Source organism: Halobiforma nitratireducens JCM 10879 (assembly GCF_000337895.1).
In the GTDB taxonomy this organism is placed as follows: Archaea; Halobacteriota; Halobacteria; order Halobacteriales; family Natrialbaceae; genus Natronobacterium; species Natronobacterium nitratireducens.
Map to the genome: position 1 here is coordinate 1 of NZ_AOMA01000077.1, position 53,032 is coordinate 53,032.

Here is a 53,032-nt window from a genome sequence, read left to right on the forward strand (position 1 = left end):
GGCCGACCTCGAGACGCTGGGGTGTGAGATCGACGACGAGTGGTTCCTCAAGAACGCCCGGGTCCAGCCGTTCGATCACTTCGGGACCGAGGCCACGGAGGAGTAACGACGCGCGTTCGTCGCCTGCGGATATCTGCAACCCCGTTGGTTGCAGTTTTACTCAATATATTTCCGGTCGGTGCGCCGATCCAAATCTATTTGGGCGAACGATTATTCATCCTGCATTTCCTTGAGGAAACGTAATATGGATGGACCGCGGACCGACGGCAGCCACACCGGCGACGGAGCACTCGAGCGAGACGGACCGACGGTACGGAGAGATGCGTTCGACACGCGGACGCGACGCTGGTCCGATCCGGTCTCGGTCCCCGTCTCGGTCGTCACGAAACCGGCTGCACGTGGAGTGGCCGGGTCCGTGAATATCGTCACCCACTCGACCCCGAGTAGCTGAATGTCGGGCGGCACGCGAACCGAACTCCTCCTCGTCGAAGACGACGATGCGGACGCGACGCTTCTCCGGGAAGCGTTCTCGACGATCGACGCCGATGTCCGGCTTCGCGTCTCCGGCGATGGCTACGACGCGTTACGCTGCCTGAAACGGACCGCCGACGACGATCCCGCGGCGCTTCCCGACATCGTGATCGTCGATCTGGACCTCCCCGGGAAAGACGGGTGCGAACTACTCGAGGCCATCAGAGCGGAGCCACGGCTTCGTCGGCTCCCTGTGCTCGTGTTTACCGACTCGAGCGATCCCGATGACGTATCACGGTGTTACGAGGCACACGCGAACGCGTACCTGACGAAGCCGACCGGCTTCGAGGAGACCGTTACGATCGCCGAGTTGCTCGTGCGGTTCTGGTGTCGCCACGCGAAGCTGCCGCCGGCTCCGACATCGCGGTAACGGTCGGCCGTCGTTTGCTGGCGTTCCGCCGACCTACCACTGCAGGCGATTCTCTTACTTGTTGTGCAGTGAACTTATCCGCTCGAGTGCGTTGAACCCGGTAATGAGCGATCGTGGTCAGTCGGGTAACGGCCAGGGGTGGTTCGTCGCCGGGGAGCCATCCCCTGGTCCGCAGTTTCGAACCCTCGTCGAGACCGTCGACGGCGGCGTCTTCCGGTTCGATAGTGACGGCCGACTCGTCGCTGTCGACGACGACCTCGCAGAACTGGTATGTGACGGGTCCGACTCGGCCTCGAGCGACCGTGGGACCGAGTGCTGCCACCGGAGTCGCGACCGTCTGCTCGGGACTCCCGTCGCCGAACTCGCCGTCGAGGGGGACCGCGATCGAGTCACGAGCGCCCTCGGAGACGCTGGCAACGGTGACGCCGACACCGATACCGACACCGACACCGACACCGGCATCGACCTCGACACCGACACCATCACCGAACTCGAGATCACGGTCCCCACCGACGGCGACCCCGTCCCCTGTCGCCTGCGACTCAACCGTTCGCTACCCGAGGAGTCGACCGGAACGTACGACGGTGGCGGGCTCGGCGTCGTTCGGCCGATACGGTCCGAGACTGCCGCCCACTCGAGCCCACCGGAGCCGCTCCAGTCGATGCCGGGGGCGCTCGAGGCGGCCGGCGTGGGGGTGTTCGTTCTCGATTCGTCGTTCGACGTCGCCTGGATCAACGACACGACAGAGCGGTACTTCGGAATCGACCGGACCGACGTCGTTGGCCGGGACAAACGACAGTTGATCGTCGAGACGATCCGCGACCGCGTCTCGGAGGGCGACGCCGAGGAGTTCGTCGATACCGTCCTGGCGACCTACGACGACAACAGCTACCTCGAGCAGTTCGAGTGTCGGATCACCGGCGGCGACGGCGACGAACGCTGGCTCGAGCACCGGAGCAAACCGATCGAAAGCGGGCCGTACGACGGCGGCCGCATCGAACTGTACTACGATGTCACGGAGCAGCGCCGCCGCGCCGTCCAGTTGCGGCGGCTGAACGAAGGGGTTCGCGACTGGCTCGAGTGTGACACACGCGAGGCCGTCGCGGAGCGGGCCTGCCGGAGCCTGGAGGACGTGCTCGATCTCGACATCAACGGCGTCTATCGCTACGACGACGATCGGGAGGCCCTCCGGCCGGCCGCACAGTCCGAGCGTGCGGTCGAGCTGTTCGACGAACTCCCGACGTTCGGCGAGAGCGAGGGGATCGTCTGGCGCGTCTTCGAGACCGGCGAGTCCGAAATTTACGAGGATGTCCGCTCCGACCCCGACGTCTACAACCCCGAGACGCCGATCCGAAGCGAGATCGTGCTCCCGATCGGCGACCACGGCGTTCTCCTGGTCGGATCGGAACGGGCGGCCGCGTTCGGCGACGAGGAGCTGTCGCTCGCGAAGATCGTCGCCTCGAGTCTCGAGGCGATTTTCGACCGGATCAGGAACGAACGCCGCCTCCAGTGTGAGCGATCCCAGACCGAGAAACTCCTTCGGACGGCTCCGGTCGCCATCGCCGTCGAGGACGCGAACGGCGAGACGGTCCTCACGAACCGATACGCGACCGAGGAACTGGACCTGCCGGCCGACGCGACGATTGAGAATGTCGCACGAAGCGAGGCGTGGACCGTCTACGACGTCGACGACGGCGGGGAGAGGATCGGCGAACCCGGCGAGCCGCTCGAGCCCGAACGGGCACCGTCGGCGCTGGCCCGTCGCTTCGGCGACCCGGTCGTCGATCGGGAACTCGTCCTCGAGAGCGACGACGAGAACGGCGACGACCCGGCCCGTCGCCGCCGCTGGTTCTCCGTCAACGCCGCGCCGGTTCCGGGGCCGGACGGGGAACTCGGGCGCGTCGTGATCGTCGGCGAAGACATCACCGAGCGCAAAGAGTACGAACGTCGTCTCGAGCGCCGGAAGAGCGAACTCGAGACCGAGCTGAGCGAAATACTGGGCCGGGTCTCCGACGCGTTCGTCGCCGTCGACGACGACTGGCGGTTCACGCACGCCAACGACCACGCTGCCGATCTCCTCGGTGCGGGGGAAGGACAAACGGGCGGAGATCCCGACCCCGAAGACGACGGTTCTGGAGCCGATCCCGACGACCTGCTGGGCGAACGACTCTGGGACGCCTATCCGGGCGAGGTGGAGCCGATCCGTCGTCCGTTCCGTGAGGCGATGCGAACCCAGCGACCGGTAAGCGTCGAGCGGCGGGTCGATGCGCTGGACTCGTGGCTCGAGTTTACCGCGTACCCGTCCGAGACCGGTCTGTCGGTGTACTTCCGCGACGTGACCGACCGAAAGGAGCAAGAACGGGAGCTCAGACGGTACGAGACGATCGTCGAAACGATCGAGGACGGGATATACGTGATCGACGAGGACAACCGGTTCACGACGGTCAACGACGCCTACACGGAACTGACTGGCTACGATCGGGAGGCGTTGCTCGGATCGCACGGCTCGCTGGTAGCCGACGAGTCGACGATAGCGCTCGCTCGACGGCTCGCTGCCGACGACGCCGACGCGTCCACGATCGAGACGGAGATCGAGACTGCAGCCGGCGACCGCGTTCCCGTCGAAGCGACGGTGACCAGTCTCACGCGGGCAGACGGCAAACGTGAGCGGATCGGCGTCGTACGTGACGTCACCGAGCGCATGGAGCGCCAGCGGCAACTCGAGGCCAGCGAGCAACGGTACCGGACGCTCGTCGAGAACTTCCCACAGGGGATCGTGGCTCTGTTCGACGACGACCTCCGGTATACGGCCGCCGGCGGCGCGTTGCTGGACGACCTCGGAGCCGCTCGGGAGACGATCATCGGACAGCGCCTCCCCGAGCGGTACGACGACGACCTCGTCGAAGAGATCGAACCCCACTTCCGGGCCGCCCTCGAGGGCGAGGAACGGTCGTTCGAGATCACGTACTGCGGGCGCGAACTCTCCGCGCGTATCCTCCCCGTCCGGATCGGCGACGAGGTCGATGCCGGCATGCTCGTCGCCCAGGATGTCACCGAGCGAAACGAGTACCAGCGCCGACTCGAGGAGTCCAACGAGCGCCTCGAGCAGTTCGCGTACGCGGCTTCCCACGACCTGCAGGAGCCGCTGCGGATGGTCTCGAGTTACCTGCANCCGACTCGAGGAGTCCAACGAGCGCCTCGAGCAGTTCGCGTACGCGGCTTCCCACGACCTGCAGGAGCCGCTGCGGATGGTCTCGAGTTACCTGCAACTCATCGACCGGCGCTACGGCGACGACCTCGACGAGGACGGCCAGGAGTTCCTCGCGTACGCCGTCGACGGTGCGGAGCGAATGAAAGCGATGATCGAAGGGCTGCTCGAGTACTCGCGGGTGGAAACCCGCGGCGATCCGCTCGAGCCCGTCGATCTGAACGCCGTTCTCGAGGACGTTCGGGACGATCTCACTGTCAGTCTCGCCGAAGAAAACGCGACGGTCGAGGTCGAGGCGCTCCCGACGGTTCGGGGCGATGCCCACCAGTTGCGCCAGGTATTCCAGAATCTCCTCTCGAACGCCGTCGAGTACAGCGGCGACGAGTCCCCCCGGATCGAGGTATCGGCCGAGCGAACCACCGGTCGAACGCGGACGATCGCCGTCCGGGACGAGGGGATCGGCATCCACCCCGATGATCAGGAACGTATCTTCGAAGTGTTCCAGCGGCTGCAGGCCGCTGGCCAGGGGTCGGGTACCGGAATCGGACTCGCGCTCTGTCGACGGATCGTCGAGCGCCACGACGGCGAGATCGACGTCGAGTCGACGCCCGGGGAAGGGACGACGTTCTACGTGACGTTGCCGGCTGCCTCGGAGAACTGACCGCTGTACCGATTTACCGGTGCGACCGCGTCTCGTCGTGCGGTCGCGCCGGAACCGTCTTCCAGCAGCCAGTACGAGTCGCGTCGTTGCCCGCCGGTCCGTCGATCTCGAGCGACGGTCGCGATTCGAGCTGCCGACGGTCGACGACGGCCGACGCCTCACCGGCCACAGGAGGTGTCGGGCCGACCAACAGTTATATATCCGATCCACTACACCTGCCGGCAAGGCGGTGCACGACGTGATCCACGCCATCACCAACCCGGCTTCGGAGCCGAACCGGGGTCGACTCCTGCTCGCTGCATCGTTCGCTTCCTTCGCGGTCGCGGGTGCCGCGACTGCCAGTACCGACGCGATCGTGCCGACGGTCGGAGCAACGGCTCTCGCCGTCGGCGGCGTCTACTGGCTGGCGTTGTACGCGAAGCGGGTCACTCGCCGAACCCTCGCCCAGCTATCGCTCGCACTCTGGGTCGGCTTCTTGGGCATCGCGGGTCTCCACGCGGTCGGTCTCGAGGCCGTCGCGGCGTCGATCCCCGGCCCGACGGCGACGCTCGTCCTCTCGTTGACCGCGATCACCTGGGGGACCTTGCTGACTGCCTGTGGCTCGACCGCGTTCCTGGCGGCTCGCGAGTACGGTGCGTCCGCCGGCACACAGGTCGAGGCCGAGACGTCCGACTACTCGACACGGTAGCTGACCGCGATTCCTTCTCCAAGCGGTAACAGGACGGTTTCGAACTCGGGATCGTCGGTCACTCGCTGCAGGTAGTCGGCGATCCCTCGCGTGTGGTCGTTGACCTCGAGCGTGTCGGGATCGGTGCCGTCCGCGACGATCTCGCGGAGCTTCTCGAACTCGATGACCCCCGCGGTGACCGCGTTGTCCGCGACGACGATACCCCCTGGCGGGATCGAAGCACGGACGGCCTCGAAGGCGTCGGCGTACCGGTGTTTCTGGTGGTCGATCAGGACGACGTCGAACGGCCCGTCGTAGCTCTCGATCGTCTCCATGGCGTCGCCGAGTTCGTACCGGGCCAGTTCGTCGTACCCCCCCACAGCCATGTACTCGCGGGCCAACTCGAGTTCGTCCTCGTCGACCTCGGTGAGGACGATTTCGCCGTCGCCGGGCAGCGCCTCGGCGAACCAGTAGGCGGAGTAACCGTAGCCGGAGCCGAACTCGAAGATCCGCTCGGCGTCGGTCAGCCGTGCCAGCAGTCGGAGGACGCCACCGACTTCCGGCCCGACGTGTGGGAATCCTTCGCGCTCGGCGAACTCGTCCATTTCGACCAGCGTCTCGTCGGGTTCGGGTCCGACGGCCCGGACGAAACGCTCGACCTCTGTCGCGAGTACGTCGACCATACCCGTGGCTACGGGGCCCAGCACATCAACTTCTGGGACGCCGAGTTACGTTGCCGGCGTCTCTCCACATGCTGACGATCGCTCCGCCGAAACGTGACACGAGTCGCTGCGGAGGGAGTTACGTCGCGGCGAGGCGTGCGATCCCTTCGGCGAGTACGCGGGCTCCCGTCGCGCAGTCCTCCCAGTCCGTCCACTCGAGCGGCGTGTGTGAGAGTCCATCCTCCGACGGGACAAAGAGCATACCTGCGTCGGTGACCCGCGAGACGGTCATCGCGTCGTGGGCCGCACCGGAGTGCAGCGAAACCGACTCGACGCCGGCCGCGTCGGCTCCCGACACGAGCGCGTCCCGGCAGCGGTCGCTCATCGGTGCTGGATCGACCTCGAGTTCGACGTCGAACTCGGTTTCGACGCCGCGGTCGCTCTCGAGGCGGGTCAGACAGCGACGGGTCCGCTCGAGAAGCGCGCCCATCGTCTCGGCGTCGATGTCCCGGAGGTCGACCCCGAGTTCGACCGCGCCGGGGACGACGTTGGTCGCGTTCGGCGCGACGTGGTTCTTGCCGACGGTCGCGACGGCGGTGCCGGGTTCGCCCGCGTCCGCTCCGTCGATCGCGAACTCCCGGCCTGCCCGCTCTACGTCGAGCACGAATTCGCTCGCTGCGGCGAGCGCGTCGGTCCGGTCGCCCATCGCCGTCGTTCCGGCGTGGTCGGCCTCGCCGACGAACCGCGCTTCCGCGTGGACGATCCCCGTGATCGTCGAGACGACGCCAACTGGGACCCCACGCTCCTCGAGGCGCGTGTCCTGCTCGACGTGGAGTTCGAGGAACGAGTCCCACTCGCTGGCGTCGACGCTCCCGTCGCCGCGGTAGCCGATCCCCTCGAGAACGGTCTCCAGTGTCGTCCCCTCGTCGTCGGTCGCCGCGAGCGCGTCAGCGATGCTGTACTGGCCCGCCGCGACGGACGACCCCAACAGACCGCCGCCGAACCGTGTCCCCTCCTCCTCGGTGAAGGAGACGACCGCGACCGGCCGTCTCGGCTCGCAGCCGCTTTCCTGCAGGGCACGGACGGCTTCGAGCGCAGCGTAGACGCCGAGAGGGCCGTCGAAGATGCCACCCTCGGGTACCGAATCGAGGTGGCTCCCGGCTGCGACCGGCGACGCGTCCGGGTTGGCCGAATCGGGCGTCCAGGTGCCGACGACGTTCCCGACGGCGTCGACCGAGACGGCGAGTCCCGCGTCCTCGAGTCGGTCGACGAGGCGGTCGCGCGCTCGTCGGTTCGCCTCCGTCCCGGTGAGGACCGTTCGGCCCCGCCCCTCGTCGGCGTCGACCGCGCCGAACGCGGCGTTTTCCTCGATATCCGTCCGGAGTCGATCCCGGTCGACGACGATCGGTTCGTCCGCGGCTCCGTTCCCGCCTCCGTTCGGCTCCTGCCTGCTCATACGCCCGCTTTTCGGATTCCCGTGGGATACCGTTTCGTCTCGCGGCAGGGCACTCCAGGGCAGGATCGGTGTCGCGAAGGCGACCGCGGACGGCACGTTTTTTGGCCCTTCGTGCCGTCAGCATCGATCGAATGTCCGCCGAACACGAACACGAACACCCGCTCGTCGACGTCGTCGACAATCTGGTGTACGAACCCGCACAGGTTCACGAGCACGGGATCGATCTGACCGCGAGTGCAATCTACCGCGTCGCCGGCCCCGGTCGGATCGACTTCGGCGGCGACGAACTCGAGGACGCCGACCTCGAGCCCGTCGACACGGAGCTTCGGGAGCCGGACGACGAGTACGGCTGGTGGAACCTCGAGGGCGGCCAGTACATCGTCCAGCACAACGAGTTCCTGACCGATCCCGAGGAGCCGCTGTGGCTGCAACCACGCAACGACGTGCTCGCGCGAGGAGGCTCGCATCCGTCGATGCAGGTGGTGTCACACCTGCCGCTGATCCCGCTGACGGTCGCCGACGGCGGGCTCCGGCTCAAGGAGAACGCGCGGATTTCGACGCTGCTCCCGGCCGACGGTCGGAACGGCTCGGCTGGCGTCGACCTCGAGAACGGTTGATACCCTCACCGTTTCAGCTCGGTCTTCCCCTCGCTTACGGGTTACGGGAGTCAATGATCGCCGATCGACAGAACTGGATCGCCGATCGGCGGTACACAGTTACAGCAATCCGTCTCAGAGCGTGCCGAACACGAGCAGCCCTACGACCGACACGACCGTGGCGGCGTTGTACCACGGTTGGCTCCGCTCGGCCGCACGCCGGGCGTCGCCGACCGCGACCGTCTTCGCGAGCCGGTTCGTGCCGGCAGTCAGAAGCACTGCGAGGAGCACCCAGACGAGGATCGATGCCAGCGTCAGCCAGCCCGACGGTGTCGTCGCCAGCGCGGTGAGGGTGTACTCGAGGGAGGTAAAGTAGACCCCGGTCAACAGAATCGCGACGCCGGAGACGGCAGTCACGAGCGCGAACCGCTTCCCGATCGCACGGACGGCGTCGACGGAGAGTCGTCCTCGCCGAGCGGCCGGCAGGACGACCAACGCCATCGTCACCGTCGCACCGACGAGTATCACGACCGCCAGCAGGTGCCCGGCGATCGCGAGGGTTTCGAGGAACGTCATACCGTGTGGTAGGAGACCGGCGCAAAATATGTTTTCACGCCGCGTACTGATCTCCGACCGAGCGGATCGTCGTCACTCCAATCGCCGGCGATGTGGTCGAGTTGATAGGGAGTGTTGTATCGATCTCCCGGTGTGACTGCTTCGGATCGCGGGTCCACCGGAAACGGGGAGTGAACCGTATGTAGGGACGTGCTGTCGGTCGTGTTCCCCGTCGGGGCCGGGTGAGTCGGATGAGTCGAGGTGTCGGAACGATACTCGCGTCACGGTCGGGTGACGGAATACTGCACCGAGGTGAATACTTAACCCGATCGCTGCGGCTACGTGTTAGTATGGCAATCGATACCGTCTTGCTGGCGGTCGGACCGATGGACACGGTTCGCGCCGAGGACCTGGCCGAAACCGTCCTCGAGATCGCCGAACCGCTCGAGGCGACGGTCGTTATCGGACACGCGTTTACCGAGACGGAGTACGAGGAGTTCCGGGAGGACCTCGGACTCGAGGCTCGCGTCGAGGACGTCGATCCCGACGCGGTCGCGACCCGTCGCGCGCCGGTCGGTGATCTCGAGGAGCGACTCACCGAAGCGGGCGTCGACTGCGAGATCCGCGGCGCGATCGGGGATGTCGGCGACGAGGTGGTCGACCTGGCGCGGTCGGTAGACGCGGATCGGATCGTCGTCGGCGGTCGTCGTCGATCACCAGCCGAAAAGGCAGTGCTCGGATCGGTGTCACAGGATATTATCCTGCAGGCACCCTGTCCGGTGACCTACTTCCGGGACGTGAACGTACTGGACTAGGGCTGCTCGGTTCAGTCCGTTCTCCCGCCCGAGTCCGCCGATCGACGAGCGGCATCCGAATAGCCGTCGGACCCAGTCGGCGACAGCCCCGCCGACGGCTCGACCGGCCGTCCGGTACAGAATGCTACTCGTCTCCGAGTCGTAATCTGGGTAGTTAAGTACGGCGACGGTCGTTCCTAGGACAGGATGGTCTACTACGCCGGCGTCGACCTCGGCGCGACGAACCTGCGGGCTGCCGTCGCCGACGACGACGGGACCACGATCGGCGTCAGCCGGAACGCGACGCCGCGAGGCCCGACGGGCATCGACGTGACGGAAGGCGTCCTGCGAACGCTCCGGGAAGCCTGTGGCGATGCGGGGATCGAGCCCGAATCGATCGACGCTGCGGGTATCGGCTCGATCGGCCCGTTCGATCTCGCCGAAGGAGCGGTGATCGATCCGGCCAACCTGCCGGACTCGATCGACCGCATTCCGTTGACGGGACCGATCGAGAAACTGATCGACAGCGAGGAGGTACACCTCCACAACGACACGACCGCGGGCGTCATCGGCGAGCGGTTCCACGCCGATCGCAACCCCGCCGATATGGTCTACATCACGATTTCCTCGGGGATCGGTGCCGGCGTCTGTTGTGACGGTGAGATTCTCGACGGCTGGGACGGCAACGCCGGCGAGGTCGGCCACACCGTCGTCGATCCACGCGGCCGGCTGACCTGTGGCTGCGGCCACGACGGTCACTGGGAGGCCTACTGTTCCGGGAACGCCATCCCGGATTTCGTCCGTCTGCTCGCCGAGGACGACCCGACGATCGACACCGACCTCCCGCTCGAGGACCCCGACTTCACGGCGAAAGACGTCTTCGAGTTCGCCGGAGAGGACGAACTGGCCGACTACGCGATCGATCAACTGGCCCACTGGAACGCGATCGGGGTCAGCAACGTGATCCACTCGTTCGCGCCGATCGTCGTCTCTTTTGGCGGCGCAGTCGCGTTGCACAACGAGGACCTGGTCGTCGACCGCATCCGCCAACGGGTCTCGGAGATGGTGATGGCCAACGTCCCGGAAATCCGCGTGACCGACCACGGCGACGACGTCGTCCTCGAGGGTGCCCTTGCGAGCGCGATGACCGAGGGGACCGGCGATCGAAGCCGCTTCAAGCGGTAGGGGCCGACTCAGCGGCTGTGTTACACCCGGTGCTATTTTGGCGTCGACCACGTGAGAAGATGTATGCAGCGGCGAACGGTGCTCCGGCGAAGCGGTGCTTCCCTCTTTGCCCTCCCCGCGCTCGGTTCGCGGTCGATCGACGCCGCGTCCGGGACGGCCGCGAGTTCAGGTTCGCTCGAGACTGCTGACAGCGGCTACGAACCCCTCGGCCAGGTCGCCATCGAGGGTGCCGCCGAGGCGGTGGTCGGCGACGACGGTGAGATCGTCTATCTCGCGACGACGACCGGGTTCGCGATCGTCGACGTGAGCGATCCCGGGGACCCCGAACTGCTCTTTCAGGAGGACAGTATCGCCGTCGACGGCGACCCCTTACTCGAGGTGCTCGACGTCAAAGTCGACGGCGATCGGCTCGTGGTTCCGGGGCCGGCGAACCGTACCTCGGCCTCGGGTCGACTCTTTCACGGATTCTGCTGTTACGACGTGTCGGAGCCGGCGGAGCCGGCGCTCGTCGGCCAGCCGTACGAAACCGGGTTCCACATCCACAACTGCTATCTCGACGGCGAGACGCTCTACGTCGTCGCGAACGACCCCGCCGAGAATCCGCTTGTCGTGTACGACGTCGGAGCCGAGATCGAGGAGATCGGCCGCTGGTCGTTGCTCGAGCGCGAACCCGACTGGGGCGACGTCTACTGGCTCGCCCGCTATCTCCACGACGTCTACGTCCACGACGATATCGCCTACCTCGCCCACTGGAACGCCGGCACGTACCTGCTAGACGTCGCCGACCCGTCCGAACCCGAGTACCTCTCGCACGTCGCCGAAACCTCCCTCGAGGAGCAACTCGCAGTCGACGACGGGAGCGAGACCCAGCAGGGGTTGCCCGGAAACGACCACTATTCGGCGGTCGACGAGACCGGTGACCTGCTGGCGGTGGGGCGGGAGGCCTGGGCGACTGGCGGCGACGAGCCGGACGGGCCGGGTGGGATCGACCTCTACGATGTCTCCGAGCCGGAAGCGCCGGTCGAACGGGGTTCGATCGCGGCTCCCGAGGCCGTCGACGAGAGCTACGGGGCCGGGTTGTGGACGACGGCGCACAACTTCGAGCTTCGTGACGGTCGGCTCTACGCGTCCTGGTATCGCGGTGGCGTCTCGATCCACGACGTGACTGATCCCGACGAGCCGGAGGCGGTCGCGTCCTGGCGTGACCCCCACGAAGCCGGCTTCTGGACCGCTCGGGTCGCCGAACCGGGCGAGACGTTCGTCGCCAGCAGCACGCCCGCGATTCCGAACTCGCCGACCGAGGGGGCCCTCTACACGTTCCCGATCGAAGCCGGCGAGCAGGTCGATCCCCCGTCGTTGACCGATCCGGACGCGTTCGACCTCGAGCCGGAGCGCCGGACGGAAGACGACGAGGACGCCGGGGAGGAAACAGCACAATCAGAGCCGACGGCCGAAACGAGCCAGGAAGACGACGAGACCGAAGACGACGACTCGCGGCTCGGGTTCACCGCCGGCGCGGTCGGCGTCGCCAGCGGTGCAGTTGCACTCGAGGTGTTGCGGCGGCGAAACCGGCAGTGAGTGGAGCGCCCGTGGTCGGAGAGACGACTGCCGTGATCGAGCGCGATCGGGGCGAACAATGATGTGGGACGGCTCCCCAGTGGACCTCACGGCCGAACGCCATGACGGGATACGATCACGCGGCGGTACAGGAGTTCTGGCAGTACGTCTGGGAGCGGGAGGGGGTGTACGAACTCCCCGACGACGCGACGGACCCGACCTACGTCCTCGGGATGTTCCCTTACACGTCCGGGACGCTTCATATGGGTCACGTCCGAAACTACGCCATTACGGACGCCTACGCCCGCTACCGACGGATGCGTGGCGACGACGTTCTCCACCCGATGGGGTGGGACGCGTTCGGCCTCCCCGCGGAGAACGCGGCCTACGAGCGCGCGAGCGACCCCGAGTCCTGGACCAGAGCCTGCATCCGGCGGATGCGGGAAGACCTCGAGACGCTCGGCCTGGGGTACGACTGGACTCGGGAGATCACCACCTGCGATCCCGACTACTATCAGTGGAACCAGTGGTTGTTCAAACGCCTGTACGAGGCGGGGCTCGTGGAGTACGAGGCCGCGGCGGTCGAGTGGTGCCCGGACTGCGAGACGGTACTGGCCGACGCACAGGTTCGTGAGGCTGCACTCGAGGACGCCGACGGGGCCGGCCACCGCACCTGCTGGCGCTGTGAGAGCCCCGTCGACCGACGGGAACTCGACCAGTGGTTTTTCACCATCACCGACTACGCCGAGCAGCTTCACGAGGGGTTAGCCGATCTTACGGGCTGGCCCGACGGCGTTCGTGAAATCCAGCGCAACTGGATCGGACGGCAAGAGGGTGCAAGGATCGAATTCGCGGTCGATCTCGAGGACGCACTCGAGACCGGTCGGACGAGCGTCGACGTCTTCAGCGCCCGGCCCGAGACGATCCACGGCGCGACCTACCTCGCGCTCTCGCCGGGACACGACCTGGCGCGGGCGCTCGCCGAGGTGGACGACGACGTACGGGCGTACGTCGACGAGACCGTGGATCGAACCCGGGTGTCGGACGAAACCGGCTTCTCCGGGGTCGAAACCGACGCGACCGCGATCCACCCGCTGACCGGCGAGCGACTCCCGGTCTACGTCGCGGGCTACGTGCTTGAGGACGTCGGCACCGGCGCAGTGATGGGCGTCCCCGGTCACGACGTGCGCGATCACGAGTTCGCTCGCGAGCAGAACCTGCCGATCGAGCGGGTGATCGAGCCCGACGGTGGCGACGATCACGACGGCAGTGATGCCACCCCGTACACGGGCGACGGCACGTTGATCGACAGCGGCGACTACACCGGTCTCGAGAGCGACCGCGCCCGCGAACGGCTGATAGCTGAGTGTGACACACTCGAGGACGACGTCACCTACCGACTACGGGACTGGTTGCTCTCGCGGCAGCGGTACTGGGGGACGCCAATTCCGATCGTCCACTGCGAAGACTGTGGCCCCGTCCCCGTCCCGGACGAGGAACTACCGGTCGAGCTCCCCGAGTTCGTCCGAACCACGGGCAACCCGCTCGAGGAACACGTCTCCTTCCGCGAGGCGACCTGTCCCGAGTGTGGCGAGGCCGCGCGACGCGAGACCGACACGATGGATACGTTCGTCGACTCCTCGTGGTACTACCTGCGATTCCTCTCACCCGACCTCGAGGACGCCCCGTTCGATACCGACCTGGCCGCGGAGTGGCTGCCCGTCGACGTCTACGTCGGCGGCGACGAGCACGCCACGTTGCACCTGCTGTACACTCGGTTCTTCGCACGAGCGCTGACTGATCTCGGGTTGCTCGACTGTCCCGAACCGATCCGGGAACTACGGAGCCAGGGGACGGTGCTGTACGAGGGCGAGAAGATGTCCAGTTCGGCGGGTAACGTCGTCGCTCCCGAGGAGTACGGTGCGGAGACGACCCGACTGTTCGTCCTCTCGGCGGCTCACCCCGAACAGGACTTCGAGTGGACCGCAAACGACGTTCGCGGGGCGTACGACCTCCAGCAGACGCTGTACGGGATGGTGACCGAGTTCGTCGAGGGTGGGTGGAGTAGGGTCGGCGGGGACGACGGTAGCCACGATGGCAGCACCAACGCCGCCCCGCGAACCGGAGCCGACCGCCTCCCGAGAGACAAGTACGTCGACCGCGAAATCGACCGTACGATCGTGGCGGCCGCCACGGAGTACGATCGGTTCCGATTCCACCGCGTCGCGACCGAGCTCCGGGAACTCGCCACACTGCTTGCCCGATATCGGGAATTCGAGCGCCCGCAGGAAAGGGTGTACCGACGCGGCCTGCTGACCCTGTCCGCACTGATCGCGCCGATGGCACCCCACCTGGGCGAAGAGCTGTGGAACAAGCTCCGTGGCGACGGCCTCGTCGTCGACGCCGACTGGCCCGCCCTCGAGACGGCAGCCGACGCGGACGGTATCGACTACCGGCTCGAGCGTGCGCTCGTCGAACGGACCCTCGAGGACGTTCGGGACATCGTCGACGTCGCAGCACTCACGGACCTCGACCGGATCGAACTGGTCGTCGCCGAGGAGTGGACCTACCGCGTCCTGGCGGCTGTGAACGAAATCGCTGCGGCCGAGACTGGCCGTCGCGAGACGGACCGGTCGACACTCCTCGAGCGACTTCGGGACCGACTCGCGGCCGACCCGGACCTCGACGCTCCCGACCGTGAACGGCTCGCGACGTTTCTCGAAGAAAGCGGCGTTCTCGAGGGTACGCTCGAGTTCGTCTCGGGACGCGGTGGCTCGTCCGAGCGACCTCAACCACTACCGGCCGACCGCGAGCGTGCGGTCCTCGAGCGTGCGGCCTGGCTGCTCACCGACGAGTTCGACGCCGACGTGACGGTGCGTCGCGCGGACGGGACGACGGACGTGGCCGCGCGCCCGAGCAAGCCGTCGATCCACATCGACTGACCAGAGGTGATCGGCTCGGATTTGCCTGCTGGGATCACCGTCGTCCGCTCGGTGCGTGGAGCGTGGACTTCGATATCGAAGGAAAGGAAGTGCTAACGCGGTGAATCGCCGATTCACAAGGACAGGTTTATTCGGCCGGGTTCGAAAGTGCCGAGACACGATATGGAGGGTGGTGGCGATAGCGTCGACGAACGGATCGAGCGGTCTCCCAGCCAGTCCGTTATCGAGGCCGTGGCGGAAGCGGAAGGAGTCACACCCGGGGAGCTGTCTCCCCCCGAGTACGAACCGCTCCATGCGGTCGTCGATCCCGACGCTCTCGACGCGTTGTTCGAGCATCACGCCGACGGACGACCACGTCCTGGCGGGTCCGTCTTCTTCGAGTTCTGTGGCTACGGGATTACTGTCGACGAGTGTGGCAGCGTGATGCTTTCGGAATCGGCGTCCGAGTCGGAGTCGGAGTCGGAATCGGAATCCGAATCCGAATCCGAGTTCGACGGCGTTTGATCACTCGTCGAACGACCGTTCTCCCCAGTAGCCACTAATCGAGATATCAGCCGTGGAGCCGTTTGCCGCACCGGCAGTCGGTCCTCTCGAGCCTCGCTGACCACCCGTCGATACCGACGCCACCCCGCCGTCGTGCGAGTAACCGGAACGGCAAGACAAATACGCACGCTCTCCAAACCACCGACAATGGCAACCGCGGACGCGAAACGTCGACTCCGAGAGCGGCCGATCGGCGCAACGGTGTTTCTGACGATCGTCGGCTACGCGCTCGTCATCGGGACGTTCGTGCTGGATATCGGGCTCTACCCCGATCTGACACATGCACAGATCAACCTGCTCACACACGCGATCGCGGTCATCAACGGAGCCGCGACCGTCCTACTTGCCGCCGGCTGGTACTGGATTCGCGCCGGCGAGGTCGAAAAACACCGGCTGGCGATGGTCGGTGCGTTCGCCTTGATCCTGCTGTTCCTGGTCGTCTATCTGATCCGGGTCGGTGGCGGGGGCGAGAAGCTGTTCCAGGGGCCCCAGCTGGTCCGGTACGCCTATCTGCTCATGCTCGCGATCCACATCGTCCTCTCGATCGTGGCGGTGCCGGTCGTCCTCTATGCACTGGTGCTCGGACTGACCCACACCCCGTCCGAACTCCGCGAGACGGCCCACGCGCGGATCGGTCGGATCGCGGCCGCAACCTGGATTCTGAGCCTCGTGCTCGGGATCGTCACGTACCTGATGCTCAACCACATCTACGACTACGAGTTCGCCGCGATGCTCGTCCCCCTGTTCTAGAGCCGCTCGAGCCGTCTCACGCCCCGTCGGTGCGGCGGCTGGAGCAAGGGTACTCGAGGCACACACAGGCGTCGTCGGGTGTTATATTGCTTGCGACCGTAGCGTTCGCATGAACGTTCGCGGCTCGCTTTCGGTCGAGGAAATAGACGAGTTTCTCACGACCCACGATGTGCCGGTCAGGCTCGCCTGTCGGACGCCGTCGGGACACCTCTGGATGCTCTCGCTGTGGTATCGCTACCGCGAGGACCGGACCCTCGAGTGTGCCACATCGGCGAGTGCGACGGTCGTCGACTATCTGACCCACGACCCGACGGATGCGAGTCCGGAGAGCGAGGGCGAGGGCGAGGGCGGGGACGAGGGTGAGGGTGAGGGTGAGGGTGAGAGCGAAGTCGCCTTCGAAATCTCGACGAACCGGCCACCCTACGGCGGCGTTCGCGGGCGTGGCACGGCGTCGGTCGCACCCGATCCCGAAAAGGAGACGCTCCGGGCGCTCCTCGAGCGGTACCTCGACGGGACGGAGTCGGAACTGGCCCAGAATCTGCTTCGCGAGGAGCGCGAAGAGGTAACAATCGCGATTGAACCGGCGGTGGTGTACGGCTGGGATTACAGTGGTCGAATGGGCGAGGCAAGCGAGCAGTAGCCGGAACCAACAGCGGTCAGTCGGTCCGCGGGATCGACCGCGCGCCCAGCGCGAACGTAATCACGGCGAGGGCAGTCAGGATCGCGAGGTTCGCGAGGGCGGGATCGACTCCCGCGACCGCCGGCGTCGTCGCGTCGGGATAGGCTGCCGCACGGACGCCACGAGCGAAGTACGTCAGCGGCGAGAGGTTCACGAGCGGCTCGAACCAGCCGGGGAGCTGCTCGAGCGTGATGAACGTCTCCGAGAGGAACAAAAGCGGCAGGGCGATCGTGTTACTGGCCGCGACCGCGCCGTCACGCGAGTCGGTGTAGCTGCCAAGCATCGCGCCGATGCCACAGAAACAGATCACTCCCACGACGACGTATGGAACCAGCAGCGCGGAGAACGCGATCTCGGCACCGGTCAACGCGAGCACGAGCCCGAGGATCAACAGCCCGGCGAGGCCGATGATGACGGCATTGACGACTGTCTGTGCGAGCAGCCACTCGAATCTGGACAGCGGCGTCGTCGCGAGTTTCTCGAAGCGGTTGCCCTCGCGGTGGCGGGCGACCTCGCTTCCCATCCGGGACAGCGGCGTAAAGAGGACGACCACGGCGAGATAGCCGGGAATGTACCAGCCTGCCGGTTCGGCGAACAGCCCGTCTCCCGCCGGGTCCGTGCGGACGAGAGCACCGAAGATGACGATCAGGATGACGGGGAAGAAGAACGTGAAAAAGACCGCCGTCCGACGGCGAACGAACGAGCGCCAGCCGGCGTCGGCCTCCGCCCGGATCCGTCCGAGCCTGCTCATCGCGTCTCACCTGCGTTCGCCGCCTCGGCGTTCGCTCGCTGTGTGACGCGTGCCGTCCGTTCGCGTTCGGCGTCGTCGGCCAGTTCGAGGTAGACGTCCTCGAGGTCGGGTTCGGTCCAGTTCAGCCCCGTGTACTCGAGGTCGCGGGCCTCGAGGTAGTCGACGACGGGGCCGATCTCTGCGGGTGTGACGTCCCTGATGACGACGGCGTCGGTGTTCGTCGACCGCCGCCGGCTTTCTGCCCGTTCGACTGGGAACTCGAGGTCGTCGAAGGCGTCGACATCGGTGGTCGTCTCGATCGTGAGCCGACTCGCGCCGCCGTGGACGGCCACGAGCTCGTCCGGCGACCCCTGGGCGACGATCCGGCCGTCGGCGAGCAGGCCGACGCGGTCGGCGAGGTGCTCGGCTTCGGCCATATCGTGTGTGGTGAGGACGACGGTCGTTCCGCCGGCGGCGAGCTCTTCGACGAGACTCCAGATGGTTCGCCGACCGGCGGGATCGATGCCGGTCGTCGGCTCGTCCAGAAAGAGGACGTCGGGATCGTTGACCAGAATCGAGCCGACGCAGGCGCGGCGCTGCTGGCCGCCCGAGAGGTTCTCGTACCACGTCTCGTCGGCGTCGGCGAGCCCGACGTCGGCGAGGACCGTCTCGGGGTCACGGGCGTCGTCGTACAGGCCCGCGTAGTAACTGATTAGCTCACGGGCCGTGAGCCGGTCCGGCGGTGAGAAGTCCTGCGGGAGGACCCCGAGCCGGTCGCGGTCGACGTCGGCCGGCGCTTCGCCGAGTACGCGGGCCGAGCCGCCGTCGGGCTCGGTCGTTCCCGTCAGTGCGCGGACGAGCGTCGTCTTGCCGGCCCCGTTCGGGCCGATCAGGCCGAACACCTCGCCCCGTCCGACGGTCAGTGAGGCACCTGCCAGTGCGACGGTGTCACCGTACCTTCGCTCGAGGTCTGTCGCCTCCACCACGGCTTCCATACGGCCCGGTATCGGCCGCCCGGGCGTAAGGGGTTCGGTTTGGACGCTCGCAGCGTGTTGCCTTCGCAGGCTCAATCATTACGCGCCTGACGGTGGTAACTCGGCCGGATGACCCGAATCGGTTACACCCTCTCGAGTGAGGAACACGGCCCGAGCCGACTGGTCGAGATCGCACGACGTGCGGAGGAAGCCGGCTTCGATTTTCTCTCGATCTCCGATCACTTCCACCCGTGGGTACCGGAACAGGGGGAGTCGCCGTTCGTGTGGTCGACGCTCGGGGCGATCGCACAAGCGACCGACGACATCGAGGTCGGCGTCGGCGTCACGTGTCCGACGATCCGAATTCATCCGGTCAACGTCGCCCACGCCGTCGCGACGGTCGACGAGATGTTCGGCGATCGCTTCACGTTCGGCGTCGGTACCGGCGAGAACCTGAACGAACACGTGACGGGCGAACGGTGGCCGGAACACGACGTTCGACTCGAGATGCTAGACGAGGCGATGGCGGTGATGCGGGGGCTCTGGACCGGGGAGACGGTCAGCCACCACGGCGAGCACTACACCGTCGAGAACGCTCGTCTGTACACCTGTCCGGACGAACAGCCGACGACGATCGGCAGTGCCTTCGGGCCACAGACTGCCCGATGGGTCGCCGAGCGAACGGAGGGACTCTGGTGTTCCGGACCGAAAGACGAACCAGTAGCGGCCTACGAGGACGCCGGCGGCGACGGGCCCAGATACACCCAGCTCCATGGCTGCTACGCCGAGACCGAGTCGGAGGCCGTCGAGACCGTTTACGAGAGTTGGCCGAACGGATCGGTTCCCGGCGAACTCAGCCAGGAGCTTCCGATGCCCGCTCACTTCGACCAGGCGGCCCAGATGGTCGAGAGAGACGACATCGTGGAGTCTTCGACGCTGACCGACCCCGACCCACAGGCGCACGTCGACAGTATCCAGCAGGCGATCGACGCCGGCTACGATCACGTCTACTTCCACCAGATCGGGGACGAACAGGAACTGGCGATCGAGTTGTACGAGACGGACGTGATACCGTCGTTCGGGTAACACGACCCCTTCGAGCGAGCGGCGATCCCGCCTGAATCGGCGCGAACGGCCGTTAAGAGTTAAGTCCGACGGCATCATAGCGCCAGTACGGACGATGACCGACTACTCCGACGAAGAGCAGCGGATCCTCTCGTATCTCCGCGAGAGTGCCGCCCGGGGAGAACAGTACTTCCGGGCGAAAAACATCGCGGACGCGATCGGCCTCTCGTCGAAACAGGTGGGCGCACGCCTCCCTCACCTCGCGGAGAAATCCGACGAGGTCGACATCGAGAAGTGGGGGCGGGCCCGGTCGACGACCTGGAAAGTTACAGTCAGTTGATCGGCCTCGAGGTGATCGACGGGCCGTCGGGTCACCAGCGCCCCGTTTCACTCCACGGTTTTTTTATCGGTGTGCCACCGACGTAGTGGCATGACCGTACGGGTCGAGCGGGCGTTCGAGCTGTCGGCGTCCCCCGAAGCCGTCTGGGAGTTTATCGCCGACCCCGAAAGCCGCGCGCGGGCGATCAGCGTCGTCCGTGAGTACACGACCAACGATTCGGAGGGGCGGCGGGTGACCTGGGAGGTCGAGCTACCGATTCCGCTGGTTCGACGGACCGCGACCGTCGAAACCGAGGACCTGACTCGCCAACCACCCGAGTACGTCGAGTTCGTCGGCCGGTCGAAAGTGATGCAGGTCACCGGTGAACACGAAATCGTGGAAACGGAAGGGGGCGTGAGACTCGAGAACCGGTTCGTCGTCGACGGCAAACTCCCCGGTGTCGAGAAGTACTTCGAACGAAACCTCGACGACGAGATCGGGAACTTACAGCGGGAGCTCGAGCGGCATCTGGAGGCGAGATAGTGATGCCGTCGGCCGACGGGGCAGATCGATCACAGTCGCTGTCGATCGCGCTTGCACAGATCACCGTCGAAGCCGGCGCGATCGATCGCAACCGCGAGCGCGCCCTCGAGGCGATCGAACGGGCCGCCACGCGGGATGCGGATCTTGTCGCGCTGCCGGAGCTGTTCAACGTCGGGTTCTTCGCGTTCGACCGCTACGAGGAACTGGCTGAACCGTTCGCCGGCGATACGTTCACGCGGTTGCGCGAGGCCGCTGCCGACCACGGGATCGCCGTCCTCGCCGGAACGATCGTCGAGGACCTCGCGGCGACCGAGACGGTACCGACGCCGGCCGACGAGGGGCTAGCAAACACCGCCGCACTGTTCGACGCCGACGGTGACCGCCAACTCGTCTACCGCAAACACCACCTGTTCGGCTACGAATCTTCCGAGGCCGAGCTGTTGACTCCCGGCGACCGCATCGAGACTGCGACCGTCGGTGGCGTCGGCATCGGTGTGACGACCTGCTACGACCTCCGTTTTCCGGAGCTGTACCGTCGGCTGGTCGACGCCGAGCCGAGCGCCGAACTACTGCTCGTCCCGAGCGCGTGGCCGTACCCACGTGTCGAGCACTGGGAGACCCTCTCGCGGGCACGAGCGATCGAAAACCAGTGCTACGTCGCGACGATCAACGGCAGCGGCGAGTTTCCCGAGGCCGATGCGGCCCTGCTGGGCCGGTCGACCGTCCACGATCCGTGGGGCGTAACGCTGGCCTCGAGCGGCGACGAACCGGCGCTCGTCACGGCCGATGTCGATCCGACGCGGGTTGCCGACGTCCGTGAGGAGTTTCCCGCCTTGCAGGATCGGCGGCTGTGAGCGCTCGGTAAACGGGTACCGATCCCCTCGAGACTGGCTCCGACCGCTGACTTTTTGTTCGATGGGTGCTTTGGTCTGGGTGCCGGTATCCGACGCTTTTCACGTCGCAACCGGCATCGCGCGTCGCTCCGGCTTCGATCCGATCCGACCCGACCCGGCCCGTCGACGCTCGTCTCCCGGGAACGAGCGTCCACACCCGTCTCCTCGCCTTCGCCTTCGCCTTCGCCTTTACCCTCGCTGTCGACTCCGATGCCGTCTTCACGTTTAGTCCGACCGCCGTCCTCGTTGCCCGTCCCTACCCGATCGGTCTCGAGCTGTCCGACGAGCGTTCACCGCACTCGTGCCTACAACTCTCGATAACTCGAGGAGTCGACCGCAAGCTGGGAGCCGAAACTCAGGAAGCGACGGCTCGAGAAGTGGAGTACCAACTGCAACGAGTTGCACACTGGTCGCCGACCTGTCCGGCGATCAGTGCGCACTGACTTGCAGTGACTACTGTAGTCGCTCGCCGGGCAGAAATGCCGACCGTGTGTTCGGACGCTCGAAAACGATCGACTCGGTCGCTGTGTGTCGGTGCTTGCGACTCAGTCGTCGTTCGTGATGATGTCGGCCGAGAGGCCCTGTGCCATCTCGATCTCCTTCGAGTTGTTCATCGTCCAGGCCGTACGCTCGGTGACGGCTTCGATCGCCTCGCGGGCGCTCGGGTAGCCGTTGCCGGACTTCTTGACGCCGCCGAACGGCAACTGGACCTCAGCGCCGATACACGGCAGGTTCGCGTACGCGAGTCCGATATCGGCGTGATCACGGAAGTAGTTGATCTGGCGGTAGTCCTCGGAGATGACTGCGCCCGCGAGGCCGTAGGGCGTGTCGTTGTGGATCTCGAGGGCACGTTCGATATCACCAGAGTACTCGAGCAGGGCGACGTGTGGGCCGAAACACTCCTCTTTCAGGCAGCGCAGGTCGGTGTCGTAGTCGATCTCGTAGACGAACGGACCGACCCAGTTGCCCTCGGCGTGGCCGTCGGGAATCTCGTCTTCGGCGAGTTCGAACCGGTCGACCAGGACGTTCGCGCCCTCTTCCCGGGCGAGTTCGTTGTGCTTGCGGATCTTCTCGACGTGGTCGCCCTCGATGGCTGGCCCCATGAACGTGTCCTCCTCGAGGGGGTCGCCGACGGCGATGTCCTCGGCGATGTCGACGAACCGTTGTTTGAATTCGTCGTAGATGTCCTCGTGGACAATCAGGCGCTCGGAGGAGACACAGCGTTGTCCTGTCGTCTTGAAACTCGACATCACGGCCGAGTGGACGGCGATGTCGAGGTCGGCTTCCTCGGTGATGACGATGCCGTTCTTGCCACCCATCTCACACGCTGCGAGCTTGCCGGGTTCGCCGCCGACCTTGCTGGCGATCTCGTGGCCGACCTCCGCGGAGCCGGTAAAGAGGACGGTGTCGACGCGACTGTCGTCGCTGATCGCGGCACCGGCGTCGCCGAAGCCCTGTACCATGTTGAAGACGCCGTCGGGGATACCCGCGTCTTCCATCATCTCGGCGATGATCTGACCACACCACGGCGTCTGCTCGGCGGGCTTCCAGACGACCGTGTTCCCCTCGACGAGTGCGATGGCCATGTGCCAGAACGGGATCGCGACCGGGAAGTTCCAGGGAGTGATACAGCCGATGACGCCGCGTGGCTTGCGGCGCATGTAGGCGTCCTTGCTGCCGACCTCGCTCGGCACGACGTCGCCGTGTGGGTGGCGGGCGTTCCCTGCAGCCCACTCGACCATGTGCCAGGCTTCGGTTACGTCGGCTTTCCCTTCCGAAATCTCCTTGCCACACTCTTTGGAGACGATCCCGCCGAGTTCCTCGTGACGTTCACGGAGTTCGTGGTAGATGTCCCACAGGTACTCCGCGCGGTCGATGTAGGACAGTTCGCGCCACTCCTCGAAGGCGTCTTCCGCAGCCTCGAGTGCGGCGTCGACGTCGTCTTCGGTGCCACGGTGGAACTCCGCGAGGGTCTCGCCCGTTGCGGGGTTCTCGCTCTCGAACGTTTCCGAGCCGGTGCCGTCGGTCCACTCGCCGGCGATGTAATGCTGATGTGTTTGCGTACCGGTCTGTTGCGACATGGTTTGTCGTTACTCCCTGAACGTATGTAAGCCCCACCGATCATGGTCGACGTATCATTCTTTATTTCTGTCCAATTCGACCCTAACGCATTGGTCGGGTGGTGGCTTATAGTCCCTGTCTCGAGCAATACGAACGAATGATTCCTCCCATCGCGAGCAAATTCGTCGCGGGTGAGTCGCCGGCGGAGGCGTTAGAGCACGTCCGGACGCTCAACGATCGGGGCGTCGCGGGTATTCTCAACCTCCTCGGCGAGCACTACGACGATCCCGCCAACGCGACGGCGGATACCGACGCCTATCTCCAGTTGATCGACGATATCGCGGAGTCGGAGATCGACGCCTGTATTTCGGTCAAACCATCACAGATCGGGCTCGATATCGGTGCCGAGACGTTCGAAGACAACCTCACGGAGATCGCCAACCGCGGCGCGAAACGGGATGTGTTCGTCTGGGTCGACATGGAAGACTACACCACGACCGACAACACGCTCGACGCCTACGAGGACCTCGTCCGGCGACACGAGGGCGGAATGGGTCTTTGCTTGCAGGCCAACCTGAAGCGAACCCGTGATGACCTCGAGCGGCTGGCGGACGTTCCGGGGAAGGTCCGAATCGTCAAGGGAGCCTACGACGAACCCAGCGAGGTCGCCTACACGGACAAGGATCGCGTCGACCGGGAGTACCGAAAGCTCATCGAGTACATGTTCGAGTCGTTCGACGACGGGGTCGCGATCGGCAGTCACGATCCGGAGTTCGTCTCCGTCGCTCGCGACCTCCACCGAGAGCACGGGACGCCCTACGAAATCCAGATGTTGATGGGCGTTCGAACCGACGCACAGTACGAACTGGCCGCCGAGGGGGTCGACGTCTATCAGTACATCCCCTACGGGAACAAGTGGTTCTCCTACTTCTACCGGCGCGTTCGCGAGCGAAAGGAGAACGCGCTGTTCGCACTGCGGGCCATCGTGAACTGATCGGCACGCCACACGCGATCGGTGACGGCTCCGGGCGGTCCGGTTTCGGACGACCGTGACGACACGGCACGTACTGGGCCTGCCGTCAGTGACGAGTGACCGTCCCACCTCCGTTCGTACCTCGAGTCTGACGTAATCTTTCCCAGTTACATTCGGCGGAATCAGTCCCCGATTTCCACCGAGCAGAACGACATTCGGTTATTCGGTACCCCAACCTATTTTATCGCCGCGTCAGACGTAGTATCTATGACGATACAACGCCGGCGATTCCTCGCCGCGGTCGGGAGCGGCACCGCAGCCGGACTCGCCGGCTGTGCGGCTCTCGGCGGTGACGGTGCCGTACTGGAGTCGGGCGGGGACGACGAGTCCAGGCCGACGGAGATCAGCGGGGAGCGGCTGACCCTCACGACGACGACGAGTACGTACACCACCGGACTGCTCGACGAACTCAACGCGCCGTTCGAGGACCGCTACGGTGTCACCGTCGACACCGTCCCACAGGGGACGGGGGCAGCCCTCGAGACCGCTCGCCGCGGCGACTCGGACGTGGTGATTGTTCACGCCCGCTCGCTCGAGGACGAGTTCATCGAGGACGGGTACGGGGTCAACCGTCGCGACCTCATGTTCAACGACTTCGTCGTCGTCGGTGAGCCGGACGACCCTGCCGGCGTCGCCGGCTCGAGAGACGTCGACGCGGCGCTGACGGCGATCGCAGACTCCGGATCGACGTTCGTCTCCCGGGGTGACAACTCCGGAACGCATGCGACGGAACTCGAACTCTGGGAGACAGCGGGGCTGACCGTCGACGAGTTCGGCGAATGGTACCTCGACGGCGGCGGGGGGATGGGCGACGTTCTGACCCAGGCGAACATGCAGGGAGCGTACACGCTGGCCGACCGCGGGACGTATTTCGATATGCGCGAGGAGATCGGTCTCGAGATACACCTCGAGGGGCCCGTCGAGGGCGGTCCGGAAGCGCTGTTGAACCCATACGGGATCGTCGCCGTCAACCCCGCCGTTCACGATGTCAACTACGACCTCGCGATGGCGTACATCGGATACGTCACGAGCGTCGAGGGCCAAGAGATCATCGAGGGATACACGGCCAACGGCGAACAGCTGTTCTTCGCCGAAGCGCTGTCTGCGGAACCGAATTTCCGACAGTACGTTCCCGAGGGATGGCGGCGTTCGAACGGTGGGGAGTAACCCAGATCATCGATGTCACTCGCTTCCGGACTCGCGGTGCTGACGCCACTGGTGGTCGAGTTCCCCTTCGAGTGGAACTACGTCCGGAGCATCGTCCGCGTCTCGCTGTACGTCAGTCTCACCGCGGTCGCGTTGAGCACGCTGGTTAGCCTCCCCGTCGCCCTCCTCGTCGGCTTCAAGGAGTTTCGCGGGAAGACGCTTCTCACGTCGGTCATCAACACCGGGATGGGGTTTCCCAGCGTCGTCGTCGGCCTCGTCGTGCTGTTTGCGATCTCGAACCAGGGACCGTTCGGCTCGTGGGATCTCGTGTTCACGACCGAGGCGATGATCATCTCACAGTTCGTCCTCGCCGCCCCCGTCATCACGGGCGTCAGTCTCGCCGCGGTCAGTAGCGTCGAACAGAACGTCCGCGACGCGGCGTACGCGCTGGGCGGGACCCGCGTCGACGTGGCGATCGTGACGATCAAAGAAGCCCGCTACGGCATCGCGACCGCCGTGCTCGCGGGCTTCGGGCGGGCGATCAGCGAGGTCGGATCCGTTCTCATCGTCGGCGGGAACATCGCCGCCTCCGACGGCACCTCGGTCACGCGAACGCTCACGACCGCGATACAGCTCGAGGCCGAACAGGGCCGGTTCGAGACGGCGATGCTCCTCGGTGCGATCCTCGTCGTCCTCGTGTTAGTCGTCAACGCGATCGTCGTCCGGCTCGGAAACGGGGGTGGACGGTACGGATGACCCTCGAGGCGATCGATGTCCACCACGGATACGACGGCGAAACGGTCCTCGAGGGGGTGTCGCTGTCCGTGCCATCCGGCGAGGTACTCGCGATCATCGGCCCGTCCGGCGTGGGGAAATCCACGCTGTTGCGCCTGCTTGCCCTGTTCGACGCGCCCGACCGAGGCGAGATCGAGTTTGGGAGCGAGCGCGTTTGGACCGGGTCACAACAGCGACGACTCGAGTTCCGTCGCCGGATCGGGATGGTGTTTCAGGAGGCGAGTCTCTTCGACGCGACCGTGCGCCGCAACGCCGAGTACGGGCTCCGCGTTCGGCAGTCGTGGATCGGCCGACTCCGTCGTGAACTCTCGGCGCTCGTCGGGATGCCCGCCGAAACCATCGAAGCGATGGAGGCTCTCGAGACCGTCGGGTTACAGGAGAAAGCCAACCAGGACGCGGCGTCGCTCTCCGGGGGCGAAGCCCAGCGGGTCGCGTTCGCCCGTGCGCTGGCCTACGAACCGGACGTGTTGCTCCTCGACGAGCCGACTTCCGACCTCGATCCCCGTAACACGGCAGTTATCGAGAACGCCGTGCTCGAGGCGAAAAAGCGCGGTATCGGCGTCGCCATCGCGACCCACGACATGCACCAGGCGGAGCGTATCGCCGACAGGGTCGCGGTGTTGCTCGGGGACGGCGTCATCGAGGTCGGCGATACCGAGACGGTTTTCGAGAGCCCTGCGGACGAACGGACCCGGAAGTTTATCGACGGCGAACTGATATACTGATGCGACCGACCGATTCGAGGACGTCTGGCTCCCGTCTGCGCGTTTCCGACCGACTCGGACCCCGGATGTCGCTCGACGGTCCGACAACCGACGACACATGACCCTGCTTTGCACGACAGCTCCTGGCACAACCGACCGAGGTCACTACCGATGACGATCGAACGCGACTACAGCACGAAACTGTCCGTCGACGGTGTCACGATCGACCGGCGCGACATCGAGATGCTCGATGCGATCGATCGACACGGATCGATGCACAAGGCAGCCGACGCGCTGGGCCGGTCGTACGCTCGACTCCAAAACCGCGTCGTCGAGATCGAGGAGGCCGTCGGGCCGATCACGGAGCGACAACGGGGGGGAAGCGGCGGCGGTGGAACCGAGCTAACCCGAACCGCGCGAACGTTGTGCCGACAATTCGACCGGCACGACGCGGAACTCGACGGCGTCGCACGGGTGACGGAGTCCGTCTTTACGGGGCCAGTTCGGGACCGAACCGGCGAACTCGCGACCGTCGACACCGAGATCGGGCAGATCATCGCGATAGTCCCCGCGGACGCAAGCGAGGTCCAGGTCACCGTCCGCTCGGACGCAGTCGTCTTGACGGAGCCCGACGACACGCCACGAGGGGACAGTACGAGCCTCCGAAATCAGTTCACTGGCACGGTCACGTCCCTCGAACCAGGAAACGAGATCACCAGAGTGACAGTCGGGCTCGCACCCGAGAGCACGCTCCAGGCGCTCGTCACGAAAGCCAGCGTGGAACGTCTGGGACTCGAGCCCGACCGGCAGATCGCGGCGTCGTTCAAGGCGACGGCTGCGAGGGCGATCGCGATCGATGAAGACGATGCTGCCGACTCCGACATCCCGTCAGCGGTCGGCCGGGACGAATGAGGTCGGGACCGGGACCAGGACTGGAGCCGTGATCGGTACCGAAATCAGGCCGGAGTCACTCACGGATCGAGCAACTTCGACTCCGCCCGCCGCAAGTGCTCGAGCAACGTCGACTTCGCGAGGTCCAGATCGTCGGCCAGTTCGCGGGTCGTCACTTCCCGGGGCCACTCGTAGTAGCCGGCCTCGCGGGCGTGTTCGAACACCTCCCGCTGGGCCGTCGTCAGCGTGTCGAGTCGCTGTTCTCGCGTCGAGCGGTCCGGGGTTTCGGAGGTCGTGATCGACGTGACTGTCACCTCGGCACCGGTCTGTTCGCGGACATCGTCTAGCGACTCCTCGATCGCCGACCGGTCCCCGGCGAAACAGAGGTTCCACTCCTCGCTGCCGTCCTCGATGCGGACCGGCGCGCTGTGGACGAACCCGTTCTCGAGCAGCGTCGGACAGACCATCTCCGTGGGATCGTACTCGAGGAAAAATTCCCGGACGACGTTGCCCGGCGCGTTTCGTGCGCGACCGAACCGTTCCTGAAGTTCGAACACCTCGCCGGAGTGTTCCGAGGCCCGGATCGCGTCGAGAACGTTCTCGACTTCTCCCGACGTATCGCCGAAAGCGGTAAACAGCCCCTTTACCGTGTTCGAATCGTCGGTGTCGCCGCGGTTTCTGCTTTTGTTGCTGTCCCCGACTTCACCTCCGGTCCCGCCAGTCGTCGGCGAGTTGTACACCGCGTGTGCGAGCACCCCACCGCCCGTTCGATCGGTCGCCTCGATCGCCCAGCAGTTCGGATGCCAGAGATCGAGCGTCAGTCGAACGCTGGATAACTCGCCCTCGAGACTCATGCGTAATCGTGTCTCAAGGAGCGGTTTCTATGTTCCGTTTTCGGCGGCTTCGTCGACTGCTGCCAGCGATCGACGGATGATCCCTCGGTGAACGGCCGAGACTGGTACTCGGTCTCCCGGAAGCGGTTAGACGATCAACCACTCGAGGTCCCGCGGATAGTCGGTCAGTGTCTCCGTATCGTCGGTTACGACCACGGTATCGGAGTGGCGGAAGCCGCCGACGCCGGGCACGTAGAACCTCGGCTGGACGGTGAACAGTTCTCCCGGTCGAATCTCCCCGTCTTGCTCGACGTCGAGAAACAGTCGTTCGTGCCCCACCATCCCGATGTCGTGCCCGACGTGGTGTTTCGTGTACCGCGACGCCGTGTTCCTCGGAGGAGTCGACGACGGCCTCCTCGACGGCAGTGTACTCGACGGCCTGGCCGATCGTGTCGATCGCGATCTCCTGGGACTCCGTCATACTCTCGAAGTAGGTCCGCTGCTCGTCGGCGACTTTCCTCCCAACATCGTCCGCTCGAGTTCGGTCGTGTAGCCGCCGACGGTCGGCTTGACGATAGGGGCCTCTACAGAGAGACAGCGAGAGTGGCTCGGGGTCGTACGGAAGACGTTATCTTCCGTGATGACGAGACGCGAAGCGTCTCGAACCACTTGACCCCGGGGTACTTCACAAGGGAGTTATCCCACGAGTGGACGAACGTCGCCATCGCCGAGTCCCGCCTGACATCAGGCGGGTCGTTGACGGTCGAGACCCGTCAGTTTCGGCTCAACTCCGCCGCCTTCTCGAGTTCGCTCCGTAGCTTCGTCGAGTCGAACTCGTGATCCGGTCGCAGGCGGACGAAATCGAGAAACCGTCGCGCAGCGAGCAGGTCCGACGCGTCGTAGACTCCCGATGCGGCCTCGACCGACCGGCGCGCGCCGATCCGTGGCTCGAGGAGGGCGAGCCCACAGGCCAGATCGTAAGCGGTCGTCTCCGAAACCCGGTCCTCGTGGACGCTCGTGGCGTCGATGAAGTAGAGTTCGCCGTTGGCGATGAGGATGTTCTCGGCCCGCAGATCACCGTGGGCCAGTCCGTGGGCATGCAGCGTCGCGAGCATCTCGAACAGTTCCGGTGCGCGTTCGGCGACGACCGCGTCCGAGACCGTTCCCAGCGACTCGAAGTCGGGGAGGTACTCGAGGACGAGCACGCCCAGTCCGTTCACCTCGAACGCCTCGATCGGCTGTGGCGCGTTGATACCGATCTCTCGCATCCGCTGGGTCGCCTCGTACTCGTGTTCGACCATCTCGCGGGGCGTATCGAACCGGTCGAAGAAGCCGCCGGTTCCTGCCGAGACGGCACCGACGTTTCGTCCGGTCGTGAGGACGGCATGAACCAGTGCGTTCTGTCTCGAGACGATCTTGACGAACCACTCGTCGTCGATGACGAACGGTGTCGACAACCAGTTATCCGCCTCGAGGAACTCGACGCGGACGACTTCGCGGTCGTGTCGCTCCGCCAGTGTCCGGACGACTCGCTCGATTCGGTCCCACTCGACCGTGCCACGAACGAGCTGGCGGATATCCATACCCGAGAGAGAGAACCTTCGGAGTTAAATGCGTCCCGAAGTGTCGTCGGTAGGACGTATTTCGAACGGAGACCCGCCGCTCGGACGATCTAACGCCCACGAACGTCAGACAGTATTATTTTCACTGATGGGATGGTATATCACGGATATGGATGCGATCGACGATCTCGGCGATGCGATCGACGTAACGCGGGACCTGCTGTTGCCCGTTCGTGCCGGACTGTGGCTCAAACTCGCGATCGTCGTCCTCTTCGTCGGCGGGAGCATGGGCCTGGGCGGCGGTGGCGGCGTTCCTACGGGCGATATCGATCCGGCGCTCGAAGAGACCGGCGTCGACGCGCCCGCCGAGGAACTCCCCGAAGACGTGTTGCTCTTCGTCGGCGTCGTGCTTCTCGTCGGACTCCTGCTGTGGCTGTTGCTCGGACTGATCGGTGCCATCATGGAGTTCGTCTTTCTGGAGTCGCTTCGCTCCATGGAAGTCCGGATACGACGGTTCGGCAAGGAAAACCTCGGACGCGCCCTACAGCTGTTCCTGTTCCGGATCGTCGCCGGCATCCTGCTGGCCCTGCTCATCGGGGGGCCGATAGCGGTCGTGTTACTCAGCGCCTCGTCGCTCGAGGCCGCGGCCGGATCGCTGGTACTGATCGGCCTGCTCGCGATTCCCGTCTATTTCGTCTACGCGATCACGATGCGCTTTACCTCCGAATTCGTCGCTCCGGTGATGTTACTCGAGAAGCGAGGCATCCTCTCTGCGTGGGGCCGGTTCTGGGGTACGCTGACGTCGAACCTGGCGGAGTACGCCGTGTATCTGGTACTCGTCTGGATACTGCAGCTCGTGGTCAACATCGCTGCGGGGATTTTGCTGGTGTTCGGCGCGCTCCTCGTCATCATTCCGTTCGCGATCGTCGCCGTCCTCCTGACGATGCTCGGTGACATCGGCGTCTTGCTCGCGATATTCGTCGTGATTCTCGGTGCGCTCGCAGTGATTCTGGTCTACGCACTCATTCAGATGCCGATTCGGACGTACTTCCAGTACTACGCGCTGTTGTTGCTCGGGGACACGAAGCCCGAACTCGATCTGATCCCGGAACAGCGGGCTGCGGTCCGTAACGGCGACGACCGCGGCGGTGCTGGCGGCGTCGGTCCTGGAGGACCGGACGACGGGACGGGTCCCGACGCGCCGGACGGTCGCTGGGGAACCACGCCCGACGACGAGCCGCTCTGGGAGACCGACGACGACACGGACGACGAGAGCGAGACTGGCAGCGGCTGGGACCGCTCGAGCGGCTGGGACACCGATATCGACCGTGACTCGGATCGAAGCGAGGACGCACAAGACGACGAGAACGACGAAGATAGCGGGGACGACGGACGCGGCTGGTAACGGTCCGCCGCGTCTCGACACTCGTTTGTCGTTCGTCCCTGTCGTTCGCTGCTCGGTCGTTCGTCCCTGTCGTTCGCTGCTCGGTCGTTCGTCCCTGTCGTCCGCTGCTCGGTCGTTCGTCCCTGTCGTTCGTCCGCTATTCGTGTCGTACTCCTCACCGGGTACTGGGCCGTCGTCTTCGCTCGAGCAGGACCTCGTTGTGTCCGTTCCGGTTTCCGGCCCGTTCTTCCGAGACGACTCGTCAGCCACCAGGTGTACTGCAAACGTGTTCCATGTCGAACGTTGTCGGTGCGTTTATTTCCCAGGTTGGCAAGTATTGCGTATGGACTTCGAGCTGTCCGACGAGCATCGGATGATCCAGAAGACCGTCCGGGACTTCTGCGAAACGGAAATCGAGCCGATCGCCCAGGAGATCGAGGAGGAACACCGGTTCCCCGACGAAATCTTCGACCAGCTGGCGGAGCTGGACATGATGGGGGTTCCCATCTCCGAGGAGTACGGCGGGCTCGGCGGCGACACGCTGATGTACTCGCTGGTCGCCGAGGAGATCGGTCGCGTCTCCGGCTCGGTCGGACTCTCCTACGTCGCTCACGTGTCGCTGGCGTCGAAACCGCTCGAGCTGTTCGGCACCGAGGAACAGAAGGAACGATGGCTCCGACCGCTCGCGGAAGGCGAGCACATGGGTGGCTGGGCGTTGACCGAACCTGGAAGCGGCTCCGACGCGTCGGACATGGACACGACCGCGGAGAAACGCGAGGCAGAAGCCGCGGGACGAAGCGGGGTAGCCGCGGCGAAAGACGGTGACGAGTGGGTCCTCAACGGCACCAAGCAGTTCATCACGAACGCGAACGAGGCCGGCTCCGTACTAGTCAAGGCCGTTACCGATACCGACGCGGGCTACGACGGAATCTCCACGTTCATCGTCGATCCACAGGAGGACGACGGGTTCGAGGTAACGACCGTCTGGGACAAGATGGGACTGAACGCCTCACCGACCTGTGAGATACAACTCGAGAACGTCCGGGTCTCCGAAGACCGGCTGCTTGGCGAGACGGGTGACGGCTGGGACCAGACGAAAAAGACCCTCGATGGCGGCCGGATCTCCATCGCCGCGCTCTCGACGGGGCTCGCCCAGGGTGCGTACGATCACGCCAAGGAGTACAGTCAGGAGCGCGAACAGTTCGGCCAACCGATTTCGGAGTTCGACGCGATCCGGGACAAGCTGGTCGACATGCACCGCAAGATCGAGCGCGCCCGTCTGCTGACTCATCAGGCCGCCACGACCTACGACGCGGGCGAGCCCGTCACGCGGGAGTCGGCACTCGCGAAACTCGACGCCAGCGAGGCGGCCCGTGAGGTCGCGGAAGACGCCGTGCAGGTGCTGGGCGGATACGGCTACACGACGGACTTCGCCCCCCAGCGGTTCTACCGCGACGCCAAGCTCATGGAGATCGGCGAGGGAACCAGCGAAATCCAGCATCTCGTGATCGGCCGGGAGCTGGGGCTCTAACCGGCGGTCGTACGTTCGGGCCCGTGTTCGCAATCGTCATCGGCCTCGTCCTCACAGCGTTCGGTCTCGCTGGCGTGTGGTACGCGCCGGCGATCGTCGAGGCCCAGCGACGCGAAGGCATGGCACCCCTCGAGGACTCGAACGTCGAGGAGAGCGATCGTATCGCGGTCACGAAAGGCGTCGGCGCAGTGATGATCGTCGCCGGTCTCGCGGTCGCGGCGTACGGGGCGGGGCTCGTGTGAGCTGCCGGCCGGGCCGTTACCCGGTGAGTGACAGTTCTATCCCGATTCCGTCGTCTTCGTCGGCGTCCTCGTTTTCGTCCTCGTCTTCGTGTTCAGTTTCGTCTTCCTCTTCGTTCTCGTCTTCACTTTCGTCTTCGCTATCGTCGTTACTCTCCCCGTCGTCGCCGTCGTCCGGATCGTTATCCTCGTCGCCGCCGTCCTCGCCGTCCCCGGCCGATTCATCCAGCTCCGGGACGACGCTCTCGGCGAGTCGGTGAACGTACGCTTCCTCTCGAGCACGGAGCTCCCGCGGATAGACCGCGATCGTGACGATCAGATCGCCCCCACTCGGCACTGCCTCGGTGACGTGGAGGTCGACCTCGAGGTCGATGCCGTCGAACTCGGCGTCCGCGGCGAACCGGGAGACCGTCGTCGGCTCACCGAGAACGGTAATCGACTCCTCGCTCTCGAAAGTTACGTCACCGATGTCGTCGTAGTTGTCCTCGAGCAGGTCCACGAGTTCGGTCGCGGACAGCTCCTCGACGGGGTTGAACTGCTGTCCGGCTACGCTGATCTGCGGCGTCGAGAGAACCATGAAAACGGCGGCCTGTTGCTCGACGAGTGGGCCGACGTCGACCGACTTCTCGTGTTCGGTCAGGTAGTTGGTGACGGTGATGGTTTCGGCGTAGGGGCCGACATCGACCGACTCCTCGAGGACGACCGGACCGACGGCGGCTCGTTCGTATCCCGTCTCCTCGCGTGCCTCGGAAGCCACGCCAGCCGGTGACGCCGTGTGTTCGTCCATGCCGACGAGTCCCAGACAGCCGGAAAGCGCCGTGAGAGAGGTAATACCGGCTCCTGCCACGAACGTTCGTCGTTTCATCGAGAGGGAATACTCTTTGAGTTCATAAGTGTTTTCTCTTTGTGGGTCATCGCGGCTTTCGATCGTTGGAGGTGTCTTCCGCGTCATTTCCGTCCTCGCGTCCGGGTTCGCTTCCTCGTCGAGTCGATCGAAGACGCGATCACCGCCGGAACAACCGTCGAAGTCTCGATGGGGGAACGCCGGGGAATGAGCCCTTCCGACGCCGGTACGTACGCGTGAGATGCAAGAGGAGCACGTATCCGATCGCCGAAAGGACGGCGGCGACGATCACGTTACCGACCAGCAGTTGCTGGACTGCCGTTCGGGCGGTTTCCGAGGACAACGCCGTCGAGGGAAGCGGATTGGTCCCGAGTACCGTTCCCCCAACCTGGAAACTCGCTACGTAGACGCCCGGTTTGACGAACGGGTTGAGAACGGCGACGGATGCAAAGATCGCCGGTTTGCTGATCCAGGACCAGACGGAGACGAACGCAAAGAGCAGCCCCACGCCGAGCCCGCCAGTGGGCAACGCCGTGACGAAGACGCCGATCGAAAAACTCGCGGCGATCTGGTGAGGGGTGTGCTCTCTTCGAAACGCGTCGGTCAGCTTCCGTCGCGCTCGGTCGCGATACGTCACCAGCCGTTCACGTAGCATTCGGCCCTGTCAGTCGGTGTTTCCCGAATCAGAAAAAAGATATCGGGGCCGATCGGAGCTGTCGGAGTCCCGACGGTAGACACCGGCCGTAAACGACGAACCGATGGATCGAGAACTGGAGAGGGGCAGGGTCAGGGGAACGATCCCGCTTCTTCGAAGGCGTCCGCTACCCGCTGGATCGCGACCACATACGCGGCCGTTCGCGGGTTCTCGAGGTCGTGGGCCTCGATCGTCTCGACGAGGGAGTCGAAGGCCTCGACGATGTGCGCTTCGAGTTCCGCGTTGACCTTCTCCTCGGACCAGTAGAACCGCTGGCGGTTCTGGACCCATTCGAAGTACGAGACCGTGACGCCGCCGGCGTTCGCGAGGATGTCCGGAACGACGAAGACGTCTTCCTCTTCGAGGACGGCGTCCGCTTCGGGCGTCAGAGGGCCGTTGGCGGCTTCGGAGATCACGTCGGCATCGACGTCGCGTGCGAGCTCGCCGTCGATCGCGTTCTCGAGTGCCGCCGGAACGAGCAGATCGACGTCCATCGTGAGGACGTCCTCGTTGGTGACCTGTTCCTGGCTTTCCTCGTAGCCGACGATGCTTCCCGTCTCGTTTTTGTACTGCTTGGCCGCGGCGGGATCGAAGCCATCCGGGTTGTAGATGCCGCCACTGGAGTCGCTGGCAGCGACGACCGTTGCACCCATCTCGTCGATCAGTTTCGCCGCGATCCAGCCGGCGTTCCCGTACCCCTGGACGGCGACGGTTGCCCCCTCCAGTTCTTTCCCGAGATAGTCGAAGGCTTCACGAGCGGCGATCACCGTCGAGCGACCGGTCGCCTCGACCCGACCCTTGCTGCCGCCACTGGTGACCGTCTTTCCGGTGATAACTCCCGGTTCGGTGGTATTCTCGAGGGTTTCGTACGTGTCTTTGATCCAGTTCATCTCCCGCTGGCCGGTGTTTACGTCGGGTGCGGGAATGTCCCGATCCTCACCGATCAGGGGCCGAAGTTCCTTCGCGAACGCACGCGTGAGCCGCTCGAGTTCGCTCTCGGAGTACTGGTCCGGGTCGATGACGATCCCACCCTTGCCGCCGCCATACGGCACGTCGACGACTGCGCACTTGTAGACCATCCACCCCGACAGTGCTTTGACCTCATCGCGGTCGACTTCCGGGTGGTACCGAATGCCGCCTTTGTAGGGCCCTCGATCACCGTTGAACTGCGATCGAAACGCCTTGAACCGCTCGAGTCGCCCGTCGTCGCGTTCGATCGTGAGATTCGTTTCGAGGACCCGTTCGGGGTGTTTGAGCCGTTCGAGGACGTCGTCGCCGATCTCGAGATGCGCTGCGGCGTCGTCGATCTGCGACTGCAGCGTTTCGAACGGGTTCGCTTGTTCACTCATTGGTAGCCGTTTCCGAGGATACCGAAATAAGCATGGCGAATGCTGATTATAGTAAATAATATACAATATAAGGTATTGCAATAGATTAATATACTGGACGAACGCTGGTCGATCGGTCGGCGGTGAATCGTGTTTTCGACTGGTGAGTTGTGGGGTCGGATCGAACAGTCGGCTATCGCTCCCCGGCTGCGTCGGCCCGCTCGAGGATTCGTTCTGCCTGGGCGATCAGCGGAGCGTCGATCATCTCGCCGTCGACTTCGAAGACGCCGCGTCCCTCCGCATCGGCCTCGCGTTTGGCTTCCAGAACGCGTTCTGCCCACTCGAGGTCGTCCTCGTCGGGCGTGAACGCCTCGTTGATCGGTTCGACCTGTGCGGGGTGGATCGCGAGCTTTCCGTCGTAGCCGAGCCGAACGGACCGTCGGGCGTCGTCCCGGAGTCGTTGCTCGTTTTCGAAGTCCGTGACTAGCGTATCGAGCGCGGTACAGTCGTGGGCCGCAGCCGCGAGGACGACCCGTTGACGGGCGTAGCTCACTTCCGAGCGGTCGTCGGAAACCGTCGCGCCTACGTCCGCCGAGAGGTCTTCGGCCCCGAACGCCAGCGCGTCCGTCGCCGGCCGAGCGGCGACATCGGCCGCCGCGAGAACGCCCGACGCACTCTCGATCAACGCGATGATCGGCAACGAGACGCCGTAGTCCTCGAGCAACGCGGTGAGATTGCGAACGTCGTCCGCGCCGTTTGTTTTCGGGAGCATGACGCTGTCGAGCCGAAGCTCCGTCCCGTTCGCGAACAGTGTCGAGAGGTCGGACTCGATCGCCTCGCTCTCGACGTTGACCCGAACGCAGACCTCACAGTCCGGGTCGAACGCCGGGTCGGCGAGAACCTCACGGACGGCATTACGGGCGTCGTCCTTTCTGGTCGGAGAGACGGCATCCTCGAGGTCGAAAACGAGTACGTCGGCACCCGAATCGGGTGCTTTGCGCAGCATTTCGGGTCTGTCACCGGGCGTGAACAGGACGCTTCTACGAGCCATGCCGGTGGTCCTCGGGCCATGCCTATAGAAGTGGGCGTCTATCGACGAGTGCCCGAACGGCGGTTGCAGTAATCGAGGAACGGTCGAAGCCGTCGAGCGATGGCAGTGAGGCCCACCCCTCGTTCAGAGTGAAAGCCCTCGAAAGAGTTGGGGGCTGGCGGGCTTCTTGTGTCATGGTCGTTGGGGTACAAATAGGGGAGTCATAGAACAGTCAACACCCCATTCGACACTACTCTCTGCCAGGCAGCACAGGGGACCGATGGACAACGAGAGAGCGAAATCTACTCGAGGCTGTCAGAAATTGCGTGCTGAATTACGGGGTGCGAATGTGGCACGGACTGAGAGCCGATCTGCGAAAGACGAGTGAGCGGTCAGTACAGTAGCTGGATTTACTGATTGTCTCGGTCGGAATCAGCTTCCATATCGCCGTTATCCAGCGTGAAATTTTTCAAAACGGGATCGACATAGTCCGGGCCGAAAAACGACCGCAAGGCCAATGTCGTCCCAAGGTACGATGCAAGGAGGAGGACACCGAAGCCGATAACGAAGCTAATAGCCAATTCGGCGACCATGTGCGTATTCAACTAACTGTTGGAATAAGTAATATACGGTGTTCAGTAAACAGGTGTAGTGAACAGGTGGTTTACTGAATCCAACGTGAAACGGGTTTTTCAACGCGAGAGCAATCGCCCTTGTGAATAGTTCTGTGACTCCCTCAAACGAATTCTACTGCGGGAGTAGCAACGGAACGGGACGGCACGGACTGGAACGGATCATCCCTCCCGTTCGTCTGTTTCACTCTGAATCCGGGGCGTCCACTGATCTCGGATCGGCGACGACAGTGGTGACCCACCCCTCGTTCAGAGTGAAAACGGTCAAGAGAGGGGGTGGGATGGCGTGGAGCGGAGTCTAGCTGAATCAGGTCGGAAGAAGAGTGGACAGCGTGAGGAATAGACAGCCACAAAGACCGAGACCACGGTTACCGGTGGCTAGTAATTGGAACGAATAGAACCAAGAAAATGTTTCTTCTTTAGTAAAATATAAATAAGAATGTAGGAGCCTCCAGGATGCAGTACTGATTCCTCTGCTGGGAAGCGGTTCGCTTCGAAGACTACCGAGTTGCGAGCAGCGATGGGGCCTATGGCGTGATGTTCCGGCTATCGAGACGGGTTCCCGAACCCCTTCACACCGGAATCAGGTCGTGGTTCACTATCTTATTCGAGCCCCTTTCACTCTGAATGAGGGGTGGGGGAGAGTGTCGTCCGTCCCAGGACCGATGGGTTTGCTTTCACCGTGAGCGCATTCAGTCTGCGTCCGGTGTGTTTCGTTCTACCTCTAATCCTCCTCGAGAGGGCTTGAAAAAATACCTTCCGGCAGAATATCAGTCTGAACTACCTTCCATACTTTTATTATGTCCGTCTCCAAGGAGGGAGATATGGCTGACCAGGCAGGGGACCCGCTGTTCCAATCGCACGATCCGATCTTCAATCGGAAGGAACTCCTCCACGTCGGTCACGTTCCCGACGAGGATCGGATCGTCGGTCGGGACGACGAAATCCAGTCCGTCGCCGCGGAAGTTGGGGCGATCACTCGAGGGGATCCGCCGAACAACGTGATGATCTACGGAAAGACGGGAACCGGAAAGAGCCTCATCTCACGTCACGTCGCCACGCGAGCCCAGGACGCCGCCCGGAGCAACGAGATCGACTGTGGCGTGCTCTACGTCGATTGCTCGGAAGCGAACACGGAAACTCGCGCGACCCGACAGATGGCGCTCAGTCTGAAAGATCAGACCGGGTACGACGACAATATCCCGGTCCGGGGCGTGGGAACGATGGAGTACTACCAGCACATCTGGAACATCCTCGAGGGCTTTTTCGATGCGACTATCGTGATTCTCGACGAGATCGACAAACTCGACAACAGCAACATCCTGATGCAACTCTCCCGGGCCCGTGAGGCCCAGAAGACCGACGCCTACATCGGCGTCATCGGTATCAGTAACAAGGTCAAATACCGCGAGACGCTCGACGAGCGGATCGACAGCAGTTTCGGCCACCGGGAGCTGTTCTTCCATCCCTACGACGCTTCCCAGCTCCGGGAGATCATGCGCAACCGCGAAGACGCCTTCCAGCCGGGCGTGCTCGAGGACGGCACGATCGAACTCTGTGCAGCGCTTGCAGCGAAGAAACACGGCGACGCCCGCAAGGCGATCGAGATTCTCAAGGAGGCTGGCGAACTCGCGCGCCGGACGGGGTCGGAGAACGTCTCGGAGAGTCACATCCAGCAGGCACAGGAGGTCGCCGAGATCAACCGGATCGAGGAGCTCACGAGCGGCGCGACCGTTCACGCGAAACTCGCGCTGTACGCGCTGGCAAGTCGCATCATCACCGGTGATCGAGAGACGTACAAGACACGTGAAATCTACGAGCGGTACGTCAGCATCTGCGAGTTGGTCGCGACGGACCCGATCACCGAGAACGGCCTCTACCGCCAACTCAAGGAACAGGCGTTCCTCGGCGTCATCGAGTCGGAAAAGACCGGCGGCGGCCGTTCCCAGGGGAGTTATCTCCTCCATCGACTCGTTACGGACCCAAAACACATCGTCAAGGCCGTCCGTCGGGATGCGTCCCTCGAGGAGCTGCCGGAGTACGATCGGCTGGCGGAAAGCGGCGACGGAGCACGGAACCGGGACGCCGACCTATCGTCGTTTTCGTAGCCGTACCGGCTTCGATCGAGTCATCGTCTCGTTCTGTGGTCTGACTTCCGTTCGCGACCCCCTCGGGAACATGTACCAGTTACACTCTGAACGAGGGGTGGGGGTCCAGGGACGAAGAAACGCTTCCGTCACTGAACGACACTCGGTGGGGAAGATAACGGCAATTGCTCTCGACACTCATCCGGCACTCGAGCAACGGTTCATCTTCGGGTGTCACTCGAAACAGGCCGCGTCGAAAAGCGGCGATCCGCGTCCGAGAAGGGGCTAATCCGCCGGAGCGAATTCGATTTCTGGGCGGTCCGGCGCTGTTGTCACGGCCCGCGAGGTTACGGCCAGAGCCCGCGTGAATCGTGGGCTTCAGCGATTCTCGAGAGAGCGACGATGTAGGTCGCGTCCCGCCAGGTCACGTCGCGGCTTTCGTACTCCTCTCGGACCGCGTCCCAGGCTCGGAGCATCTCCGTCTCGAGTTCTTCGTGGACCCGCTCGAGTCGCCAGGAGCGCCGGTTGATGTCCTGGAGCCACTCGAAGTACGAGACCGTGACGCCGCCGGCGTTCGCGAGGATGTCCGGAATGACCGGAATCTCCCGCTCCTCGAAGATCTGGTCCGCGGTCGAGGTCGTCGGTCCGTTCGCGCCCTCTACGATCATGTCCGCCTGGATGTCGCGGGCGTTCCCGCCGGTGAGAACGTTCCCGATGGCGGCGGGGATGAGCACGTCGACGTCGAGTTCGAGTAGTTCGTCGTTGGTGAGGCTCTCGGGTGCGTCGTAACTCGAGACCATTCCGGGGGTCTCGTCGTGATCCTCGACGTCGTTCGTGTCGAACCCGTCCGGATCGTAGATCGCGCCGTCGACGTCGGAGACGGCGACGACCGACGCGCCGCGATCGTCGAGGTACCGGGCCGCGTTCGCGCCGACGCTCCCGAAGCCTTGGACGGCGACTGTCGTTTCTTCGATGTCCCAGCCGTAGAAGTCGATCGCCTCACGGGTGATGATACCGACGCTGCGTCCGGGTGCGCCCTCGCGTCCGTGAGAACCGCCGACGACCGGCGGCTTGCCGGTGACGACGCCAGGCTCGGTCTGTCCCTCCTGCATCGAGTAGGCGTCCATGAACCACGCCATCGTCTGGGGGTCGGTTCCCATGTCCGGCGCAGGAATGTCCTTCATCGGGCCGATAACCGGCCGTAGTTCCTCGGCAAAGCGGCGGGTAAGTCGCTCTTTCTCGTTTTGGCTTAGCTCTTTGGGATTGACGACGACGCCACCTTTCGCGCCTCCGAAGGGAAGATCCATCACGGCACATTTCCAGGTCATCCACATCGAAAGGCCGACACACTCGTCTTCGGTGACGTCCGGATGGTAGCGGAGTCCGCCCTTGAATGGGCCGCGAACACTGTCGTGGTGAGCACGATAGCCCGTAAACATCTCGGTCGTTCCGTCGTCCCGCTCGACGGGGATGGTCACGCGGTAAACGTCCTTCGGGTACCGTAGCCGTTCGACGGTTCCTTCGTCGACGTCGAGGTGGGCAGCGGCTCGCTCGAGTTGGCGACGGGCTGTCTCGACGGCGCTTTCCTCCGCGTTCGGCTCCGTGGAATCGTCAGATCCTGTCATGATAGTGATCGGCTTCGGGTCCCCCAGTTCGAAGCCACGCGACCGAAAACGGCCGCCTGCTTCGGACGCCGGGTATCCCTGTTGCTGGGGTTTTCCGGCCCCTGTTCTTAATCCTTGTCAATGCTCTTTCTTTCCTGCAATACTTGCAGCAGCCTGCACGGGATTATCGACGGGAGACGCGGCCGGGATAGCTGCCGTCGACGCCGAACACCACGCTTTTGTAGCGTTTGGTCGATCGTGAACGTATGCCTGGGCTCTACTACGAGGAGTTCGAGGTGGGTGAAACCATCGAACACGAGCGTACTCGAACCATCAGTGAAAGCGATAACCAGCGGTTCTGTGATATGACGATGAACCAGCAGCCGCTGCACTTGGACGCCGAGTTTGCCGACGACACGCAGTTCGGCGAGCGACTGGTCAACGGTCTCTATACGATGTCGCTTGCCGTGGGTATCTCGATCCCGGAGACGACCGACGGGACGATCGTCGCGAACCTCTCGTACGATAACGTCGAACACCCGAACCCGGTGTTTCACGGCGATACGATTCGTGTTCAGTCGATAGTAACGGACAAGCGAGAGACCAGTGACGGCGAACGAGGTATCGTCACCATGACCGTCGAGGTCTACAACCAGGACGAGGAACTCGTCTGTGAGTTCGACAGAACCGTCCTGTCACTGAAACGCGATCACGCGGACTCCTGAGTTGTCGTCCGAACTTACGGGATTCGACCCGTTCTGCGGAACGACCTGCACCACTGCCCGTTCAGGAAGCGACACTGACGACAACTCGATCGTTTGGAGAGTCCGGCCCTCGACTCGGATTCCGGCCCCCAACCGACTTATTGGGATTTTGTCTGCCTTCCCGCCGGTAGACCCTACATCATAACATCGTTCGATTCGTCGTCGGCTGATCGGCATCTTATCACAGTCGACTCCCTGAATTTCAGTACAAATAATTGTAAATCTACCGGGCGTTTGGAAACCCATTTATTGGAGTTCGTTGGACCTCGGGTGATGACAGTGGAGGACGCTCAGATTGGGGGCGCGGAACTTTCGAGCGAGTCACGAGTAGGCGAACAGACAGTTTGGGGACGACAGGCCGCCGATACGCCTGTGTACGCGATCGTGTCCGCGGTCGCAGAGGCGACTGGCGAGGACCCGTGTGATCTACCGCCGCTTGCGCGCGTGATCGATCCGGACTCGCTGAACGCTTTGCTCACCGCAGAGTCGGCGACCGGTGACACGTCGGTTCGATTCCAGTACGTCGACCGGACCGTCGTCGTCCGCGGCGATGGAACCGTCGATGTCCTCGAGGAGGACGACCTCGACGTATAATACTGTTAGACAGGAAGCCACGAAGCCGATCGTGCTGCTGGCGTCACCAGCGTTGGCGACGACTACGGGTTCACGATCGGCCTCGCCGTGACTGCTGTCCGACAGTATACGTCCGATCCAGAGCCGTCCCGTTTTCCCGCTAGACTCCAACGCCAGCGACGGCGGTGATCAACGCGAGATTGATTACCACGGCGACCGTCCACGGGAGCGCCAGGCCAGCGGGCACGATCGGTCGATAAACCCGTGGCAACAGCGGCCGACATACCAACCCGACGCCGATGGCGAACGCCTTCAGGGCGAGCATTCCGGCCAGGCCGTAGCCGTCGATCGCGCTTCTCGCGACCGGGTTCGATTCCGCGAGACCCAGGTGAAGCCCGACGAACGTCGTCACCACGTCGCCGACGAGCGATAGTCCGACCAGCACCCACAACAGTCGCTCGAGACGAGCGGGTTCGATATCGAGGGGGAAATCGACCCGAAGGTGGGCGTCCGCGCCGTCGGAACTCATAGGCTCCTCGCCGGGATCGAACCGGCGAACCGCCGGACCGTGGGGAGCGTGCGGGGGAATCCGCACTCGAGACATCCAGCAGATCGGACATTGTTATGGGAGCCGTATTATCGACCAGTAGGTCGGTACGTTCGGATAATCAGCCTCTACTCGTGGTAACAAGTCGACAACGGACCGTCACCGAACGCTAACCGTCGAAGGTCGCAGGGGCCGGTCGTCCATCGAGGGGGCCGATGTTCGAACGACGACTCGCGGCTGGCGTCTTCGATCCCGGGTCACGTTTCGGCCCCGAGGACTGCTCCGACGTTCAGAGGATCGTTCCGTGTTTCTTGTCCGGGAGCGATTTCTCGACGTCTTCGTAGAAGGCGAACCGTCCGGCCAGTTCCTCACGGAGCGTACTCGGCGGGATGATCTCGTCGATGACGACCTCGCTCGCCATTCGGTGGACGTCGATGTCTTCCCGGTACTCCTCGCGGAGTTCCTGTTCTTTCCGCTCGCGCTCTTCCGGATCATCGATCTGGGAGAGCTTGCGCGCGTAGACGGCGTTGATCGCGGCTTCGGGGCCCATGATCGCGATTTCGCCACTGGGGAGCCCGATGACGCTTTCGGGTTCGTAGGCGGGGCCACCCATCGCGTAGATCCCCGCCCCGTAGGCCTTGCGAACGACGACGGTCTGTTGAGGAACTGTCGCCGCCGAGGTCGCGTAGATGAACTTCTTGCCCTGCTCTAAGATACCCTCCTTTTCGACCTGTGAGCCGGCCATGAAGCCAGGCGTATCACAGAGGTAGAGGATGGGAACGTTGAACGCGTCGGATTTCCAGATGAACTCGGCGGCCTTCTCGGCGGCGTCGGGGAAGATCGCACCGGCGCGGTGGGCCGGCTGGTTGGCGACGATGCCGACCGGGCGACCGTCGATCCGCGCGTAGGCGGTGATAATCTCTTTGCCGTAGTCGGGGCGGAGTTCGAAGAACGACCCGTCGTCGATCACTCGGTCGATGAGGTCTTTCATGTCGTACCCCTCGTTTGGGTGTTCGGGGACGACGGAGTCGATTCCGGCAGGCGACCGGGCAGGCGGTCGTGTTTCTGTCTGTGGCGGCTTCTCGTCCGCGTTGTCCGGCAGGTACGTGATCAGCTGTGCGACGAGTTCGCGGGCGTGTTGCTCGTCTTCGGCAACGAGGTCGGCCGACCCGGACTCTCGTGTGTGGACCTGCGGCCCTCCGAGTTCGTCGAGGTCGATGTCTTCCCCGGTAACCATCTGCACCATCCGCGGCGAGGCGATCGCCATCGCAGAAACGTCCTCGACCATAATCGTGAAGTCAGCGAAGACGGGGGTGTAGGCCGCGCCAGCGATACAGGGACCGTAGAGCACGCAGATCTGGGGGACACGACCCGAGAGCATCGAGTGATTGTAGTAGTACTTCCCGATGCCTTCGCGGTTCGCGAAGAACCCGGTCTGCTGGTCGATCCGACCGCCGGAGGAGTCCATCAGGTACAACACCGGCTTCCCCGTCTTCAGTGCGCGCTGTTGCATCCGCAGGAACTTCTCGACCCCTTTCGCGGCCATGCTACCACGCTTGACCGTGTAGTCGTTGGCCATGAAGTGAACGTCCCGGCCATCGAACTCCGCAGCGCCCGTGATGAGCCCATCGGCGGGTAGACGGTCGTCGGTCTCCTCGCCGACGCCGCTCTCGTGCCAGTCGTCGAAAGCCGCGAACTTGCCGTCCTCGAAGTGGAAGTCGCTGCCCTCCCCGCCGAACCACAGTTCGAGTCGATCGCGGACGAACAGTTTGTCCTCGAGCCCCTCGCGGTACTTCTCGGGGCCACCCTCGAGGATGTCCGCGATCTCTTCGCGGAGCTTCCGTTCGCGCTCGGTCGGTCCGAGGTCGTCTCGAGCGGCCCCCTCGGCGGCCGCTACGGGTGACGGAGCTCCGTTACCGGAGCCAGCGGCGCTCGCGAGCTCGTGGACGGCTTTCGGCTCGTCGTCGTCGCCGACGTACACTTCGACCGTGTCTCCGACGTGTTCGGCCATCGCGGCTGCGATCGCCGAGGCTTCCTCGTCGGTTGCCCCTGGCGCGATACGGACTTTCATACCCGTCTTCTTGCGGGGACATCTAAAAAATCCAGCGTGATTTCTCCGCGATCGTTCCTCGTCCCGTATCGTTCCCGAACGAACGACGAACGACACGCTCGAGTTTCCGGTCGATTTCGACTGTCATATTCGATCATACGCCCGGATACGGGAAGTCTGTAGCTGACGCCACACGAAGACGAAAAGAAAGGTGGCATGGGTGTGCCGAAGGTGAGCCACCGCTCCGTCGACGTTCGCCGGGGGGCGAACGAGGATGCGTCGCGTGTCGGGAGGATCACGCGAACGCAATCAGGTGTGTAGTCGTGATCGCTGTTTGGTCGTGGTCGTGGTCAGTCGTTGCGCGGTCGTCTCCGCGGTCACCAACACGGAGACAATCGTTGCTTTTCGCCAGTAGCTAACCAGCGCTTGCGTTCAGTCGTCCAGCTATTATACCGGGACCAGTAGTCGGTACCGAGTCCCGCCGGTCGATGTCGCGTCGTCTTGGTGTCGTCGGTGTCGTCGGTGTCGTCGGTGTCGTGTCGGCTCGATCGTCCGTATCGTCAGCGCCACGACGTCGTCAGTACCGCGTTGCCGTCGGTAGAGAGCAGGTCACCGAACCGTCGGTTGCGAGCAAAAACCGCCGCGGCAGTTGCAGGCACAATCGCTATTCCCCGATTCCACGCTAGTGTCAACAGCCAGCCGACCGCCCCGTGTACGTGAACATTAGCTTTCCCCGAACGGGGCCCAGCGATAACTGAAACCGGCACCGACGACATGTTAGGCGAACGTAGCGACCGATCCGATCGAACCCGCGACCGCCTCGCGACGCTACGGGAACGGATCGACGCTGGGATGGACCGTCGCGAGTTCCTCAGAACGGTCGTCACCGGCGGGTACGCGCTCGGGATGGCCCACTACCTCGGCGTCGACGACTTCCTCGCAGCCAGCGACGACGAGGTCCCCGTGGTCACCGCGCTGGTTCGGAGCGACCCCGACGACCCCTTTTCGCTCGAGGAACGGGTCCGCTACGTGCCCGCCGACTGGTACGCCGCCGTCGAGAACGCGTTCGAACTGAACGAACTGCTGGCACGCGTCGCGTTCACCGGGTACCTCGGGAGCGCGGTCGTCCCTGGCGACTACGACAGCGGGACTGCCTCGATTTCGATCGGCGTCTCGAGTGCGGAGTCCTCGATTCCGGATGCGATCCGGGAGTTCGCGGACGACGTCTCGATCGATGCGGAGTCGTTCATCGAGATCGAGGACGTAGAGGTACGTCCGGACTCGGCCGAGCCGAGAATCCTCGAGGACCCAGTCGGCGGTGCCCCGAGTGGGGTTGCCTGTGAAACCCCCTCGAGCATGGCGACGCTGGGACCGGCTCTGTACGATCCGTCGACGGAACGTTCGTTCTTTACGACCGCCGAACACGCCTTCGAGGGGGATGGTGATCCGGTTGGGGATCAACTCACCGTGCCGATTCAGGGGGCTGAACAGCTCGATCTCGGACGAGTGTCTCGTGCACATCCGATCGCCGACGTCGCCGCTATCGAACCGAACGGGTCGGTCGCGCCGACGAGTTGGATCGACGCGCCGACGCCGGCTCGCGTCCGCGGCCAGCTTACGAGGTACGGCCTCGCGGACCTGCTCGCCCGGGACGAACGCCTCGAGAAGGTCGGTGCTCTCACGGGTCATACGACCGGACGGGTCCAGGGGGTCGATGCAGTGACGTGTTTCACCGAGGACTTCTGTCGTCGCGGGCAGATCCGGTGGGGCGGTGAGATGGACCTCACTGACGGGGACAGCGGCTCGGTAAGCTACTACCGTGATCCCGAAGGCGACGACGGCGACGTGCTCGTCGCGGGGTTCAACAACGCCCGCACCTGGTGGCCCGGCCAGAGCTACGTCTGGGGCATCAGCGCGTATCGATTGACCGAAAAACACGGGTATCACTTCTGACGGATGGAAACAGAACCGGAAGACGAGCAACGAGCGCGGACGGGCGACGAGCGCGGACGTACACGTGGACGCGAACGAACGGGAACGGAACGCAGCCGACACCGGACCGTCGTGAGCGCCGGGATCAGAGTCCTCGCGGACCTGTTGATCCTTTCTCTGTGGGTCCTGGCGCTCACCCTCGCGTTTCTCGCGTTCGGGTGGCCACGGTGGGCGTTTTACGGCGCGTTACTGCTCGGAGTCGGCGTCTACGTGTCGATCACGAGCGGCTGGTGGCCGTCCGCGGCCGGCGACGGTGACGCGTCACGAGAGGCGTAGCGTGAGTTCCGTCGTCTCTGTGAGGAACGACCGGAACTCCCGTGTCACCGATGGTCGGGAAGCCACCTGTGGGGGCCGATCACGAGCTGGGTGTCCCCCAAGTCGGGCGAGGACCGTTCGTGCTCACGTCACCCTCGTCGACACTCGACTCGTCCCGGTACTCGAGGTCCTCCTTCGCCAGCACGTGGGTCGAAGCGTCGCCGACCAAATCACGCACTGATCCGATCAGTGGACGACGGTCCGTCCGGCGTCGATGCTTTCCGATTCGCTTGCGACGTGTTTCGCGAGTTTGAGCAGCTGATTCGAGAAGCCGTACTCGTTGTCGTACCAGGCGAGCACTTTGACGGTGTCGTTGGCCGCGACCATCACCGATTCGAGATCGACGTACGAGGCGAGGGGCAGTCCGACGATATCCCGCGAGACGATCTCGTCGTCGGTGTAGCCGAGGACGCCGGCGAGTTCGTCGTCGGCCGCTGCCCGGATCGCCTCGATTACGTCCTCGCGGTGTACGTCTTCCTGGATGTTGACGGTAATGTCGGTGATCGAACCGTTCGGGACCGGCACTCGCATCGCCATCCCCTCGAGTTTCCCCTCGAACTCGGGGAGAACCTCGCTGGTCGCGCCGGCCGCACCGGTCGTCGTCGGGACGATGTTCTCGGCGGCGGCGCGGCCGCGACGGCGCTTGTCCATGGGGCCGTCTACGAGCGACTGACTACCGGTGTAGGCGTGGACGGTCGTCAAAAGCCCGGAGACGACATCGAACCTGTCGTCGAGGACCTGCAGGACCGGCGCGACCGAGTTCGTCGTACAGGAGGCATTCGAGACCACGTCGTCACCGTCGTACTCCCCGTGGTTGACGCCGTAGACGAACATCGGTACCGGCTCCTCGCCTTTCGGCGGTGCGGAGATGATTGCTTTGTCCGCTCCGGCCTCGAGGTGCTGTGTGACTTCCTCGCGGGTCCTGAACAGTCCCGTCGCTTCGAAGGCGATGTCGATGTCGAGGTCGTCCCACGGCAGCTCCGACGGCTCGCGTTCCGAGAGCAACTGAAACTCCTGATCGTCCACGAAGAGGCTGTTACCACGGCGGGAAATCCCCTCGAGTCGGCCGTGTACCGAGTCGTACCGGAGCAGATACTCCATATCGTCGTCGTCCATCACGTCGTTGATCGCCACGATATCGATGTCGTCGTGTGTCAACGACGCCCGCAGGAGACATCGTCCGACCCGTCCGAAGCCGTTGAGTCCGATTCGAACTGTTTCGCCGGTTTCCGAGCCGCCATTCGTCGCCGTCTTCATGCTCGTGGCTCCACCATCTGCAGGTAAATTTGTTGTCCCCGAAACGTTGGATATCGATAGATACATCTCCTCTAACCCATCTCTCGAGCCTCTGGCCCCAACTGATACGACCGTCGTCGTGGTGGTGACGCGCATCGACGATGCATCCCCCTTCACTTCCGGACCGGTCGGTCGAGGCCTACGCTAGCGCGACTGGCGACGGCCGCCTCGAGCGACTCCGTGAACTCGCCGGGACGCTGTCGGACGTTCGGGTCCTCCACGTCAACTCGACCGCGACGGGCGGTGGCGTCGCGGAGTTGCTCCGTTCGATCGTGCCGGTCTGTAACGATCTCGGTATCGACACCGACTGGCTCGTCATGGACGCCGACGACGACTTCTTCGAGGTCACGAAGGCGGTCCACAACGGTCTCCAGGGGAGCGGCGAACCGCTGACCGACGAGATGAAAGCGACCTACCGCGAGGTGACCGAACGAAACGCGACCGAGATCGACAGCGAGTACGACCTCGTCGTCGCCCACGATCCGCAACCGCTCGGGATGCTCGAGAGACTCGACGAACGGGTGCCGAACGCACCCATCCTCTGGCGGTGTCACGTCGATCTCACTGATCCGGACGACAACTACCTCGCGTTCGTCTCGGAGTACACCGGCCCGGTCGATCACGCGATTTTCAGCCGCTCGGCGTATGCGGCGATCGACGCGCCGGTAGTTGCCCAGGTCTCGCGTTTCGACCCGTGGAAAGATCAATTCGGCACGCTCGAGGCGTATCGAACCGCGACGGAGTCGATCCCATCGCTCCAGTTGGCGCTTGCCGGTGGGATGGCCGGCGACGATCCGGAGGGACTGGAGTTCTACGAGCGGGTCGCCGACGAGGCGGTCGACGATCCGGACGTTCACGTGTTGACGGACCTCCCGGACACGACGATAAACGCCCTCCAGCGGCTATCGGACGTCGTCGTCCAGAAATCACTGCGCGAGGGGTTCGGCCTCGTCGTCTCGGAGGCGCTCTGGAAGCGGACGCCGGTCGTCGGCTCGACCGTCGGCGGGATCCCGCTTCAGATCGAGGACGGCCGGAACGGCTATCTCGTCGGCCCGGAGGACGTGACCGGGGCAGGCGACCGGCTCGTCGATCTCATAGAGCACGACGAGCGCCGCCGATCGTTCGGTGACGACGCCCGACAACGTGTCCGCAAGCGGTTCCTGCTACCCAGACAACTGGTAGACCTGCTCGAAATTTTCGTCGACGCGCTGGGACGTGAGTCCTGATCTGTCGGACCACACACTGGAGACGGCCACTGGCTCCGATCCGGCCGGTCTCCAGCGGTCGACATCCCCCACACAGTTATTCACCGAGACGGTGAAGCAATCCGGGACCCACCCATGAGCCGGCTCATCGACGCGGTACTGATACCGACCGACGGCAGCGACGGGGCGCTGGCCGGGGGCAAACGCGGGATCGCGCTCGCGTCGCGGATCGACGCCACTGTCCACGTCCTGTCGGTCGTCGATACCGGGCGTTCCGAGGAGTACGACGAGTTGGCGTTCCCGTCTCTCGAGGCGAGCGCCGCGGACGCGGTCGAGGAAATCGCACGGCTGGCGGCCGACCACGACGAGAGCATAGACGTCACGACGACGGTCACGGAGGGAACGCCGTTCCAGTCGATCAGGGAGTACGCCAGCCGACGCGAAATCGACGTCATCGCGATGGGGACGAAGGGGAAAACGGGAATCGACAGAGTGCTCCTCGGCAGCGTGACCGAGAACGTCCTCCGAACGGCCCGAACCCCCGTACTCGCGGTCCCACCGAGCGCCGGCGACGACCCGATCGCCGACGTCCCGTTCGATCGACTCCTCTTGCCCACAGACGGCAGCGACGGTGCGGCGATCGCGGCCGAGTGGGGAATCGGACTCGCGAATCGACTCGAGTCGTCGATACACGCGCTCTACTCGATCGATACGGGTCCACTCGCTGACATACCGGACGACGAGCTCCTCGAGCCCCTCGAGAACGAGGGCCGAGCTGCGATCGATGCGGTCCGGGAACGTCGCGAGGACGCCGGCGTGGCCGTTTCAGTTTCGGGCTCGATCGTCACCGGCTCGCCGGTGACGGAAGTTCCCGCATACGCGACCGAGAACGACATCGACCTGATCGTTATGGGCACCCACGGTCGGACGGGAATCGGCCAGTGGTTTCTCGGGAGCGTCACCGAAAACGTCGTCCGCCAGACCGACGTGCCGGTGTTCTGTGTCCCGGTGAGCGCCGAGCATCCGTAACGGCGCTGGCCGAGACCGTTGTGTTCTCTTACCGGTTGGAGACAGCGAGTTCCAGAACGAAACTCGACGCGGAGACGATGTCGCCGATACCGACCGTTCCCGCCGGTTCGTCGACGACGCGATTCGGGCAGGCGGCGACCGTGGGCGTCTCGAGGATGCCGTCCTCGGCCGTCTCGCCGACGTGTTCTGCAAGCAGTTCGATCGCCTCTCGTCCCACCCCAGAGGGGTCGTACTCCAGCCCTCTCTCGAGGTCCTCGGGCTTAGAGATGTGTCCCAGTGCCGCCTTGGTGGCGGCGTTGACGGCCGAAAACTCGAGCCCCCGTCGAAGCGCCTCCGGCGAGTGGTACGACTCCATCACGGCGAGGTGATACTCCATCGCGTGCAACTGCAGACAGTCGACCCCGAGTTCCTCGCGGACCCCCTCGAGCATCCGGTAGTGATCGATGATCTCCTCGGGTTCGAACGGCGTCGCCTCCGACGGCGGCTCCCCGTCGATGCCGATACCCGCGTCGTCGTGTAGCATCGTCAACTCGTGGGTATCCACACCGACGACGTTCGCTTCCGGCAGGATCAACTCGTACATGCTGTCTCTCAGGTCGTCGTCGTGGGTGACGGCGTACTCGACGTGAACGTCGAGGTCGCTGCCCGACCGGAGTCAGTGGAGGACCTCGCGTGCGTGACGATGCGTCTCCTCGTACCCCCTTTCGACGTTGTCGGGCGTGAGGTTGTGATACCCCGCCAGGAGAGCGCCATCGACGGTTTCGCCGACCTGGTCGATCGCCTCGTCGAGGGCCCCTGCCGAGAGGTCGAACTCCGGCGGCCTCGAGGCGGCGATGAACCGAGCGTCCGTCGGCGCGGTCACGCCGAAGAACTCGTCTCCATCCCCGAACTCGAAGACCCAGTTGATCTTGGTACGATCCGCGGTGACGGCCTCTGGGAGGGGAACGTAGCTCACCTGACCGTCCTCGACTGCCGGATACCGAACTGTTTCGGGGCGCTCGAACATCGATAGCTGCCGCTCCGAAACCAGATACGTGTACGTGATCGGTGCGGTTCCCAGCGCGGTAAGCAGGTTTGTCTTGACATCCTCCTCCGCGTTCACGCGGAGGAATCCCGAGCGGTGGGAGTTTCAGGTCTGCAACCATGGACGCCGCCACTTCACGGGAGTCCGCATCTAACCCAG

General features: G+C 64.2%; 49 protein-coding genes and 2 pseudogenes. 32 read left to right on the forward strand and 19 right to left on the reverse strand.

Features of this window, described 5'->3' with window-relative positions; translation table 11 throughout:
- Window positions 1–244 precede the first annotated feature (244 nt).
- From C446_RS07315 to C446_RS07330, 4 genes and pseudogenes are all read left to right on the forward strand, one after another.
- Window positions 245–451, forward strand: a complete 207-nt coding sequence (locus C446_RS07315) for a hypothetical protein (RefSeq protein WP_006672446.1) — start codon at window positions 245–247, stop codon at window positions 449–451.
- Window positions 452–901, forward strand: coding sequence for a response regulator (locus tag C446_RS07320; protein ID WP_006672447.1), 450 nt, complete (start codon window positions 452–454; stop codon window positions 899–901). It abuts the gene before it with no gap.
- 103 nt (window positions 902–1,004) lie between these two features.
- Window positions 1,005–4,770, forward strand: a pseudogene (locus C446_RS07325) (PAS domain S-box protein).
- 229 nt (window positions 4,771–4,999) lie between these two features.
- Window positions 5,000–5,458 (forward strand): hypothetical protein, encoded by a 459-nt coding sequence (locus C446_RS07330; RefSeq protein ID WP_006672450.1) that lies wholly within the window; start codon window positions 5,000–5,002, stop codon window positions 5,456–5,458.
- Here C446_RS07330 and C446_RS07335 read toward each other — a convergent pair.
- Both C446_RS07335 and C446_RS07340 read right to left on the reverse strand, forming a co-directional pair.
- Window positions 5,443–6,120 (reverse strand): O-methyltransferase, encoded by a 678-nt coding sequence (locus tag C446_RS07335; RefSeq protein WP_006672451.1) that lies wholly within the window; start codon window positions 6,118–6,120, stop codon window positions 5,443–5,445. The two genes, C446_RS07330 and C446_RS07335, sit on opposite strands and share 16 nt — an antisense overlap.
- 118 nt (window positions 6,121–6,238) lie before the next feature.
- On the reverse strand, window positions 6,239–7,555 hold the full coding sequence (locus C446_RS07340) for a Zn-dependent hydrolase (protein WP_006672452.1): 1,317 nt from the start codon (window positions 7,553–7,555) through the stop codon (window positions 6,239–6,241).
- Window positions 7,556–7,686: 131 nt separating this feature from the next.
- Between C446_RS07340 and C446_RS07345 the strand changes: the two genes are divergently transcribed.
- Complete coding sequence (locus tag C446_RS07345; protein ID WP_006672453.1) at window positions 7,687–8,172, forward strand: dCTP deaminase/dUTPase family protein; 486 nt, start codon at window positions 7,687–7,689, stop codon at window positions 8,170–8,172.
- Window positions 8,173–8,286: 114 nt separating this feature from the next.
- Here the strand turns inward: C446_RS07345 and C446_RS07350 are convergent, their stop codons facing one another.
- Complete coding sequence (locus C446_RS07350) at window positions 8,287–8,727, reverse strand: hypothetical protein (RefSeq protein WP_006672454.1); 441 nt, start codon at window positions 8,725–8,727, stop codon at window positions 8,287–8,289.
- 329 nt (window positions 8,728–9,056) lie between these two features.
- On the opposite strand from C446_RS07350, the gene C446_RS07355 reads away from it, so the two are divergent.
- The 7 genes from C446_RS07355 (at window position 9,057) to C446_RS07385 (ending at window position 17,117) form a co-directional block, all read left to right on the forward strand.
- Window positions 9,057–9,521, forward strand: coding sequence for a universal stress protein (locus C446_RS07355; protein ID WP_006672455.1), 465 nt, complete (start codon window positions 9,057–9,059; stop codon window positions 9,519–9,521).
- A 186-nt stretch (window positions 9,522–9,707) separates the two neighbouring features.
- On the forward strand, window positions 9,708–10,685 hold the full coding sequence (locus tag C446_RS07360) for an ROK family protein (protein WP_006672456.1): 978 nt from the start codon (window positions 9,708–9,710) through the stop codon (window positions 10,683–10,685).
- A gap of 63 nt (window positions 10,686–10,748) precedes the next feature.
- On the forward strand, window positions 10,749–12,263 hold the full coding sequence (locus tag C446_RS07365; RefSeq protein ID WP_006672457.1) for an LVIVD repeat-containing protein: 1,515 nt from the start codon (window positions 10,749–10,751) through the stop codon (window positions 12,261–12,263).
- A gap of 101 nt (window positions 12,264–12,364) precedes the next feature.
- Window positions 12,365–15,184: a leucine--tRNA ligase gene (leuS, locus tag C446_RS07370; protein ID WP_006672458.1), complete on the forward strand. Its 2,820-nt coding sequence runs from the start codon at window positions 12,365–12,367 to the stop codon at window positions 15,182–15,184.
- Between the two features lie 162 nt (window positions 15,185–15,346).
- Complete coding sequence (locus C446_RS19050) at window positions 15,347–15,688, forward strand: HalOD1 output domain-containing protein (protein ID WP_006672459.1); 342 nt, start codon at window positions 15,347–15,349, stop codon at window positions 15,686–15,688.
- Window positions 15,689–15,874: 186 nt separating this feature from the next.
- Entirely contained in the window at window positions 15,875–16,477 is a 603-nt protein-coding gene (locus C446_RS07380) for a DUF420 domain-containing protein (RefSeq protein ID WP_006672460.1), read from the forward strand.
- 109 nt (window positions 16,478–16,586) lie between these two features.
- Entirely contained in the window at window positions 16,587–17,117 is a 531-nt protein-coding gene (locus C446_RS07385; RefSeq protein ID WP_006672461.1) for a hypothetical protein, read from the forward strand.
- A 16-nt stretch (window positions 17,118–17,133) separates the two neighbouring features.
- Here C446_RS07385 and C446_RS07390 read toward each other — a convergent pair whose 3' ends face one another.
- On the reverse strand, window positions 17,134–17,907 hold the full coding sequence (locus C446_RS07390) for an ABC transporter permease (RefSeq protein ID WP_006672462.1): 774 nt from the start codon (window positions 17,905–17,907) through the stop codon (window positions 17,134–17,136).
- On the reverse strand, window positions 17,904–18,881 hold the full coding sequence (locus tag C446_RS07395) for an ABC transporter ATP-binding protein (RefSeq protein ID WP_006672463.1): 978 nt from the start codon (window positions 18,879–18,881) through the stop codon (window positions 17,904–17,906). Before C446_RS07395 ends, C446_RS07390 begins: the two co-directional genes overlap by 4 nt.
- A gap of 108 nt (window positions 18,882–18,989) precedes the next feature.
- On the opposite strand from C446_RS07395, the gene C446_RS07400 reads away from it, so the two are divergent.
- From C446_RS07400 to C446_RS07415, 4 genes are all read left to right on the forward strand, one after another.
- Entirely contained in the window at window positions 18,990–19,946 is a 957-nt protein-coding gene (locus C446_RS07400) for a TIGR03557 family F420-dependent LLM class oxidoreductase (protein ID WP_006672464.1), read from the forward strand.
- Between the two features lie 94 nt (window positions 19,947–20,040).
- Window positions 20,041–20,265: a DUF7123 family protein gene (locus C446_RS07405; protein ID WP_006672465.1), complete on the forward strand. Its 225-nt coding sequence runs from the start codon at window positions 20,041–20,043 to the stop codon at window positions 20,263–20,265.
- Between the two features lie 90 nt (window positions 20,266–20,355).
- Complete coding sequence (locus C446_RS07410; RefSeq protein ID WP_006672466.1) at window positions 20,356–20,787, forward strand: SRPBCC family protein; 432 nt, start codon at window positions 20,356–20,358, stop codon at window positions 20,785–20,787.
- 2 nt (window positions 20,788–20,789) lie between these two features.
- Window positions 20,790–21,641, forward strand: a complete 852-nt coding sequence (locus tag C446_RS07415) for a carbon-nitrogen family hydrolase (RefSeq protein WP_049920089.1) — start codon at window positions 20,790–20,792, stop codon at window positions 21,639–21,641.
- Between the two features lie 584 nt (window positions 21,642–22,225).
- On the opposite strand, the gene C446_RS07425 is transcribed toward C446_RS07415, so the two are convergent.
- On the reverse strand, window positions 22,226–23,761 hold the full coding sequence (locus C446_RS07425; RefSeq protein ID WP_006672469.1) for an aldehyde dehydrogenase family protein: 1,536 nt from the start codon (window positions 23,759–23,761) through the stop codon (window positions 22,226–22,228).
- Window positions 23,762–23,898: 137 nt separating this feature from the next.
- On the opposite strand from C446_RS07425, the gene C446_RS07430 reads away from it, so the two are divergent.
- From C446_RS07430 to C446_RS07450, 5 genes are all read left to right on the forward strand, one after another.
- Complete coding sequence (locus tag C446_RS07430) at window positions 23,899–24,735, forward strand: proline dehydrogenase family protein (RefSeq protein ID WP_006672470.1); 837 nt, start codon at window positions 23,899–23,901, stop codon at window positions 24,733–24,735.
- A gap of 246 nt (window positions 24,736–24,981) precedes the next feature.
- The gene (locus C446_RS07435; RefSeq protein ID WP_006672471.1) at window positions 24,982–25,941 is read left to right on the forward strand and encodes a substrate-binding domain-containing protein; all 960 of its coding nucleotides are present in this window, start codon (window positions 24,982–24,984) and stop codon (window positions 25,939–25,941) included.
- A gap of 12 nt (window positions 25,942–25,953) precedes the next feature.
- Window positions 25,954–26,676, forward strand: a complete 723-nt coding sequence (locus tag C446_RS07440; protein ID WP_006672472.1) for an ABC transporter permease — start codon at window positions 25,954–25,956, stop codon at window positions 26,674–26,676.
- A complete protein-coding gene (locus tag C446_RS07445) occupies window positions 26,673–27,440 on the forward strand; it encodes an amino acid ABC transporter ATP-binding protein (RefSeq protein ID WP_006672473.1) in 768 nt (255 codons plus the stop codon). The genes C446_RS07440 and C446_RS07445 overlap by 4 nt, the downstream gene beginning before the upstream one ends.
- Before the next feature lie 150 nt (window positions 27,441–27,590).
- A complete protein-coding gene (locus C446_RS07450) occupies window positions 27,591–28,331 on the forward strand; it encodes a TOBE domain-containing protein (RefSeq protein WP_006672474.1) in 741 nt (246 codons plus the stop codon).
- Window positions 28,332–28,390: 59 nt separating this feature from the next.
- On the opposite strand, the gene C446_RS07455 is transcribed toward C446_RS07450, so the two are convergent.
- Together C446_RS07455 and C446_RS19945 are read right to left on the reverse strand one after the other, a co-directional pair.
- Window positions 28,391–29,164, reverse strand: a complete 774-nt coding sequence (locus C446_RS07455; protein ID WP_006672475.1) for a helix-turn-helix domain-containing protein — start codon at window positions 29,162–29,164, stop codon at window positions 28,391–28,393.
- Between the two features lie 126 nt (window positions 29,165–29,290).
- Window positions 29,291–29,485: a M24 family metallopeptidase gene (locus C446_RS19945; protein WP_006672476.1), complete on the reverse strand. Its 195-nt coding sequence runs from the start codon at window positions 29,483–29,485 to the stop codon at window positions 29,291–29,293.
- Window positions 29,486–29,513: 28 nt separating this feature from the next.
- Between C446_RS19945 and C446_RS19950 the strand changes: the two genes are divergently transcribed.
- The gene (locus tag C446_RS19950) at window positions 29,514–29,696 is read left to right on the forward strand and encodes a hypothetical protein (RefSeq protein WP_239639473.1); all 183 of its coding nucleotides are present in this window, start codon (window positions 29,514–29,516) and stop codon (window positions 29,694–29,696) included.
- 220 nt (window positions 29,697–29,916) lie between these two features.
- On the opposite strand, the gene C446_RS07465 is transcribed toward C446_RS19950, so the two are convergent.
- A complete protein-coding gene (locus C446_RS07465; RefSeq protein WP_006672478.1) occupies window positions 29,917–30,726 on the reverse strand; it encodes an RIO1 family regulatory kinase/ATPase domain-containing protein in 810 nt (269 codons plus the stop codon).
- Window positions 30,727–30,874: 148 nt separating this feature from the next.
- Between C446_RS07465 and C446_RS07470 the strand changes: the two genes are divergently transcribed.
- The 3 genes from C446_RS07470 to C446_RS07480 all read left to right on the forward strand — a co-directional run bounded on the left by C446_RS07470 (window position 30,875) and on the right by C446_RS07480 (window position 33,862).
- The gene (locus C446_RS07470) at window positions 30,875–32,110 is read left to right on the forward strand and encodes a DUF7544 domain-containing protein (protein WP_006672479.1); all 1,236 of its coding nucleotides are present in this window, start codon (window positions 30,875–30,877) and stop codon (window positions 32,108–32,110) included.
- A gap of 322 nt (window positions 32,111–32,432) precedes the next feature.
- Window positions 32,433–33,620 (forward strand): acyl-CoA dehydrogenase family protein, encoded by a 1,188-nt coding sequence (locus C446_RS07475; RefSeq protein ID WP_006672480.1) that lies wholly within the window; start codon window positions 32,433–32,435, stop codon window positions 33,618–33,620.
- Between the two features lie 23 nt (window positions 33,621–33,643).
- Window positions 33,644–33,862, forward strand: coding sequence for a hypothetical protein (locus tag C446_RS07480; protein WP_006672481.1), 219 nt, complete (start codon window positions 33,644–33,646; stop codon window positions 33,860–33,862).
- Window positions 33,863–33,878: 16 nt separating this feature from the next.
- On the opposite strand, the gene C446_RS07485 is transcribed toward C446_RS07480, so the two are convergent.
- The 5 genes from C446_RS07485 to C446_RS07505 all read right to left on the reverse strand — a co-directional run bounded on the left by C446_RS07485 (window position 33,879) and on the right by C446_RS07505 (window position 38,348).
- Entirely contained in the window at window positions 33,879–34,724 is an 846-nt protein-coding gene (locus tag C446_RS07485; protein WP_006672482.1) for a DUF6517 family protein, read from the reverse strand.
- Window positions 34,725–34,863: 139 nt separating this feature from the next.
- Window positions 34,864–35,358 carry a DUF2062 domain-containing protein gene (locus C446_RS07490; RefSeq protein WP_006672483.1) on the reverse strand — a complete coding sequence of 165 codons (495 nt, stop codon included), beginning with the start codon at window positions 35,356–35,358 and terminating at the stop codon, window positions 34,864–34,866.
- Between the two features lie 131 nt (window positions 35,359–35,489).
- Window positions 35,490–36,746 (reverse strand): Glu/Leu/Phe/Val family dehydrogenase, encoded by a 1,257-nt coding sequence (locus C446_RS07495; protein ID WP_006672484.1) that lies wholly within the window; start codon window positions 36,744–36,746, stop codon window positions 35,490–35,492.
- 172 nt (window positions 36,747–36,918) lie between these two features.
- Window positions 36,919–37,776 carry an HpcH/HpaI aldolase/citrate lyase family protein gene (locus tag C446_RS07500; protein ID WP_049920090.1) on the reverse strand — a complete coding sequence of 286 codons (858 nt, stop codon included), beginning with the start codon at window positions 37,774–37,776 and terminating at the stop codon, window positions 36,919–36,921.
- 389 nt (window positions 37,777–38,165) lie between these two features.
- A complete protein-coding gene (locus C446_RS07505; protein WP_006672486.1) occupies window positions 38,166–38,348 on the reverse strand; it encodes a hypothetical protein in 183 nt (60 codons plus the stop codon).
- Window positions 38,349–39,211: 863 nt separating this feature from the next.
- On the opposite strand from C446_RS07505, the gene C446_RS07510 reads away from it, so the two are divergent.
- Window positions 39,212–40,495, forward strand: coding sequence for a Cdc6/Cdc18 family protein (locus C446_RS07510; protein ID WP_006672487.1), 1,284 nt, complete (start codon window positions 39,212–39,214; stop codon window positions 40,493–40,495).
- A 326-nt stretch (window positions 40,496–40,821) separates the two neighbouring features.
- Here C446_RS07510 and gdhB read toward each other — a convergent pair whose 3' ends face one another.
- Window positions 40,822–42,099: a glutamate dehydrogenase GdhB gene (gdhB, locus tag C446_RS07515; RefSeq protein WP_006672488.1), complete on the reverse strand. Its 1,278-nt coding sequence runs from the start codon at window positions 42,097–42,099 to the stop codon at window positions 40,822–40,824.
- 245 nt (window positions 42,100–42,344) lie between these two features.
- On the opposite strand from gdhB, the gene C446_RS07520 reads away from it, so the two are divergent.
- Together C446_RS07520 and C446_RS07525 are read left to right on the forward strand one after the other, a co-directional pair.
- On the forward strand, window positions 42,345–42,803 hold the full coding sequence (locus C446_RS07520; RefSeq protein WP_006672489.1) for a MaoC family dehydratase: 459 nt from the start codon (window positions 42,345–42,347) through the stop codon (window positions 42,801–42,803).
- A 312-nt stretch (window positions 42,804–43,115) separates the two neighbouring features.
- Complete coding sequence (locus C446_RS07525; protein ID WP_006672490.1) at window positions 43,116–43,436, forward strand: HalOD1 output domain-containing protein; 321 nt, start codon at window positions 43,116–43,118, stop codon at window positions 43,434–43,436.
- Window positions 43,437–43,575: 139 nt separating this feature from the next.
- On the opposite strand, the gene C446_RS07530 is transcribed toward C446_RS07525, so the two are convergent.
- Both C446_RS07530 and C446_RS07535 read right to left on the reverse strand, forming a co-directional pair.
- Window positions 43,576–43,944, reverse strand: coding sequence for a DUF5658 family protein (locus C446_RS07530; RefSeq protein ID WP_006672491.1), 369 nt, complete (start codon window positions 43,942–43,944; stop codon window positions 43,576–43,578).
- A gap of 307 nt (window positions 43,945–44,251) precedes the next feature.
- On the reverse strand, window positions 44,252–46,033 hold the full coding sequence (locus C446_RS07535) for an acyl-CoA carboxylase subunit beta (protein WP_006672492.1): 1,782 nt from the start codon (window positions 46,031–46,033) through the stop codon (window positions 44,252–44,254).
- 753 nt (window positions 46,034–46,786) lie between these two features.
- On the opposite strand from C446_RS07535, the gene C446_RS07540 reads away from it, so the two are divergent.
- Together C446_RS07540 and C446_RS07545 are read left to right on the forward strand one after the other, a co-directional pair.
- Window positions 46,787–47,965, forward strand: coding sequence for a hypothetical protein (locus C446_RS07540; protein WP_006672493.1), 1,179 nt, complete (start codon window positions 46,787–46,789; stop codon window positions 47,963–47,965).
- A 3-nt stretch (window positions 47,966–47,968) separates the two neighbouring features.
- Entirely contained in the window at window positions 47,969–48,280 is a 312-nt protein-coding gene (locus tag C446_RS07545; RefSeq protein ID WP_006672494.1) for a hypothetical protein, read from the forward strand.
- A gap of 225 nt (window positions 48,281–48,505) precedes the next feature.
- On the opposite strand, the gene gap is transcribed toward C446_RS07545, so the two are convergent.
- Window positions 48,506–49,576 carry a type I glyceraldehyde-3-phosphate dehydrogenase gene (gene gap, locus C446_RS07550; protein ID WP_006672495.1) on the reverse strand — a complete coding sequence of 357 codons (1,071 nt, stop codon included), beginning with the start codon at window positions 49,574–49,576 and terminating at the stop codon, window positions 48,506–48,508.
- A gap of 140 nt (window positions 49,577–49,716) precedes the next feature.
- Between gap and C446_RS07555 the strand changes: the two genes are divergently transcribed.
- Together C446_RS07555 and C446_RS07560 are read left to right on the forward strand one after the other, a co-directional pair.
- Window positions 49,717–50,841, forward strand: a complete 1,125-nt coding sequence (locus C446_RS07555; protein WP_006672496.1) for a glycosyltransferase — start codon at window positions 49,717–49,719, stop codon at window positions 50,839–50,841.
- 114 nt (window positions 50,842–50,955) lie between these two features.
- Window positions 50,956–51,849, forward strand: coding sequence for a universal stress protein (locus C446_RS07560; protein WP_006672497.1), 894 nt, complete (start codon window positions 50,956–50,958; stop codon window positions 51,847–51,849).
- Between the two features lie 28 nt (window positions 51,850–51,877).
- On the opposite strand, the pseudogene C446_RS07565 reads toward C446_RS07560, so the two are convergent.
- Window positions 51,878–52,930 (reverse strand): annotated as a pseudogene (locus C446_RS07565) (ADP-dependent glucokinase/phosphofructokinase); the annotation flags it as partial.
- Between the last annotated feature and the right edge of the window lie 102 nt (window positions 52,931–53,032).

What these genes read in the sequence shown, in the direction of transcription:
- C446_RS07360 (WP_006672456.1), top strand. Translation starts at nt 9,708, where the DNA reads ATGGTCTACTACGCCGGCGTCGACCTCGGCGCGACGAACCTGCGGGCT.
- C446_RS07365 (WP_006672457.1), top strand. Translation starts at nt 10,749, where the DNA reads ATGCAGCGGCGAACGGTGCTCCGGCGAAGCGGTGCTTCCCTCTTTGCC.
- C446_RS07555 (WP_006672496.1), top strand. Translation starts at nt 49,717, where the DNA reads ATGCATCCCCCTTCACTTCCGGACCGGTCGGTCGAGGCCTACGCTAGC.
- C446_RS07335 (WP_006672451.1), bottom strand. Translation starts at nt 6,120, where the DNA reads ATGGTCGACGTACTCGCGACAGAGGTCGAGCGTTTCGTCCGGGCCGTC.
- C446_RS07560 (WP_006672497.1), top strand. Translation starts at nt 50,956, where the DNA reads ATGAGCCGGCTCATCGACGCGGTACTGATACCGACCGACGGCAGCGAC.
- C446_RS07520 (WP_006672489.1), top strand. Translation starts at nt 42,345, where the DNA reads ATGCCTGGGCTCTACTACGAGGAGTTCGAGGTGGGTGAAACCATCGAA.
- C446_RS07445 (WP_006672473.1), top strand. Translation starts at nt 26,673, where the DNA reads ATGACCCTCGAGGCGATCGATGTCCACCACGGATACGACGGCGAAACG.
- C446_RS07385 (WP_006672461.1), top strand. Translation starts at nt 16,587, where the DNA reads ATGAACGTTCGCGGCTCGCTTTCGGTCGAGGAAATAGACGAGTTTCTC.
- C446_RS07525 (WP_006672490.1), top strand. Translation starts at nt 43,116, where the DNA reads ATGACAGTGGAGGACGCTCAGATTGGGGGCGCGGAACTTTCGAGCGAG.
- C446_RS07500 (WP_049920090.1), bottom strand. Translation starts at nt 37,776, where the DNA reads ATGGCTCGTAGAAGCGTCCTGTTCACGCCCGGTGACAGACCCGAAATG.
- C446_RS07490 (WP_006672483.1), bottom strand. Translation starts at nt 35,358, where the DNA reads ATGCTACGTGAACGGCTGGTGACGTATCGCGACCGAGCGCGACGGAAG.
- C446_RS07390 (WP_006672462.1), bottom strand. Translation starts at nt 17,907, where the DNA reads ATGAGCAGGCTCGGACGGATCCGGGCGGAGGCCGACGCCGGCTGGCGC.
- C446_RS07470 (WP_006672479.1), top strand. Translation starts at nt 30,875, where the DNA reads ATGGATGCGATCGACGATCTCGGCGATGCGATCGACGTAACGCGGGAC.
- C446_RS07510 (WP_006672487.1), top strand. Translation starts at nt 39,212, where the DNA reads ATGGCTGACCAGGCAGGGGACCCGCTGTTCCAATCGCACGATCCGATC.
- C446_RS07475 (WP_006672480.1), top strand. Translation starts at nt 32,433, where the DNA reads ATGGACTTCGAGCTGTCCGACGAGCATCGGATGATCCAGAAGACCGTC.
- C446_RS07545 (WP_006672494.1), top strand. Translation starts at nt 47,969, where the DNA reads ATGGAAACAGAACCGGAAGACGAGCAACGAGCGCGGACGGGCGACGAG.
- C446_RS07315 (WP_006672446.1), top strand. Translation starts at nt 245, where the DNA reads ATGGATGGACCGCGGACCGACGGCAGCCACACCGGCGACGGAGCACTC.
- C446_RS07345 (WP_006672453.1), top strand. Translation starts at nt 7,687, where the DNA reads ATGTCCGCCGAACACGAACACGAACACCCGCTCGTCGACGTCGTCGAC.
- gap (WP_006672495.1), bottom strand. Translation starts at nt 49,576, where the DNA reads ATGAAGACGGCGACGAATGGCGGCTCGGAAACCGGCGAAACAGTTCGA.
- C446_RS07505 (WP_006672486.1), bottom strand. Translation starts at nt 38,348, where the DNA reads ATGGTCGCCGAATTGGCTATTAGCTTCGTTATCGGCTTCGGTGTCCTC.
- C446_RS07530 (WP_006672491.1), bottom strand. Translation starts at nt 43,944, where the DNA reads ATGAGTTCCGACGGCGCGGACGCCCACCTTCGGGTCGATTTCCCCCTC.
- C446_RS07450 (WP_006672474.1), top strand. Translation starts at nt 27,591, where the DNA reads ATGACGATCGAACGCGACTACAGCACGAAACTGTCCGTCGACGGTGTC.
- C446_RS07440 (WP_006672472.1), top strand. Translation starts at nt 25,954, where the DNA reads ATGTCACTCGCTTCCGGACTCGCGGTGCTGACGCCACTGGTGGTCGAG.
- C446_RS07380 (WP_006672460.1), top strand. Translation starts at nt 15,875, where the DNA reads ATGGCAACCGCGGACGCGAAACGTCGACTCCGAGAGCGGCCGATCGGC.
- C446_RS07320 (WP_006672447.1), top strand. Translation starts at nt 452, where the DNA reads ATGTCGGGCGGCACGCGAACCGAACTCCTCCTCGTCGAAGACGACGAT.
- C446_RS07485 (WP_006672482.1), bottom strand. Translation starts at nt 34,724, where the DNA reads ATGAAACGACGAACGTTCGTGGCAGGAGCCGGTATTACCTCTCTCACG.
- C446_RS07350 (WP_006672454.1), bottom strand. Translation starts at nt 8,727, where the DNA reads ATGACGTTCCTCGAAACCCTCGCGATCGCCGGGCACCTGCTGGCGGTC.
- C446_RS07415 (WP_049920089.1), top strand. Translation starts at nt 20,790, where the DNA reads ATGCCGTCGGCCGACGGGGCAGATCGATCACAGTCGCTGTCGATCGCG.
- C446_RS07395 (WP_006672463.1), bottom strand. Translation starts at nt 18,881, where the DNA reads ATGGAAGCCGTGGTGGAGGCGACAGACCTCGAGCGAAGGTACGGTGAC.
- C446_RS19945 (WP_006672476.1), bottom strand. Translation starts at nt 29,485, where the DNA reads ATGGTGGGGCACGAACGACTGTTTCTCGACGTCGAGCAAGACGGGGAG.
- C446_RS07410 (WP_006672466.1), top strand. Translation starts at nt 20,356, where the DNA reads ATGACCGTACGGGTCGAGCGGGCGTTCGAGCTGTCGGCGTCCCCCGAA.
- C446_RS07535 (WP_006672492.1), bottom strand. Translation starts at nt 46,033, where the DNA reads ATGAAAGTCCGTATCGCGCCAGGGGCAACCGACGAGGAAGCCTCGGCG.
- C446_RS19050 (WP_006672459.1), top strand. Translation starts at nt 15,347, where the DNA reads ATGGAGGGTGGTGGCGATAGCGTCGACGAACGGATCGAGCGGTCTCCC.
- C446_RS07355 (WP_006672455.1), top strand. Translation starts at nt 9,057, where the DNA reads ATGGCAATCGATACCGTCTTGCTGGCGGTCGGACCGATGGACACGGTT.
- C446_RS07430 (WP_006672470.1), top strand. Translation starts at nt 23,899, where the DNA reads ATGATTCCTCCCATCGCGAGCAAATTCGTCGCGGGTGAGTCGCCGGCG.
- C446_RS07400 (WP_006672464.1), top strand. Translation starts at nt 18,990, where the DNA reads ATGACCCGAATCGGTTACACCCTCTCGAGTGAGGAACACGGCCCGAGC.
- C446_RS07340 (WP_006672452.1), bottom strand. Translation starts at nt 7,555, where the DNA reads ATGAGCAGGCAGGAGCCGAACGGAGGCGGGAACGGAGCCGCGGACGAA.
- C446_RS07425 (WP_006672469.1), bottom strand. Translation starts at nt 23,761, where the DNA reads ATGTCGCAACAGACCGGTACGCAAACACATCAGCATTACATCGCCGGC.
- leuS (WP_006672458.1), top strand. Translation starts at nt 12,365, where the DNA reads ATGACGGGATACGATCACGCGGCGGTACAGGAGTTCTGGCAGTACGTC.
- gdhB (WP_006672488.1), bottom strand. Translation starts at nt 42,099, where the DNA reads ATGACAGGATCTGACGATTCCACGGAGCCGAACGCGGAGGAAAGCGCC.
- C446_RS07540 (WP_006672493.1), top strand. Translation starts at nt 46,787, where the DNA reads ATGTTAGGCGAACGTAGCGACCGATCCGATCGAACCCGCGACCGCCTC.
- C446_RS07465 (WP_006672478.1), bottom strand. Translation starts at nt 30,726, where the DNA reads ATGGATATCCGCCAGCTCGTTCGTGGCACGGTCGAGTGGGACCGAATC.
- C446_RS07435 (WP_006672471.1), top strand. Translation starts at nt 24,982, where the DNA reads ATGACGATACAACGCCGGCGATTCCTCGCCGCGGTCGGGAGCGGCACC.
- C446_RS07405 (WP_006672465.1), top strand. Translation starts at nt 20,041, where the DNA reads ATGACCGACTACTCCGACGAAGAGCAGCGGATCCTCTCGTATCTCCGC.
- C446_RS07495 (WP_006672484.1), bottom strand. Translation starts at nt 36,746, where the DNA reads ATGAGTGAACAAGCGAACCCGTTCGAAACGCTGCAGTCGCAGATCGAC.
- C446_RS07455 (WP_006672475.1), bottom strand. Translation starts at nt 29,164, where the DNA reads ATGAGTCTCGAGGGCGAGTTATCCAGCGTTCGACTGACGCTCGATCTC.